58 protein-coding genes (1 of these 58 running past the window's edge) are annotated in these 55088 nt (G+C 67.0%); 26 read left to right on the top strand and 32 right to left on the bottom strand.

Features of this window, described 5'->3' with window-relative positions; all coding sequences use genetic code 11:
* The 5 genes from AE618_RS09080 to AE618_RS09060 form a co-directional block, all read right to left on the bottom strand.
* Positions 1 to 205 carry the 5' portion of an ABC transporter substrate-binding protein gene (locus AE618_RS09080; RefSeq protein ID WP_054208742.1) on the bottom strand. 938 nt of this gene lie to the left of the window's left edge, so the window shows 205 of its 1143 coding nt (coding positions 1–205); its start codon is at positions 203 to 205; its stop codon lies beyond the left edge, outside the window.
* Positions 206 to 276: 71 nt separating this feature from the next.
* Positions 277 to 1845: a hydantoinase B/oxoprolinase family protein gene (locus AE618_RS09075; protein ID WP_248310805.1), complete on the bottom strand. Its 1569-nt coding sequence runs from the start codon at positions 1843 to 1845 to the stop codon at positions 277 to 279.
* Between the two features lie 5 nt (positions 1846 to 1850).
* The gene (locus tag AE618_RS09070; protein ID WP_054208740.1) at positions 1851 to 3914 is read right to left on the bottom strand and encodes a hydantoinase/oxoprolinase family protein; all 2064 of its coding nucleotides are present in this window, start codon (positions 3912 to 3914) and stop codon (positions 1851 to 1853) included.
* A gap of 12 nt (positions 3915 to 3926) precedes the next feature.
* Positions 3927 to 4718 carry an IclR family transcriptional regulator gene (locus tag AE618_RS09065; protein WP_054208739.1) on the bottom strand — a complete coding sequence of 264 codons (792 nt, stop codon included), beginning with the start codon at positions 4716 to 4718 and terminating at the stop codon, positions 3927 to 3929.
* A 150-nt stretch (positions 4719 to 4868) separates the two neighbouring features.
* On the bottom strand, positions 4869 to 5900 hold the full coding sequence (locus tag AE618_RS09060) for an LLM class flavin-dependent oxidoreductase (RefSeq protein ID WP_054208738.1): 1032 nt from the start codon (positions 5898 to 5900) through the stop codon (positions 4869 to 4871).
* 264 nt (positions 5901 to 6164) lie between these two features.
* Here AE618_RS09060 and AE618_RS09055 point away from each other — a divergent pair, with 264 nt between their 5' ends.
* From AE618_RS09055 to AE618_RS09025, 7 genes are all read left to right on the top strand, one after another.
* Complete coding sequence (locus AE618_RS09055; RefSeq protein ID WP_248310804.1) at positions 6165 to 7289, top strand: ABC transporter ATP-binding protein; 1125 nt, start codon at positions 6165 to 6167, stop codon at positions 7287 to 7289.
* Between the two features lie 14 nt (positions 7290 to 7303).
* Complete coding sequence (locus AE618_RS09050; protein WP_054208736.1) at positions 7304 to 8332, top strand: extracellular solute-binding protein; 1029 nt, start codon at positions 7304 to 7306, stop codon at positions 8330 to 8332.
* 26 nt (positions 8333 to 8358) lie between these two features.
* Entirely contained in the window at positions 8359 to 9231 is an 873-nt protein-coding gene (locus AE618_RS09045) for an ABC transporter permease (protein ID WP_054208735.1), read from the top strand.
* A gap of 165 nt (positions 9232 to 9396) precedes the next feature.
* Positions 9397 to 10215 carry an ABC transporter permease gene (locus AE618_RS09040; RefSeq protein ID WP_054208734.1) on the top strand — a complete coding sequence of 273 codons (819 nt, stop codon included), beginning with the start codon at positions 9397 to 9399 and terminating at the stop codon, positions 10213 to 10215.
* A gap of 156 nt (positions 10216 to 10371) precedes the next feature.
* Positions 10372 to 11292: an allantoinase PuuE gene (locus AE618_RS09035; RefSeq protein WP_054208733.1), complete on the top strand. Its 921-nt coding sequence runs from the start codon at positions 10372 to 10374 to the stop codon at positions 11290 to 11292.
* A gap of 147 nt (positions 11293 to 11439) precedes the next feature.
* The gene (locus AE618_RS09030; RefSeq protein WP_197280735.1) at positions 11440 to 12294 is read left to right on the top strand and encodes a hypothetical protein; all 855 of its coding nucleotides are present in this window, start codon (positions 11440 to 11442) and stop codon (positions 12292 to 12294) included.
* Positions 12295 to 12455: 161 nt separating this feature from the next.
* Positions 12456 to 13994, top strand: a complete 1539-nt coding sequence (locus AE618_RS09025) for an amidohydrolase family protein (protein ID WP_054208731.1) — start codon at positions 12456 to 12458, stop codon at positions 13992 to 13994.
* A 15-nt stretch (positions 13995 to 14009) separates the two neighbouring features.
* Here AE618_RS09025 and AE618_RS09020 read toward each other — a convergent pair whose 3' ends face one another.
* From AE618_RS09020 to AE618_RS08990, 7 genes are all read right to left on the bottom strand, one after another.
* Positions 14010 to 14669, bottom strand: a complete 660-nt coding sequence (locus AE618_RS09020) for an aspartate/glutamate racemase family protein (protein ID WP_054208730.1) — start codon at positions 14667 to 14669, stop codon at positions 14010 to 14012.
* Positions 14666 to 15574 carry a polysaccharide deacetylase family protein gene (locus AE618_RS09015; RefSeq protein ID WP_054208729.1) on the bottom strand — a complete coding sequence of 303 codons (909 nt, stop codon included), beginning with the start codon at positions 15572 to 15574 and terminating at the stop codon, positions 14666 to 14668. The genes AE618_RS09020 and AE618_RS09015 overlap by 4 nt, the downstream gene beginning before the upstream one ends.
* Before the next feature lie 92 nt (positions 15575 to 15666).
* Entirely contained in the window at positions 15667 to 16572 is a 906-nt protein-coding gene (locus AE618_RS09010) for an allantoinase PuuE (protein ID WP_054208728.1), read from the bottom strand.
* Positions 16572 to 17372 carry an ABC transporter permease gene (locus tag AE618_RS09005; RefSeq protein ID WP_054208727.1) on the bottom strand — a complete coding sequence of 267 codons (801 nt, stop codon included), beginning with the start codon at positions 17370 to 17372 and terminating at the stop codon, positions 16572 to 16574. The genes AE618_RS09010 and AE618_RS09005 overlap by 1 nt, the downstream gene beginning before the upstream one ends.
* Complete coding sequence (locus AE618_RS09000; protein WP_054208726.1) at positions 17369 to 18205, bottom strand: ABC transporter permease; 837 nt, start codon at positions 18203 to 18205, stop codon at positions 17369 to 17371. The genes AE618_RS09005 and AE618_RS09000 overlap by 4 nt, the downstream gene beginning before the upstream one ends.
* Complete coding sequence (locus AE618_RS08995) at positions 18205 to 19272, bottom strand: ABC transporter ATP-binding protein (RefSeq protein WP_054208725.1); 1068 nt, start codon at positions 19270 to 19272, stop codon at positions 18205 to 18207. Before AE618_RS08995 ends, AE618_RS09000 begins: the two co-directional genes overlap by 1 nt.
* Before the next feature lie 2 nt (positions 19273 to 19274).
* A complete protein-coding gene (locus tag AE618_RS08990; protein WP_248310803.1) occupies positions 19275 to 20384 on the bottom strand; it encodes an ABC transporter substrate-binding protein in 1110 nt (369 codons plus the stop codon).
* Between the two features lie 150 nt (positions 20385 to 20534).
* On the opposite strand from AE618_RS08990, the gene AE618_RS08985 reads away from it, so the two are divergent.
* A complete protein-coding gene (locus tag AE618_RS08985; RefSeq protein ID WP_082365113.1) occupies positions 20535 to 21413 on the top strand; it encodes an FCD domain-containing protein in 879 nt (292 codons plus the stop codon).
* Positions 21414 to 21511: 98 nt separating this feature from the next.
* On the top strand, positions 21512 to 22216 hold the full coding sequence (locus AE618_RS08980) for a glutathione S-transferase N-terminal domain-containing protein (protein WP_054208723.1): 705 nt from the start codon (positions 21512 to 21514) through the stop codon (positions 22214 to 22216).
* 4 nt (positions 22217 to 22220) lie between these two features.
* Here AE618_RS08980 and AE618_RS08975 read toward each other — a convergent pair whose 3' ends face one another.
* Entirely contained in the window at positions 22221 to 22817 is a 597-nt protein-coding gene (locus tag AE618_RS08975) for a hypothetical protein (RefSeq protein ID WP_054208722.1), read from the bottom strand.
* Positions 22818 to 22904: 87 nt separating this feature from the next.
* Between AE618_RS08975 and AE618_RS08970 the strand changes: the two genes are divergently transcribed.
* Entirely contained in the window at positions 22905 to 23258 is a 354-nt protein-coding gene (locus tag AE618_RS08970) for an ArsC family reductase (protein WP_054208721.1), read from the top strand.
* 38 nt (positions 23259 to 23296) lie between these two features.
* Here AE618_RS08970 and AE618_RS08965 read toward each other — a convergent pair whose 3' ends face one another.
* Positions 23297 to 24208, bottom strand: coding sequence for a DMT family transporter (locus AE618_RS08965; RefSeq protein WP_054208720.1), 912 nt, complete (start codon positions 24206 to 24208; stop codon positions 23297 to 23299).
* A 90-nt stretch (positions 24209 to 24298) separates the two neighbouring features.
* Here AE618_RS08965 and AE618_RS08960 point away from each other — a divergent pair, with 90 nt between their 5' ends.
* The 3 genes from AE618_RS08960 to AE618_RS08950 all read left to right on the top strand — a co-directional run bounded on the left by AE618_RS08960 (position 24299) and on the right by AE618_RS08950 (position 27181).
* A complete protein-coding gene (locus tag AE618_RS08960; protein ID WP_349236431.1) occupies positions 24299 to 25159 on the top strand; it encodes a LysR family transcriptional regulator in 861 nt (286 codons plus the stop codon).
* Positions 25160 to 25259: 100 nt separating this feature from the next.
* Positions 25260 to 26399 carry a tRNA guanosine(34) transglycosylase Tgt gene (tgt, locus tag AE618_RS08955; RefSeq protein WP_054208719.1) on the top strand — a complete coding sequence of 380 codons (1140 nt, stop codon included), beginning with the start codon at positions 25260 to 25262 and terminating at the stop codon, positions 26397 to 26399.
* Complete coding sequence (locus tag AE618_RS08950; RefSeq protein WP_248310801.1) at positions 26396 to 27181, top strand: hypothetical protein; 786 nt, start codon at positions 26396 to 26398, stop codon at positions 27179 to 27181. Before tgt ends, AE618_RS08950 begins: the two co-directional genes overlap by 4 nt.
* On the opposite strand, the gene AE618_RS08945 is transcribed toward AE618_RS08950, so the two are convergent.
* Entirely contained in the window at positions 27161 to 28066 is a 906-nt protein-coding gene (locus tag AE618_RS08945) for a DMT family transporter (RefSeq protein WP_248310811.1), read from the bottom strand. The genes AE618_RS08950 and AE618_RS08945 overlap by 21 nt on opposite strands.
* A gap of 230 nt (positions 28067 to 28296) precedes the next feature.
* Between AE618_RS08945 and AE618_RS08940 the strand changes: the two genes are divergently transcribed.
* Positions 28297 to 28983 carry a hypothetical protein gene (locus AE618_RS08940; protein ID WP_054208717.1) on the top strand — a complete coding sequence of 229 codons (687 nt, stop codon included), beginning with the start codon at positions 28297 to 28299 and terminating at the stop codon, positions 28981 to 28983.
* A 4-nt stretch (positions 28984 to 28987) separates the two neighbouring features.
* Here AE618_RS08940 and eno read toward each other — a convergent pair whose 3' ends face one another.
* Positions 28988 to 30271: a phosphopyruvate hydratase gene (gene eno, locus AE618_RS08935; protein ID WP_054208716.1), complete on the bottom strand. Its 1284-nt coding sequence runs from the start codon at positions 30269 to 30271 to the stop codon at positions 28988 to 28990.
* Between the two features lie 213 nt (positions 30272 to 30484).
* Between eno and AE618_RS29040 the strand changes: the two genes are divergently transcribed.
* The gene (locus tag AE618_RS29040) at positions 30485 to 30610 is read left to right on the top strand and encodes a hypothetical protein (protein WP_282568498.1); all 126 of its coding nucleotides are present in this window, start codon (positions 30485 to 30487) and stop codon (positions 30608 to 30610) included.
* On the opposite strand, the gene AE618_RS08930 is transcribed toward AE618_RS29040, so the two are convergent.
* Positions 30611 to 30838: a hypothetical protein gene (locus AE618_RS08930; protein ID WP_054208715.1), complete on the bottom strand. Its 228-nt coding sequence runs from the start codon at positions 30836 to 30838 to the stop codon at positions 30611 to 30613.
* 249 nt (positions 30839 to 31087) lie between these two features.
* Here AE618_RS08930 and queF point away from each other — a divergent pair, with 249 nt between their 5' ends.
* Positions 31088 to 31543, top strand: coding sequence for a preQ(1) synthase (gene queF / locus AE618_RS08925; protein ID WP_054208714.1), 456 nt, complete (start codon positions 31088 to 31090; stop codon positions 31541 to 31543).
* A gap of 40 nt (positions 31544 to 31583) precedes the next feature.
* On the opposite strand, the gene AE618_RS08920 is transcribed toward queF, so the two are convergent.
* From AE618_RS08920 to kdsA, 3 genes are all read right to left on the bottom strand, one after another.
* Positions 31584 to 33095 (bottom strand): vWA domain-containing protein, encoded by a 1512-nt coding sequence (locus tag AE618_RS08920; RefSeq protein WP_197280732.1) that lies wholly within the window; start codon positions 33093 to 33095, stop codon positions 31584 to 31586.
* Positions 33096 to 33268: 173 nt separating this feature from the next.
* Positions 33269 to 34483 (bottom strand): MFS transporter, encoded by a 1215-nt coding sequence (locus AE618_RS08915; RefSeq protein WP_054208712.1) that lies wholly within the window; start codon positions 34481 to 34483, stop codon positions 33269 to 33271.
* The gene (gene kdsA, locus AE618_RS08910; protein WP_054208711.1) at positions 34476 to 35348 is read right to left on the bottom strand and encodes a 3-deoxy-8-phosphooctulonate synthase; all 873 of its coding nucleotides are present in this window, start codon (positions 35346 to 35348) and stop codon (positions 34476 to 34478) included. Before kdsA ends, AE618_RS08915 begins: the two co-directional genes overlap by 8 nt.
* A 280-nt stretch (positions 35349 to 35628) precedes the next feature.
* Between kdsA and clpS the strand changes: the two genes are divergently transcribed.
* The 5 genes from clpS to AE618_RS08885 all read left to right on the top strand — a co-directional run bounded on the left by clpS (position 35629) and on the right by AE618_RS08885 (position 40053).
* On the top strand, positions 35629 to 35970 hold the full coding sequence (clpS, locus tag AE618_RS08905; RefSeq protein ID WP_054208876.1) for an ATP-dependent Clp protease adapter ClpS: 342 nt from the start codon (positions 35629 to 35631) through the stop codon (positions 35968 to 35970).
* A gap of 48 nt (positions 35971 to 36018) precedes the next feature.
* Complete coding sequence (gene clpA / locus AE618_RS08900) at positions 36019 to 38550, top strand: ATP-dependent Clp protease ATP-binding subunit ClpA (protein ID WP_054208710.1); 2532 nt, start codon at positions 36019 to 36021, stop codon at positions 38548 to 38550.
* Between the two features lie 4 nt (positions 38551 to 38554).
* Positions 38555 to 38830, top strand: a complete 276-nt coding sequence (locus AE618_RS08895) for a hypothetical protein (protein ID WP_054208709.1) — start codon at positions 38555 to 38557, stop codon at positions 38828 to 38830.
* A 141-nt stretch (positions 38831 to 38971) separates the two neighbouring features.
* On the top strand, positions 38972 to 39694 hold the full coding sequence (locus AE618_RS08890) for an AzlC family ABC transporter permease (RefSeq protein WP_082365110.1): 723 nt from the start codon (positions 38972 to 38974) through the stop codon (positions 39692 to 39694).
* Positions 39691 to 40053 carry an AzlD domain-containing protein gene (locus AE618_RS08885; RefSeq protein ID WP_248310800.1) on the top strand — a complete coding sequence of 121 codons (363 nt, stop codon included), beginning with the start codon at positions 39691 to 39693 and terminating at the stop codon, positions 40051 to 40053. The genes AE618_RS08890 and AE618_RS08885 overlap by 4 nt, the downstream gene beginning before the upstream one ends.
* 9 nt (positions 40054 to 40062) lie before the next feature.
* Here AE618_RS08885 and AE618_RS08880 read toward each other — a convergent pair whose 3' ends face one another.
* The 5 genes from AE618_RS08880 to AE618_RS08860 form a co-directional block, all read right to left on the bottom strand.
* Positions 40063 to 40491: an HIT family protein gene (locus AE618_RS08880; protein WP_054208707.1), complete on the bottom strand. Its 429-nt coding sequence runs from the start codon at positions 40489 to 40491 to the stop codon at positions 40063 to 40065.
* Between the two features lie 77 nt (positions 40492 to 40568).
* Positions 40569 to 41384: a hypothetical protein gene (locus tag AE618_RS08875; RefSeq protein WP_054208706.1), complete on the bottom strand. Its 816-nt coding sequence runs from the start codon at positions 41382 to 41384 to the stop codon at positions 40569 to 40571.
* Entirely contained in the window at positions 41377 to 42624 is a 1248-nt protein-coding gene (locus AE618_RS08870; RefSeq protein ID WP_054208705.1) for a GNAT family N-acetyltransferase, read from the bottom strand. Before AE618_RS08870 ends, AE618_RS08875 begins: the two co-directional genes overlap by 8 nt.
* Entirely contained in the window at positions 42621 to 43403 is a 783-nt protein-coding gene (locus AE618_RS08865) for a glycerophosphodiester phosphodiesterase family protein (protein ID WP_054208704.1), read from the bottom strand. Before AE618_RS08865 ends, AE618_RS08870 begins: the two co-directional genes overlap by 4 nt.
* Positions 43403 to 43876: a RidA family protein gene (locus AE618_RS08860; protein WP_054208874.1), complete on the bottom strand. Its 474-nt coding sequence runs from the start codon at positions 43874 to 43876 to the stop codon at positions 43403 to 43405. Before AE618_RS08860 ends, AE618_RS08865 begins: the two co-directional genes overlap by 1 nt.
* Before the next feature lie 218 nt (positions 43877 to 44094).
* On the opposite strand from AE618_RS08860, the gene AE618_RS08855 reads away from it, so the two are divergent.
* Positions 44095 to 44949 carry a cell envelope integrity EipB family protein gene (locus tag AE618_RS08855; protein ID WP_248310799.1) on the top strand — a complete coding sequence of 285 codons (855 nt, stop codon included), beginning with the start codon at positions 44095 to 44097 and terminating at the stop codon, positions 44947 to 44949.
* Here the strand turns inward: AE618_RS08855 and AE618_RS08850 are convergent.
* Positions 44906 to 46279: a DNA polymerase IV gene (locus tag AE618_RS08850; RefSeq protein ID WP_248310798.1), complete on the bottom strand. Its 1374-nt coding sequence runs from the start codon at positions 46277 to 46279 to the stop codon at positions 44906 to 44908. The two genes, AE618_RS08855 and AE618_RS08850, sit on opposite strands and share 44 nt — an antisense overlap.
* Positions 46276 to 46566 (bottom strand): DUF3572 domain-containing protein, encoded by a 291-nt coding sequence (locus AE618_RS08845; RefSeq protein WP_054208872.1) that lies wholly within the window; start codon positions 46564 to 46566, stop codon positions 46276 to 46278. Before AE618_RS08845 ends, AE618_RS08850 begins: the two co-directional genes overlap by 4 nt.
* A 155-nt stretch (positions 46567 to 46721) precedes the next feature.
* Here AE618_RS08845 and AE618_RS08840 point away from each other — a divergent pair, with 155 nt between their 5' ends.
* Positions 46722 to 47093 carry a response regulator gene (locus AE618_RS08840; protein ID WP_054208871.1) on the top strand — a complete coding sequence of 124 codons (372 nt, stop codon included), beginning with the start codon at positions 46722 to 46724 and terminating at the stop codon, positions 47091 to 47093.
* 18 nt (positions 47094 to 47111) lie between these two features.
* Positions 47112 to 48488 (top strand): PleD family two-component system response regulator, encoded by a 1377-nt coding sequence (locus AE618_RS08835; RefSeq protein ID WP_054208703.1) that lies wholly within the window; start codon positions 47112 to 47114, stop codon positions 48486 to 48488.
* A 275-nt stretch (positions 48489 to 48763) separates the two neighbouring features.
* On the opposite strand, the gene AE618_RS08830 is transcribed toward AE618_RS08835, so the two are convergent.
* Positions 48764 to 48970, bottom strand: a complete 207-nt coding sequence (locus AE618_RS08830; protein ID WP_054208702.1) for a hypothetical protein — start codon at positions 48968 to 48970, stop codon at positions 48764 to 48766.
* A gap of 305 nt (positions 48971 to 49275) precedes the next feature.
* Here AE618_RS08830 and AE618_RS08825 point away from each other — a divergent pair, with 305 nt between their 5' ends.
* A complete protein-coding gene (locus tag AE618_RS08825; RefSeq protein ID WP_054208870.1) occupies positions 49276 to 50169 on the top strand; it encodes a phytoene/squalene synthase family protein in 894 nt (297 codons plus the stop codon).
* Between the two features lie 93 nt (positions 50170 to 50262).
* Here the strand turns inward: AE618_RS08825 and trmFO are convergent, their stop codons facing one another.
* Both trmFO and AE618_RS27245 read right to left on the bottom strand, forming a co-directional pair.
* Positions 50263 to 51669 carry a methylenetetrahydrofolate--tRNA-(uracil(54)-C(5))-methyltransferase (FADH(2)-oxidizing) TrmFO gene (gene trmFO / locus AE618_RS08820; protein ID WP_054208701.1) on the bottom strand — a complete coding sequence of 469 codons (1407 nt, stop codon included), beginning with the start codon at positions 51667 to 51669 and terminating at the stop codon, positions 50263 to 50265.
* Between the two features lie 172 nt (positions 51670 to 51841).
* Positions 51842 to 51997 carry a DUF1127 domain-containing protein gene (locus AE618_RS27245; RefSeq protein ID WP_082358930.1) on the bottom strand — a complete coding sequence of 52 codons (156 nt, stop codon included), beginning with the start codon at positions 51995 to 51997 and terminating at the stop codon, positions 51842 to 51844.
* 519 nt (positions 51998 to 52516) lie between these two features.
* Here AE618_RS27245 and AE618_RS08815 point away from each other — a divergent pair.
* Entirely contained in the window at positions 52517 to 53410 is an 894-nt protein-coding gene (locus AE618_RS08815; protein ID WP_054208869.1) for a dienelactone hydrolase family protein, read from the top strand.
* A gap of 30 nt (positions 53411 to 53440) precedes the next feature.
* On the opposite strand, the gene AE618_RS08810 is transcribed toward AE618_RS08815, so the two are convergent.
* Together AE618_RS08810 and AE618_RS08805 are read right to left on the bottom strand one after the other, a co-directional pair.
* Positions 53441 to 53941 (bottom strand): invasion associated locus B family protein, encoded by a 501-nt coding sequence (locus tag AE618_RS08810; protein ID WP_054208700.1) that lies wholly within the window; start codon positions 53939 to 53941, stop codon positions 53441 to 53443.
* Positions 53942 to 54223: 282 nt separating this feature from the next.
* Complete coding sequence (locus tag AE618_RS08805; RefSeq protein WP_054208699.1) at positions 54224 to 54550, bottom strand: hypothetical protein; 327 nt, start codon at positions 54548 to 54550, stop codon at positions 54224 to 54226.
* Positions 54551 to 55088 lie beyond the last annotated feature (538 nt).

Here is a 55088-nt window from a genome sequence, read left to right as displayed (position 1 = left end):
TGCGGCCCATGACGCCGCCCTTGGCGTTCACCGCCGCCGCAGCCAGTTCGACGCCGTCGCGCCAGGCCCGATCGACGGTCGCGGCATAGCCGGTCAGGCCCGCCGAGACGCCGATCTTGTAGAGCTCCTGGGCGCTTGCGCCTGGCGCGCCCGCTGCTGCGATGCTGGCGGCAAGCACGGCCGCAATCAGATTTTGCTTCATCATCTGTCCTCCCGGTTTTCTCTTGTGTCGGCTGGTGGCCCGATGAGGCCCCGCCTTTTTGTTGGTCTTCTCGCTCAGGCCGCCGGCTCGCCGTATCCGCCGCCGCCCGGTGTCTCTAACCGCACCACGTCGCCGGCCTTCATCGTCAGCTTCTTGGCTTCGCTCACAGGCTGTCCGTTGACGAGGAAACGCCCCGGCGCCCCCGAAAGCCCGCCATCGATGCCGTCGGGTCCGCGTTCGAGCCGACTTGGCACGGCATTGAGCAGCCAGGCATGGTCGGTGCGCATGTGGAACTGGATGATCTGGCCCTCGCCGCCCTGCATCCGGCCCTTGCCGCCCGAGCCGCTGCGCAGCTCCTTGCGGTCGAAGACGATCGGCATCGCCGCTTCCAGGATCTCGATCGGCACCGCCGCGACGCCGGTCGGGTAGCAGGTCGCGCTGGGGCCGGGCTTGCCGGCCCGCGCGCCCATGCCGCCGGAATAATTGAACATCGACGAGGTGAAGGCCTCGCCATTGGGTTTGCGGCCCTGGATCTGGATGGTCCAGACCGCGCCCGACCCCTCCGCCAGGACGCGCTCAGGCATGACCTGGTGCAGCGCCTTGAGGATCGGCATCGGCACATACATGCCCACGACATGGCGCGCATTCACCGGCGCCGGATAGGCGCAGTTGATGATCGAGCCGACCGGCGCGCGCACCTCGATGGGCGCCAGCGAGCCGGTGTTGTTGGGCAAGTCCGGATTGAGGCAGGAGCGCACCGCGAAGGTCGAATAGGCATGGGTGTAGTTCAGCACGACGTTGATGCCCGTCGTCGTCTGCGGCGATGAACCAGCGAAATCGATGATGATCGCGCCGGCCTCGGTATCGACGGTGACCGCGGTCTTCAGCGTGATGATCTCGCCGCCGGGCACGTCGAAGATCGCCTCGCCATGATAGGTGCCGGGCTTGAGCTTGCGGATGGCGTTGCGCGTCGCCTCCTCGGACCGGTTGATGATCTCGTCCGACAGGGCCTCGATGTCGTCGATGCCGTAGCGCTCGCACAGGGTGATCAGATGCTCGGCGGCGGCCTCGCCGGACGAGACCTGCGCCGAGAGGTCGCCGAAGACGGCGTCGGGCGTGCGGACGTTGCGGCGGATGATGTCGTGCAGCATCTCGCTCGGCTTGCCGCGCTCATAGAGCTTCAGCGGCGGGATCCAGAGACCCTCCTCATGCACGTCGCGGGCGCCGGCGCCGATGCCGTAGCCGCCGATATCGGTGTGGTGGATCGTCGAGCCGATATAGGCGAGCAGCTTCGCCCCGTCATAGATCGGCGTCAGGATGGTGATGTCGAAGAAATGCCCGGCCGAAAGCCAGGGATCGTTGGTGATCAGCACGTCGCCGGGCTCGCAACGTCCCTCGAACAGCTTCACCAGATGGCTGCCTGCGATCGCGAGCGAGTTGATGTGGCCGGGCGTGCCGGTGTTGGCCTGCGCAACCATGCGGCCGCGCTTGTCGAAGAGCGCGCAGGCAAGGTCGCCGGCTTCCCGCACGATCGGGCTGAAGGCGATGCGCTGCAGCGCCTTGGCCCGCTCGTTGACGATGCCGATCAGGTTCGACCAGAGGATTTCGAGCTCGACGCCGTCCATGGGCTGTGTCTTTGCCATCGGGTTCAGCCTTTCGTGGCGACGATGCAGCCGAGCGCGTCGATCGTCGCGCTCCAGCCGGGAGGCAGCGCGGTCGTGGTCTCGCGCTCCTCGATGATGGCGGGCCCGGCGATGGTCTGGCCGGTGGCGAGCGCGGCGCGCTCATAGACGGCGACGGACTGGCCGTCCTCCCAGGCATGCACCGGGCGATGGCGCTTGGCGGCGCCGGCCGCGATCTGGGCGCGTTCCTGGCCGTCGAAATGCGGCAGGGGACCGCGCGCGACGACGCGCCAGGTGACCAGCTCGATCGGCACATGCGAGGGATTGACGCCGTAGAGCGTGCGATAGGCCGCCTCGAACTGCGCGGTCAGCACGGCAGGGTCGCGGCTCTGGCGCGGATCGGTCTCGAAGATGATCGTGACCTCGTGCTGCTGGCCGACATAGCGCATGTCGGCGCCGACGAGGATGGTGACGTCGGCCGCCGCGCAGCCGGATTCTCCCAGCGCCGTCAGCCCCTCGCTCTCGAGATCGCCGAGGACGCGGTCGACGCGCTCCCAGTCGAGATGGTCGACGCGCGTCAGGTCGCTGCGCACGAGGTCGAGCCGGACAGGCGTGACCAGCGTGCCGAAGGCCGAGAGCACGCTCGATTGCGGCGGCACGATCACGCTCGTGCTCTGCAGCAGGTCGGCGACGCCGCAGGCATGCAAGGGGCCGGCGCCGCCGAAGGCGAAGAGCGGCAGGCCGCGATAATCGACGCCGCGATCGGTCGCATGGGTGCGTGCCGCCGAAGCCATCGCCTCGGTCACGATGCGGTAGATGCCGCGCGCCGCCTGGACCGGGTTGAGGCCGAGCGCCTCGCCGAGCCGCGTCAGCGCCGCGTCGCAGACAGCCTTGTCGAGCGACATGTCGCCCCCCAGGAAGTTCTCGGCGTCGATCAGCCCGAGCACGAGGTCGGCATCGGTGACGGTCGCGCTCTTCCCGCCGCGCCCATAGCAGGCCGGACCCGGATTGGAGCCGGCGCTTTCAGGCCCGACCTTGAGCAGGCCGAGATCGTCGACATGGGCGATGCTGCCGCCGCCGGCGCCGATCTCGATGAGGTCGATCGAGGGCACGGTGACGGGCAGGCCGCTGCCTTCGCGGAAGCGGTAGCGCCGGTCGACCTCGAACAGCCCGGTGATCAGCGGCGTGCGGTTCTCGATCAGGCAGGCCTTGGCCGTGGTGCCGCCCATGTCGAAGGACATCAGCCGGTCGATGCCGAGAAGCTCGGCATAATGGCAGGCCGCCAGCGCACCAGCGGCGGGGCCGCTCTCGATCATCCGGACGGGGTTCTTTCCGGCCGTCTCCGCACCGACGACGCCGCCCGAGGACAGCATGATCAGCGGCGTGTTGGCGAAGCCTTCCATGCGCAGCCGGTCGCTGAGGCGCTTGAGATAGGGCTGCGAGATCGGCATCGCATAGGCGTTCACCGTCGCGGTCGAGGCGCGCTGATACTCGCGGATCTGCGGCGCGACCTCGGCCGAGGTGCAGATGAAGACGTCGTTGAGCTCACGCGCCAGGGCGCCGGCGACCGCAGCCTCGTTGTCGGGATTGGCGAAGCTGTTGAGGAAGCAGATCGCGACCGCACGCGCGCCGCTGGCACGGATATCGGCGGCGAGCTTCGTGATGTCCTCGGCCGTCGGCGCAAGCGCCACCGTGCCGTCCGCCAGCACGCGCTCCTTGAGGCCGAAGGTCAGCTCGCGCGTCACCAGCGGCTCGGGGAACTCGATCTGGGGATCGTACATGTCGTAGCGGTGCTCGTTGCGGATCGAGAGCACGTCGCAGAAGCCCTCGGTGACGACGAGCGCGGTGGGCAGCCCCTTGCGCTCAATCAGCGCGTTGGTGACGACCGTCGTGGCATGGACGACGACGCCGTCGATGGCATCGGCGTCGATGCCGGCCTTGCCCATCACGGACTCGACGCCGCGGAAGAAGCCTTCCAGCAGGTCGTGATGGGTGGTCAGCGTCTTGTCGACGCTCAAACCGCCGCTGGAGTCGCGCAGCACGATGTCGGTGAAGGTCCCGCCGATATCGACGGCCAGCGAATAGGTCATGCTCTCGGTCTCTCAGTCTTGCCAGGTCAGGCCGCGCGAAATGCGTGCGGCGGTGCCGACGACCTCGCGGATTTGGTCGGGATCGGGGGTCGGGGGAATGAACTGCGTCGCGCCGACGATGGCGATCGAGCCGACGAGCGTCTGGCGATGATCGAAAACGGGCGCGGCGAGTGTGTTGACGCCGGTGATGACCTCGTCGGGCGCCGTCGCCCAGCCGCGTTCGCGCACGAGGGCGAGATCGGCGAGCAGGGCCTCCTTCGTGACGATCGTCGCGGGGGTCCAGGCCTGGAGCGGGCCGTCGGCGATGGCAGCCGTGCGCTCCTTCGAGCCGAAGGCGAGCCAGATCTTGCCATGCGCGCTGGCGTGAAAGGCCAGCCGCGTGCCGGGGCGGGTTGCAAATTCGATCAGCGTGCGGCCCTGGATCAGCTCGAGCACGATCAGCTCGGTGTCGATTGCGGCGCAGACCGTCACGGCCTGGCCGGTATGGTCGCGCAGGGTCATGAGGTCCGCGCGCGCCGCGCTGACGATGTCGAAGCGCTGCCGCAGTGCCTCGCCCAGCACCATCAGCTTGATGCCGGCCTCATAGCGGCCGGTTTCAGGCTCCTGGCGGACGAAGCCATGGCGCTGCAGCGTCACCAGATGCCGATAGATCGTCGCCTTCGAGGAGGACAGCGCCTCGGCGATCTGCGCGAGCGCAGCCGGGCGGCTCTGCTGGACAAGATACTCGACAGCGCGAAGCGCGAGATCGAGCGTGCTGGTGCCGGCAGGCGCAGATTTTCCCGAAGCTGAATCCGGTTCCGTCACTCTGGCGTTTCCCTGTGTTTCATTTCATATAATGAAACATCATTTTGTTATTTGATACGCTAGCAGAAAGAGAGGCCTCGTCAACTGCCTTGTGAGAGCGGGGAGAAGCGGGTGGATAGGGCTTGCGGAAGGGGGCGGCGCCCGCTCGCCTCAGGCGAGCATGTCCCGCACGAGCGGAATGACCTTCTCGCCATACAGCGTGATGCTGCGCATCATCGTCTCGTGCGGCAGCGGCCCGGCGCTGTATTTCATCTGGAAGCGCGAGAGCCCCAGCGTCCGCACGGTTGCCGCGATCTTGCGTGCCACGGTTTCGGGCGAGCCGACATAAAGCGAGCCGTGATCGACCTCCTGCTCGAACTCGGCCCGGCCCATCGGCGGCCAGCCGCGTTCGGCGCCGATGCGGTCGCGCATGCGCTTGTAGTCGGCAAACATCTCCTCGCGCGCCTGCTCGTCAGTTTCGCCGACATGGCCGGGCGAATGCACGCCGATCGGCTGCACGGGCTCGCCGAGCTGCGCGAAGGCGCGACGGTAGAGATCGGCGTAAGGCGTGAAGCGGGCGGGATCGCCGCCGATGATGGCCAGCATCAAGGGCAGGCCGTAACGCGCTGCGCGCACGACGGATTCCGGGCTGCCGCCGACGCCGATCCAGGTTTTGAGCCTGCCGGTCTCGATCGGCGGGAAGACGCGCTGGTTGGAGAGCGCCGGGCGGATCGTGCCCTGCCATGTCACGGCCTTCTGGCTGATCAGCGCGACGAAGAGATCGAGCTTCTCGGCGAACAGCGTCTCGTACTGGCTGAGATCGTAGCCGAACAGCGGGAAGGATTCGGTGAAGGAGCCGCGCCCAAGAATGACCTCGGCCCGCCCGTTCGAGATCGCGTCGACCGTCGAGAAGCGCTGGAACACCCGAATCGGATCGTCGGAGCTCAGCACCGTCACCGCCGAGCCCAGCCGGATGCGGCTCGTCCGCGCCGCGATGGCGGCCAGCACGGTCTCGGGCGTCGAGATCGCGAAATCGGCGCGGTGATGCTCGCCAACGCCGATGAAATCGACACCGAGTTCATCGGCAAGCACAGCCTCGTCGATGAGGTTGCGGATCACCTGAGCATGCGGCAGCAGCGCACCATCCGCCCCCGAGGTGACGTCGCCGAAGGTGTCGAGCCCAAGTTCGAGAGTGTCAGCCATGGCATGTCCGGAGGCGGGAGGGGTTGGGCGGTCGGCGTCGCAGCGGGCATCGATCCTGCCGCATGCTTGTGCGGCTGCTGATGAAGCAGGCAGAATCCAGACATCCGCCATGCCGATTTCGCCACCGCGCTTGGGCCGCAAGACATAGCAGGCCGGGAACGCGACTGTCAGGCGCGCAGCAGCGACGGGGCCATGCAGCAGGCGTTGGCACGGCAGTTGCTGAAAGCTGCGGTGACAAATTCTGCCGGGATCGCCGCCATTCTCATGCCTACGCTTGCCGCACCCGCCGCGATGACCGCCCAGCCGCTGACGCTGGACGGCATCACGCACAGCTATGGCGGCGGCCTGGCGGTGGACAATGTCACGCTCGAGGTCAAGGGCGGCGAGCTGGTCGCCCTGCTCGGCCCCTCCGGCTGCGGCAAGACCACGCTGCTGCGCATCGTCGCGGGCTTCATCCAGCAGGGCAACGGCAAGGTCACCATCGACGGCCGGCCGATCGATACCTTGCCGCCCAACCGCCGCGAGATCGGCATCGTCTTCCAGAATTACGCGCTGTTCCCCCACATGACGGTGGCGGAGAACATCGCCTATGGGCTCGCGGCGCGCGGCGAAAGCCGCGAGGTCCAGGCCCAGCGCGTCGAGGAGATGCTGGCGACCGTTCAGATGGCCCGTTTCGCCGACCGCAAGCCAAAACAGCTCTCCGGCGGCCAGCAGCAGCGCGTGGCGCTGGCGCGTGCGCTCGCCATGCGCCCGCGCATCCTCCTGCTCGACGAGCCGTTCGCGGCGCTTGACAAGAATCTGCGGCTCGACATGCAAATCGAGATCAAGCGTTTGCAGCGCCAGTTCGCGCTCACCGCGATCATGGTCACCCACGACCAGGACGAGGCCATGGCCATCGCCGATCGCATCGCGGTGATGAGCCAGGGCAGGATCGAGCAGCTCGGCACGCCGGTGCAGGTCTATGACGAGCCGGCGACGCTTTTCGTCAACAATTTCATCGGCTCCAGCAATCTCCTGAACGGCCAGGTCGAGGCCGCCTTCGAGGATGGCTATCGCGTCGCGCTCGCCAACGGCGCGGTCTGGAGCGTCGTCTCGAAAGCCCGCTTCGAACCCGGCCAGCCGGTCGTCGTCTCCGTCCGGCCAGAGCAGATGCTGCTCGCCGATGAGCCGGCGCCCGACCGCATTCCGGTCACGCTCAAGCTCAGCCTGCCGATCGGCGGCGAACTGATCCACGACGTCGTCAGCGCCTCGGCTGAATCGATCAAGGTCGCCATCGCGCGCCGGCCCGGCATTTCGTCGGCAGACATGGCCTTGGGCGGCACCGGCACTGCCTATTGCGGCCTCGCCGACCACGCGCGCCCGGCTCTTTTTTCCGCTTCCAACCCCTGACCCGGAGACCCTTCATGACCGTCATGACCCGCCGCGAACTGATGTCCGGCGCCGCCGCGCTGGGCCTGGCCGGCATGCTTCCTGGCCGTGCCAGCGCCGCCGGCAGCCTCACTGCCGCGATCTATCCCGGCACCTGGGAGGAGGCCTATCGCAACGTCGTCGCTCCTGCGCTGAAGAAGAACTTCGGCGTCGATGTCGCCTTCGATGCGCTTTTCGCCGTGGACCAGGTTGCCAAGGTGCGTGCCGCGCGCGGCGTGCCGCCCTTCGACTGCTTCGTGCTCGATCCCGGTCCGGCTGCCGCCGCGATGCAGGCTGGCCTGTTCGAGCCGATCGACATCAAGAAGCTGACCAACGCAGACAAGGTGCCCAAGGGCCTGATCACCTCGCATGCGGTGACCTGCAACGCTCAGGTCGTGGGCATCGCCTACAACCCCAAGAAATTTCCCAACCCGCCCAAGACCTGGGCCGACCTGTTCAAGTCGCCTTATGTCGAGCGCCTCGGCCTGACCGGCTTCCAGACCACCTTCGGGACGGTCTCGCTGATAGAGATCGCCAAGGCCTTCGGCGGTTCGGAGGCGAATATGGACCCGGTCTTCAAGGTGCTGAAAGAGGCCGTGCCGAAGGTCGCCGCCATCGCAACGCCGGCGGCGCTGCCCGGCCTGTTCCAGCAGGGCCAGGTCGACATCATGTACGGCAACACCAACACGGTCGCGATCCTGAAAGGTCGCGGCGTCGACATCGCCTATATCGCACCGGAATCGGGCTCGATCACCTTCCAGACCACGCTGCACATCGTGAAGGGCGCGGAGAATGTCGACGCGGCCTACAAATACATCGACACCGCGATCTCGCCCGACATCCAGAACGCGCTGCAGAAGGCGCCTTTCAACATGGTGCCGATCAACACCGAGACGCAGCTCGATTCCTCGCTCGGCATCACCTCGCTCGACGAGCTCTCGAAGATGGTCACGCACGACTGGACCAAGATCAATCCGCAGCGCGCAGCCTGGATAGAACGCTTCAACAAGGAGATCACCAAGTAGGGAGCAGGATCGGTGAGGGCTGAGCGATGGCTGGCGCGGCTGTAGCGGCCACCGGTTCGTCCGGTGTGCCGGGGGAGAAGGTCGACTGGCGCCTCGCGGCGCCTCTCGGCCTGACCTATCTTGCCTTCTTCGCCGCGCCCTTCGCGATCCTGCTCGGCGTCAGCTTCTATGCCGATCCCGAGCAGACGCGGCTGGGCTTCGAGTCCTGGACGAAGTTCTACGGCGACGCCTTCTATCTCAAGGTCATCCTCGACACGCTGAAGCTCGGCGTCTTCGCCGTCGTCGCGACGACGCTGCTCGCCTATCCGCTGGCGCTGGTGTTCCGCGCCGCCAGCCCCCGCGCCCAGCGGGTGCTGATCTTCACCATCCTGATGCCGCTCCTGACCTCGGTCGTGATCCGCACCTTCGCCTGGATCGTCATCCTGGCGCGCGAGGGCGTCATCAACCAGACGCTGATCGGGCTCGGCATCACCGCGACGCCGCTCAACCTGCTTCAGACCGAACTCGGCCTCGTCATCGCGCTGACGCAGATCGAGATGCCGCTGATGCTGCTGCCGCTGCTGACCATCATGAACCAGATGGACCAGAACCTGATCGACGCCTCGCGCGCGCTCGGCGCCTCGAAATGGCGGACCTTCTTCAAGGTCGTCCTGCCGCTGACCCTGCCGGGCTGGATCGCCGGCGCGACGCTGGTCTTCGCCTCGGCGACGACGGCCTTCATCTCGCAATCGGTGATCGGCGGCGCGCGCCTGGTCTATCTCCCGGCCCTGATCTACCAGCAGGTCACGGTGGTCTATAACTGGCCTTTCGCGGCGGTGGCCTCGCTGACGCTGCTCTTCACCGTGCTGGCCGGCATCATGGCGCTGAGCTGGCTCGGCCGCTTCGCCAGGACGAGTTGAGATGAGCTGGCGCTACGAAAACCCTTGTCATTCCGGGGCATCGCACAGCGATGAACCCGGAACCCATGACCGGGCGAGCCAAAGGGAATCATGCAGGATCGACCCAGTCGTGGGTTCCGGGTTCGCGCCTGTCGGCGCGCCCCGGAATGACAGAAAGAGGTAAGCATGCAGCGCTCGACCTTCGGCGACGTCACCTATAATTGGGTCATCGGGGCTCTCGCCGGCCTTGCGGTCCTGATCCTGATCGGACCCGTTCTGATCGTGATCGCGACCTCCTTCACGACGTCGCAGACCTTGAGGTTTCCGCCGCCGGGCCTGTCGCTGCGCTGGTATGGCGAGCTGTTCGATCCGGTGCGCTCGGCCCAGATCCATACCGCCGCCCTGAACAGCGTCTGGGTCGCCGGCATCGCCACGCTGGTCGGCGCCGTGCTCTCGGTGCTGGCGGCGCTGGCGATCACGCGGGTCGCGCGACCCTCGGCCCGCTTCCTTGAGGCGAGCTTCCTGTCGCCGCTGATCCTGCCGACGTTGTCCTATGGGCTGGCGGCGCTGATGTTCTTTTCGGTGCTCGGCATCAGGCCCTCGCTCAACCTGCTGATCGCCGGCCACCTCGTGGTGATCGCGCCCTTCGTGTTCCGCACCACGCTGGCGAGCCTGACCCAGCTCGATCCCGTCCTGCTCGAAGCCTCCGCCAATCTCGGCGCGAGCCGCTTCTATGGCTTTCGCCGCATCACCTTGCCGCTGATCGCGCCCGGCATCGCCGCGGGTTGCTTCCTCGCCTTCATCTCCTCGATGGACAATGTCCCGGTCTCGCTCTTCCTCTCCAATGCCCGCACCTCGATGCTGCCGATCCGGATGTGGGGCATGATGGAATCGACGCTCGACGTCCGCATCGCCGCCATCGCCGGCGTGCTGATCCTGGCGACGCTGGTGCTGATGATCGTGATGGACCGCCTGACCGGGCTGACCAAGCGCATGAGCGGGTGATGGGCAATCCTGTCATTCCGGGGCATCGCGCAGCGATGAACCCGGAACCCACGACGGGGTGCGGCATCAGAATATCCGACCGGCTTCACCCGGTCGTGGGTTCCGGGTTCGGGCCTTTCGGTCCGCCCCGGAAAGACATCGCGACGGAGACCTTCGATGACGACCCCCTACGACCGCGACCTCATCGGCTACGGCGCGAACCCGCCAAACCCGCACTGGCCGGGTGGCGCCCGCATCGCGATCAATTTCGTGATGAATTACGAGGAAGGCTCCGAGCCTTCGGTCCAGGACGGCGAAGGCTATACCGAGCTCGGCCTGACCGAGGCCAACGGCCTGCCGACCGGCGTCAAGGGGCGCGATCTCGCAGGCGAGGGCATGTTCGCCTATGGCAGCCGCGTCGGTTTCTGGCGGCTGATGCGGCTGTTCCAGGAGCGCGGCCTGCCGCTGACGGTGTTCGGCTGCGCGCTCGCGATCGAGCGCAATCCGCAAGCCGCTGCCGCGATCAAGGCCTCGGGATTCGACGTCTGTTGCCATGGCTGGCGCTGGATCAAGCACTACGACCTGACCGAGGCGGAGGAGCGCGAGCACATCGCCAAGGCGATCGTCTCGCTCCAGGCAACCGTCGGCGAGCGGCCACTGGGCTGGTATTGCCGCTACGGGCCCAGCGTCAACACCCGCAGGCTGGTCGTAGAGGAGGGCGGTTTCCTCTATGATTCAGATGCTTACGACGATGAGTTGCCGTATTGGAAGGCCGTCTCCGGCAAGCCGCATCTGGTCGTGCCCTATTCGCTCGTCAACAATGACGGCAAGTTCGGCTCTGGCTTCTTTTCCACCTCGAACGACTATTTCGAGTGGCACAAGGACGCCTTCGACATGCTCTATGCGGAAGGCGTTACGCAGCCCAAGATGATGTCGGTCGGCCTGCATATGCGCCTGATCGGCCATCCCGCGCGGGCGGCAGGCCTCGCGCGCTTCCTCGACTATGTGCAGGGCCATCAGGGCGTCTGGGTGACGGGCCGGCTCGATATCGCCAGGCATTGGGCGAAGACGCATCCGTTTGCGGGAGAACGCGCCTAGGCTCTCCCACCTCCGCCGTCATTCCTGACAAGCCGCGAAAGCGGCGCCGATCCGAAATCCATCGTAAGGTGCTGCCTATGATGGATTCCGGGTCTGCGCTTCGCTGGCCCGGGATGATGGCGCATTCTTGATCGAACGAGGATTCCCTTGCCCAAGCCCGAACTCATCGTCGCCCTCGGCGACACGCGCTATCTCGTCGAGCGGCCCTTCGGCTCCTGGCCGCAGAATGCGGGCTTCGTCACCGACGTGACGGTCGATTCCCGCGGGCATGTCTTCGTCATGCTGCGCCACGACCCGCTCACCCAACCCAACGATCCGCGCGTGATCGAGCTTTCGCCGGAGGGCGACTACATCGGCGGCTGGGGTGGCGACCTGATCGCGGATTCGCACATGCTGACGACCGACGCCCAGGATCGCATCCTCTGCGTCGACCGCGACATGCACGAGGTCATCATCTGCTCAGTGAAGGGCGAGAAGCTCGGCGCGCTCGGGCAGCGTGGCGAGCCTGCGGCACCGTTCAACCATCCCACCGACGTACATGTCTCCTCCTGGGGCGACATCTACATTGCAGACGGCTATGCTGCGAGCCGCGTCCACCGCTTCTCGGCCTATGGCGTGCATATCCAGAGCTGGGGCTCGCAGGGCAGCGGCGACGGCCAGTTCGGCTGGCCGCATGCGATCTGGACCCATGCGGATGGCCGCGTCGTCGTCGTCGACCGCACCCATAACCGCGTCCAGGTCTTCGACCATAATGGGGCTCATCTTGCGAGCTGGACGCATTTTTACCAGCCGGTTGCGATCTGGGGCGACGCCGACGGCAATACCTATGTCACCGACATGATCCCGAGCCTGCAGAAGATCGGGCCCGCCGGCGAAAAACTCGGCCGCTGCCGGCCGTTCCTGAACGGCGCGCATGGCATCTTCGGTATGGCGAATGGCGACATCCTGCTGGCGGAGACCAACCCGAGCCGGCTGACGCGGCTGCGGCTGCTGGACCAATAGCGATGGAACCGCGACGTCATTCCGGACAAGCCGCGAAGCGGCGCCGATCCGGAATCCATGCCTGAACCTTTCGGACCAGCGTTCTGGCATGGATTCCGGGTCTGCGCTTCGCTTGCCCGGAATGAGGATGAGGATATGCGATGATGGTTTTGGGGAGCGCAATGACCACGCAGATCATCTGGGGCTCCACGCTTCTGACGGGCTTCGACGCGGCGGGCGAGCCCATTATCCGGCGCGATGCCGGCGTCGTCTGCGAGGCGGGGGTCATCGTCGCGACCGGCCCCGTGGCGGAGTTGAAGACGCGATACCCCGACGCCAGCGTGATCGGCGGCCGTGACTTCGCGATCACGCCGGGCTTCGTCAATGCGCACCATCATGTCGGCCTGACGCCGCTTCAACTCGGCTCGCCCGATCATCCCCTCGAGCTCTGGTTCGCCAGCCGCATCGCGCTGCGCGACGTCGATCTCTATGCCGACACGCTGTTCTCGGCCTTCGAGATGATCGAGAGCGGCGTCACCACGGTGCAGCATCTGCACAGCCGCGCGCCGGGTACGCCGCAGGACATCCTCGCGGCGGCGGAAAAGGTCATCGCCGCCTATCGCGACATCGGCATGCGTGCCTCCTATTCGATGGCGCTGCGCGACCAGAACCGGCTCGTCTACGAGGCGGACCAGGATTTCGTCGCGCGCCTGCCTGACCACCTACGGCCGGCGGCGAGCGCCTTCTTCCAGCGCTTCACCGTGCCGCTCTCCGATCAGGTCGCGGTCTTCGACGAGCTCGTGACCCGCCACGGCGAGGGCGAGCGCATCCGCATCCAGATCGCGCCGGCAAACCTGCATTGGCTCTCGGAAAAGGCGCTGGAGACCACTGGCGAACTCCAGCGGCGCACCGGCCTGCCGGTCCACATGCATGTGCTCGAGACGCCCTACCAGAAGGCCTATGCCCGCAAGCGCACGGGCGGCTCGGCGCTCGCCCATCTTGATCGCTTGGGCCTGCTCGGCCCGCATTTCACCATCGGCCATGGCGTCTGGATGAGCGAGGCCGACATCGAGCTCGCCGCCGAGCGCGGCGTGTGCGTCTGCCACAACTGCTCGTCGAACTTCCGGCTGAAGAGCGGCATGGCTCCTGTGAACCGCTTCCTCGCCCGCGGCATTCCCGTCGCCATCGGCATCGACGAGGCCGGCATCAACGATGACCGCGACATGCTCCAGGAGATGCGGCTGGTGCTGCGCGCCCATCGCGAGCCCGGGATCGATGCGCCGCATCCCTCGTCGGCGCAGGTGCTGCGCATGGCGACGGAATGCGGGGCGCGCACCACGCCCTTCGCCGGACGCATCGGCCGTCTGGAGCCGGGCATGGCGGCCGATCTCGTGATGTTCGACTGGCCGGCGGTGACCTATCCCTATCAGGACGAGGCACTGGGCTTCGTCGAGGTTCTGGTGCAGCGCGCCAAGGCCAAGGCGGTCCATAGCGTCATGGTCGGGGGCGAATGGGTCTATCGCGAACGCCGTTTCACCATGCTCGACCGCGAGACCGTGCTGGCCGTGCTGGCCGAGGCGCTGGCGAAGCCGAAAACGCCGGCCGAAATCGAGCGCATGGCGCTGTCGCAGGCGCTGCTGCCGCATGTCCGGCGTTTCTATGACGGCTATCTCGACGGGCTCGGTGACGAGCCGCACTACCGGCCGAGCGGGCGCTTCTGAGGTCTCGCTAGTCGCTTAGAACCCCCGCATGTAGCGCTTCTGCGCCAGCCGCACGGCGGCCGGAATCGGGGCGATGATCGGGACCGGGAAGCGCAGGTTGAGCGATTGCGCGGCCTGTCCCAGAGGGCCGCCGCCGATGACGATCGCCTCGGCACCCATGGTGTCGATCGCATGTTGGCAGGCCTTTGCGAGGGCTTCGACCAGTGTCTCATGATCGGCCATCACGGCATGAACGTCGCCGTCGGTCAGCGCGACGCCACGCATCGTCGCACCATGGCCATAGGCCTGCGCCAGCGCGGTGATCGAACCGACGAGGTCGGGCGTCGTCGTCACCACGGCAAAGGGCCGCTTGCCGGAGCCGGCCTCTGCCATGCCCGCCTCGGCGATGCCGGTGACCGGGCATGAGAGCCGATGCCGCAATCCTGTCAGCCCGGGGTCGCCGAAGGCCGAGATGATGACGCCATCCGGCGGGACGGAGGCGATAGCGCCTGCCAGCGCCTGCACGGCCTTGGCCGCCTGCAGCAGCGCTTCCTCGTTGGTGATCAGCGGCACGCCATAGGGCGCGCTCATCGCGTCGATCAGCGTGTCGCGCGGCGCCGCCGCCTGGGCGATCGCCCGCATCATGCCGGTGGTGGCCGCGTTGGTGTTCGGGTTGATCAGCAGCAGGCGGGTCATGGGCTCTCCGGCACGGCGGCGATGAAGGCGCGCGCGATCTCGGCACGGCTCGCGATCCAGATATGGTCGCGCCGCGCGGCCAGCAGGTTCAGGATATCGCGAAAGGCCGCGAAACGCGCGGGGCGGCCGACGATGCGCAGGTGAAAGCCGAGATTGAGCAGGCGCGGCAGGCCGCGCGCGGCTTCCGCCTCCAGCACGTCGAGCGCGTCGGTGACATAATCCACCATCTCGCTCGCACGGACGAAGCCGTTGGGATGGAAGAACTTCATGTCGTTGCTGTCGAGCGAATAAGGCACGACGAGCAGCGGCTGTCCCGGCAGCGTCCGGTCCCAATAGGGCAGGTCGTCGTCGAAGCCGTTGGAGGTGTAGAGGAAGCCACGCTCGGCAAGCAGCCTGCGCGTCCAGGGGCTCTCGCCGCCGCGGCAGAAGAAGCCGACCGGGGCGACGCCGGTCGCAGCTGTAATCGTGGCGACACAGCGGTCGATGTCGGCGGCCTCGGCCTCCGCCGTTTCATAGTCGGCATGCGGGCGCCAGCGCCAGCCATGGACCGCCGGCTCATGCCCCCGCGCTACAACGGCGCGCGCCAAGGTCGGGACGCGCTCCACCGCACGGCCGCAGAAGAAGATCGTCGCGCGGATTTTGGTTTCGTCTAGCGCATCCAGCATGCGCCAGAGCCCGGCGCGCATGCCATAGCCGAAGATCTGCTCCTGGCCCTGGTCGCGTTTGCCCATCGGTACGACGCTGATGACCTCGCCCATGCTCTCAGAGCGCGCATCGCCGTCGCCGACCTGGAGCTCCGCGCCTTCCTCGAAATTGACCACGACGGAGACGGCGAGCCTGGCCCCGTTCGGCCAGGTGATGTCGGGCCAGGCGCCGGCATAGCCTTCGAGGTCGCGGTGGGTCATGCAGCCGATCCTCGAGGCCTTTGAAGTGAGCGGCGAGAGAGGTTAGTCCCTCCTTCGCCCTTTCAAGTTCACACCGTTGAGCGGGGCTGACGTCAACCCTTCCCCAACGCCGCCAGCCAGTGCCGGGCAATGGCGTCGCGCCGGGCGAACCAAACGCCGGGCTTGGACGCCGCATGCGCCAGGAAGCGCTCCAGCCCCCCGATCCGCCCAGGCCGGCCGATGATGCGCAGGTGCAGGCCGACCGACATCATCCGCGGCGCATCCGCTCCTTCTTCGTAAAGCCGGTCGAAGGCGTCGATGCAGTAGCGCGCGAAATCATCGCCGAAGACGAAGCCGCCGCCGCGCTGGAAGCGCATGTCGTTGGTGTCGAAGGCGTAGGGCAAGACGAGATGATCGGCGCCGCCGACATCGACGAAAAAGGGAAGGTCGTCGTTGTAGTCGTTGGAGTCGTAGAGGAAACCGCCATGCTCGCGCAGCAGCCGTCGCGTGTTGACCGACGTCGCCGAGCGCGTGTGCCAGCCGACGGGCGCAGTCCCCGTGGCCTCCGTGATGGCCTTGACCGCGCGCGCGATCGCCTCGCGCTCCTGCGCTTCATCCATATGGGCGTGACGCTCCCAGCGCCAGCCATGGGCGGCGACCTCGTGCCCGTCCGCCACCGCCTCCTGCGCGAGCCAGGGCGAGAGAGCGACCGCCCGGCCATTGGCGTTCAGCGTCGCCGCCACGCCATACCGCTTAAGCAGGGCGTGGATACGCGGCCAGCCGGCGCGCGGGCCGTACTCGAAATGCGATTCCATGCAGAGATCGCGGACGCCCGTGATTTCCTCGACGACCTCGTAGACGCTCTCGTTGCGCTCGTCGCCCTGGCCGATCGAGAGCTCCGCGCCCTCCTCGACATTGACCACAACCGATACTGCGAGCCGTGCGTCGTTCGGCCAGCGGATCGCGGGCGGATGGCCGCCATAGCCGCGGAAATCGCGGTCGCTCACGGAAGCCGACATCAGAGATCGGCCATGCGGCGCAAGCCCACAAGACGGTCGCCAATGACGAGCACGCCGGCTGCGAGCAGGATCAGCAGCGCCGAGATCGCCGCGATCGTCGGATCGGGGCTTTCCTCGACATATTGCAGCATCTGGATGGGCAAGGTCTTGGTCCAGGCATCGGTGAAGAAGATCGAGATCGGATAATTATCCATCGAGGCGAGAAAGGCGAACATGCCCGAGGTCAGGAAGGCCGGCGCCAGCGCCGGCACGAGCACCTTCATCACCGCCTTCGGATAGGGCAGGCCGAGCGTGCGCGCCGCATCGATCAGCGTGAAGTCGAACAGGGAGAGCGCCGCATAGACCGTCCGCACGACATAAGGCAGCGTGATCACGACATGGGCGAGGATCAGGCTGACCCAGACGTCGCGCAGACCGGCCGCACGGAAGGTTTCCAGCATCGCGATGCCGATGACGAGCCCGGGCAGCATCAGCGGCGAGACCAGGAAGGTGACGATCGCGTCGCGCGCCTTGAACTGGCTGCGCAGCAATCCGATGGCGCAGAGCGTCCCCAGCACCAGCGCGACCGCCGTCGACAGTGCGGCGAGCCGGACGGAGGCGAAGACCACCGGCCAGAGTTCGCGCGAGCGGCCGAGCGCCTGGTACCAGCGCAGCGACCAGCTCGGCGCCGGCAGCGTAAAGACGGCGCTGGAGCCGAACGAGACCAGCACGGTGACGACCAGCGGCGTCAGCAGGAAGACCACGGTGAAGGCGGCCAAGGCCCAGACGACGCCTGAGGCGATGCGTTCGATGCCGGTCATGATGCGCCTCCGAGCCGCTTGGAGAGCGCGGCGCTGCCGACCACCACCGCGACGGTGAGCACGAGCAGCACGACGGCGGTCGTCGACCCCAGCTGTTCGTTGCGCATGAACAGGAAGGATCGCCCCGTCATCGTCGCCAGCGTCTGGAAGCGGTCGCCGATCAGCAGGTTCGGGATCACATACATCGACGCCGCCATCGAAAAGACGAAGGCGACGCCGGTGACGATGCCCGGCAACGACAGCGGCAGCGCGACCTTGAAGAAGCGGTAGAGCGGCGAGGCGCCGAGCGTCGCAGCCGCTTCGCCCAGCCGCGGATCGACCAGCTTCAGCACCGAATAGATCGGCAGGATCATGAAGGGCACGAAGACGTTCGCCGCGCCGATGACGAGCCCGGCCTCGGTGAAGAGCAGGCGCTGCGGTTCGCTCCAGAGCCCCAGCCCCGTCATGAGTTGCGAGACCACGCCGTCGCGGCGCAGCACGATCTGCCAGGCGAAGGCCTTGACCACGACGCCAACCGAAAGCGGCAGGATGATCGCGACCAGGATCAGCGCCTGCGCCACGCCGCCGGCACGCGCCAGAGCCAGCGCCGTCGGATATCCGATGAAAAGGCAGACCAGTGTGACCAGCGCGGCGATGCGGACCGTGTTCCAGATCACCGTCCAGCTGAACGGATCGGAGAGGAACCCGACGAAGGGCGCGAGCGACGGCAGGCCGCCGACCATGACGCTGCGCCCGAGCAGGACGAGCAGCGGCACGCCATAGACCACCGCGAGATAGATCACGGCGGGCAGTGCGAGCAGGATGACCGGGTCGATGCGGCGAGCCGAATTCATCACGCCGCCTCCGGCGCCGGATAGAGCAGCGTGTCCTCGACGGACCAGGACATCTTGAGCGGCGTGCCGGGGCCGGCGGCGGCCGGCAGGGAAGGCGTCTCGACGAGAATCTGTGCGCCTTCGGGCGCATGGAAATGCAGTTGCACGCGCGCGCCCTGGAAGGCGGCGTCGGCCAGTGGGGCCTCGATCCGGTTGGCATGGCTGTGGTCGAGCACAATGCGCTCGGGCCTGACGCCGATCAGGACGGGGCTGCCCGGTAGGAAGTTTCCGCGCGCCCGCAAAGCGCCGGCCGCCGTATCGACGACGACGATGCCGTCCGCAGACTGCGTGACCGTGCCGGGCAGGCGCGTCGAGAGCCCGACGAAGCCGAGCGCAAAGGGGGTCGCCGGCTTCCGGTAGATTTCGGCGGGCACGTCGAGCTGCTCGATGCGGCCCTTGTACATCACCGCGATCCGGTCCGACATCGTCAACGCCTCGTCCTGATCGTGGGTGACGAAGATCGCGGTCGTCCCGACATCGCGCAGCAGCCGCTTGAGGTCGATCTGCATGGTCTCGCGCAATTTGCGATCGAGCGCCGAGAAAGGCTCGTCGAGCAGCAGCAGCTTAGGCCCGACGACGAGCGCGCGCGCCACGGCAACGCGCTGCTGCTGGCCGCCGGACAGCGCCTTGATCGAGCGGTCCGCATAGGCGCCCATCTGCACGAGATCGAGAAAGCGCGCCACGGCGGGCGCGATCTCGGCTGGAGGCGCGCCGCGCGCCTTCAGCCCGAAGGCGACGTTCTCGGCGACGCTCAGATGCGGGAAGAGCGCATAGCTCTGGAACACGACGCTGACGTCGCGCTTATGCGGCGGGCGCCGCGTAATGTCCTCTCCGTCGAGGGCGACCTTGCCCTGGTCGGGCGCCATCAGCCCGGCCACGATGCGCAGCAGCGTGGTCTTGCCGCAGCCCGATGGGCCGAGCAGCGAGACGAACTCGCCCCGGCTCATCGCGAGATCGACGCCGTCGAGCACGGTCGCGCTGCCGAACGTCTTCGCCGCCCCGGCGACGGAGAGGAAACCGTTGGCCATACTCAGATCGCCATCTCGCGGTCCCAGCGCTTGACCCAATCATTGCGCTGGGCGGCGACGTTGGCCCAGTCGATCTGGTGGATCTTGACGTCGGCGCCCAGGCCCTCGGGCTTTGGCACGGCCTTGTTGGTGGCGAGCGAGAAGGTCGGGCCGGCAAGCTTGCTTTGCAGCTCCGCGCCGAGCAGTTCGTTGACATAGGCGAAGGCGAGGTCCGACTGCGGCGCGCCCTTGATCACCGCGATGCCCGACGGCATCGCGAAGACGCCTTCCTTCGGCGCGACGAGATCGATCGGCGCGCCCGCCGCCTTGCGCTCGAGCGCATAGGACGACATCGCCGGCCCGATCATCCAGGCCTCGCCCTGCTCGAGCAGGTTGAAGGCCTGCGGCTGCTGCGTGTAGATCGTCAGTAGGTTGGGCTTCAGCGTGGCGAGCTTCTTGAAGCCGGCATCGGTGTCCTTCTGGACGCTCTCCATCGTGCCCCCGGCGAGCAAACCGGCGACGAACAGCGACGGCAGCCCTTCGGTGTTCTGAAGCGACGGGATGACGATGCGGCCCTTGTATTTGGGGTCGAACATCTCGGCCCAGGAGGAGGGCGGGGTCTTCATCGCGCTCTTGCTGTAGGCGACGCCGAGCCAGGGCTGGAGATAATTCGCCCACATCGCGTCCATATGCGTCGAGCCCGGCAGGAGATCGGCGAGGTTGGGCGCCTTGGCGACCGTTAGGGGCTCGAGCAGCCCCTCCTTCACGGCGAGGATCATCACCGGATCGTCCATCTGGACGACCGACATGTACTGACTGCCCTTGTTCTTCTGCATCTTCTCGAGATTGACGAGCGAGCGCGTGCCTTCGAACAACACCTTGCAGTTGTATTTCTTTTCAAAGGCCGGAACCACGATCTGCTCGACCCAGGGCTTGTGCCCGGCGGCGCCGCCGACGACGAGTTCCTTCGTCTGGGCCCGCAGCACGGAGGGGGCGGCGATCAGGGCGGCCGCGCCGACACTGGCCGTGAGCAGGGAGCGGCGGGTCGGCTGGCCCTTGAAGAGCATATCCATGGTCTGGCCTTTCAGCTTCGGCGCGCCCGGGATGGCGCTGGCATCGAACGTCTTCAGCAACCGCCATGCCAACGATCGCCGATACCGTGACGGAGACGAAAACCTATGTCGTACCAGTGTCTTGCTTGCGTTTGCTGCTTTCATGCCCTCTCAGGCGAGGGTGCGGCGACGCAGGCAATCGCGCGATTTTTGTGCACAATCGATGAGTGAATGTGCATCATGTTCGGCGCCCCTGGTGCTAGGATGGCGGCAGTCGAGGTGCTCCGTGAGGCTGCGCCGAGCTTGGTTGGCGGATCGGAAAAAGGCGTCGTGACGGCTGGCATGAAAGAAGCGGCAATTCACGCGATCCTCTCTCGGTTTCTCATCGCGGGCGGCCTCCCGGGCGGAATGAAACTGGGTGAGCATCGCCTGGCGGAGATTTTCGGCGTCAGCCGCGAGCGCATCCGCAAGGTGCTGCACCGGCTCGGGCATGAGCGCCTGCTGGAGGTGGTGAAGAATCGCGGTGCCTTCACCATCGAGCCCGATCTGCGCGAGGGCCGTGTCGTCTACGAGGCGAGGCGGATTCTCGAAAGCGGGATGGTCGCCCATCTTGCGGACAACTTGACCGAGCCGCAGCAGCTGCGCCTGCGCGAGCATGTCGATGCCGAGGCCGATGCGATGCGGCGCGGCGACCAGCCGAGCTGGCTGAAACTGTCAGCCGAATTCCATTATCTGCTCGCCGAGATGATCGGGAATCCGCTCATCCAGAGACAGGCGCTCGAACTCATCAACCGAACCTTGATGCTGGTGAAGCGCTACGAGACGACGGCCGGTTCCGCCTGCGGCTGCGAAGAGCATCGGCTGATCTTCAAGGCGCTGGCGGCCGGCGATCGCAACAAGGCCGTCAAGGCGATGAGCAGCCATCTGTCGCTGGTCGAGACGCGCCTTCGGCCGATGGTCTGCGACGAAGCGAGCCCGCCGATCGAGGCGATGCTGGCGCAGGCCATCGCGGCCTTCCACACGCAGGAGAGCGATGATGCCGGCGCCTCCCGGTCGCTGACGCCCCGCAGGGAACGCGCGGCGAGCATGCCCCAGGCGACGGGCGATTGACGCTTCCGTGAGATGGCCTGGCGCTGCGCGGCGGGTATCGTCGCGCCCCTGGGCCGTGCGTCGATTCCTCGGCGCCTGCGGCGTTCCTGGAGCTTCCAATGGCAGATCTGTCCGCATTTCCGATCACGGCGCGCTGGCCGGCAAAGAACACCGACATCATCCAGCTCTATTCGCTGCCGACGCCCAACGGCGTGAAGGTTTCGATCGCGCTGGAGGAACTCGGTCTCGCTTACGAGCCGCATCTCATCGACATCGGCAAGAACGAGACCTGGGGGCCGGAATTCCTCTCGCTCAATCCCAACGGCAAGATTCCCGCGATCATCGATCCCGACGGACCGGGCGGAAAGCCGTTCGGCCTGTGGGAATCGGGCGCGATCCTGATCTATCTCGCCGAGAAGACCGGCAAGCTTCTGCCTGCCGACCCCGCCGCCCGCTACGAGACCATCCAGTGGGTGATGTTCCAGATGGCCGCGGTCGGGCCGATGTTCGGTCAGCTCGGCTTCTTCCACAAATTCGCCGGTAAGGACTACGAGGACAAGCGCCCGCGCGATCGCTACGCCAATGAGAGCAAGCGCCTGCTCGGCGTGCTCGAGGCAAGGCTGGCGGACCGCGACTGGATCATGGGCGACGATTACACCATCGCCGACATCGCCCTCCTGGGCTGGGTCCGCAACCTCGTCGGTTTCTATGGCGCCGGCGAACTGGTCGACTATGCCGCCCTGACGAACGTTCCGGCCTGGCTGGAGCGTGGCCTGGCGCGGCCGGCCGTGCAGCGCGGGCTCGACAGCCCCAAGCGCCCCTGAGGGCTCAGGCGCAAGCCTTGTCCTGGGGCGCCTTGTCCTGCGGCGGCACCACAGCCGCCGCATGGACGCTGACGCCGGCCTGGGCCAGCATCGCCCGGCCGCCGAGTCCGTCGAGCTCAAAGGCGAACAGCGCCTGGTCGCAGATCGCGCCCAGGTCCCGCAGAAGGCGCACCGCGGCGAGCGCGGTCGCTCCGCTCAGCAGGCAGTCGTCCATGATGGCGATCCGCTGGCCGGTGATGCGCATGCCTTTCGACAAGGCGAGTCCGTGGCCGATGTCATGATTGGAGACCACGCTGCGGACGATCTCGGGGCGCAGCGAGCCGACCTTGCGGACATGCATGAAGCCGACCCCGCGCAGCGCGGCGACAGCGCCGGCAAGGCCCGCTCCGCCGAGATCGATCCCGGCGACGATGGCGATATCCTCCCGCAGGACGCCGAGCAGTTCGGACACCGCGCTGCGCACCAGGATCACATCGTCGGCGATGGTGTTGATGTCCGGGAAGTCGATGCCCGCATGCGGGTGCCCCTTCCAGCGCCGATGCGGCAGGCCGGTGGAACGCCTGCGCCCGCTCGTGCTATCTGCGGTTTCAAGCAGCGCCATGCAAAGTCTCCTCGGTCCTGGAGGGAGGCCGCGCGAAAGCTCGGTGGACGCCGGACAGCCGACCGATCCTCCAAAACCGGAATTCGCATGTTGACCATCTACGGCATTAAGAATTGCGACACCATGAAGAAGGCGCGCTCCTGGCTGGAGGCGCATGGCGTCGCCCATGCCTTCCACGACTACAAGGCCAGCGGCATCGACCGCGCCTCGCTGGAGCGATGGGTCGCCGAGCATGGCTGGGAGACGGTGCTGAACCGTGCCGGCACGACCTTTCGGGCCTTGCCTGATGCCGACAAGCAGGGCCTCGACGCTGACAAGGCGATCGCGCTCATGCTGGCACAGCCTGCGATGATCAAGCGCCCGGTGCTCGATCTCGGTCGGCGAACGCTCGTCGGCTTCAAGCCGGAGATCTACGAACAGGCGCTCAGCGCGCGCGCCTGAGGTTCGGTGCGAACAACGCGCAAGCCCGCGCTTCCAAGTCAGGCGGTCGGCTGCGGCGGACGAGATGCGTCGGCCTTTTTTTGCAACGCGCCCGACGCGACGGCGATTCCCAGCAGCACCGCCGCCAGTCCGACGATGATATGCCAGCCGATCGGTTCGCCGAGAAGCAGCGCCCCGGTGATGGCCGCGCTGACCGGGTTGACCGTGACCGAGACAGCGACGCGCGTCGGCGTGGTGCGCCCGAGCGCGAAGGACCAGAGGAAGAAGGCGAGCGCGCTGCCGATCAGCCCGACATAACCGAAGGCGAACCATTGCGCCGGCCCGGTGTCGGCCAGCCGCTGCAGGCCGCCCGTCGCGGCTGATACGCCGATCAGGCCGACGGCGCCGACCGCCATCGCCATGGTGGTGAAGGTGGTCGGGCCCGAGCGCGCGATCAGCGGCTTCGACCAGACGCTGTAGAACGCCATGCACAGCGCCGCCGCCATCATCAGCAAATCGCCCCGCCAGGCCCGTGCCGGTGCGCTGGACAGGCCGGTGGCCAGCGCCAGCGCTACGCCGGCCATTGCGATCAGGACGCCGGTGGTTTTCCGCCAGGTCAGCGGCTCGACCCGAAGCGCCGCGGCGACGACCATCGTCAGCAGCGGCAGGGTCGAAAGCGCCAAGGCGCCTCGCGCCGCCGTGGTGAAGATCAGCGAGGCGTTGAACAGGATCGGGAACACCCCGAAGAACAGCGCCCCCAGCCCGGCGACCAGCGGCCAGTCGCGACGGGCGGGCCAGGCTTCGGTCTGGAGCAATGCCAGCGGCAGAAGCCCGAGGAAACCGATGCCGAAGCGTAGCGCGCCGAGCGTCATGGGGTCGGTCCAGCCGACGACGAAGCGTGTCGCCGCGATCGAAGTGCCGCCGATCGCGCTCGATAGCATCGCCGCCAGAACGCCGAGAAGTTCGCTCATCGTCTGTCTCCGGATTGTCGATGCGCCGGTTTTGCGGGATAACGAACCAATCAGGGAATGGAATTTCTGGGATAAGAGTGATCAATAGCCATGATAAGCGTTGCCAGGCTCGATCCCGATCTGCTGCAGGCTTTCGTCGCGGTCGCTGATTTGCGGTCGTTCACGCGCGCCGCCGCGCAGCTCAACCGCACCCAGTCGGCGGTCAGCATGCAGGTCAGGCGGCTGGAAGATCGGCTGGGCGCGGAGCTGCTCGTCCGCAGCACGGTGAATGTCGAGCTCAGCGCTCCCGGCGAGGCGCTGATCGGCTATGCGCGGCAGATCCTGGCGATCAGCTCGGAAGCCGTGGCGCGGCTGACGGAGCATCGCCTGGAGGGTCAGGTCCGGCTCGGTGTCATGGACGATTACGGCACGCTCGTCATCCCGCCGCTGTTGGCGGGTTTTGCGGCGATCTATCCCAGGATCCAGGTCGAGATGCAGACGGGTTTGACCTCGACCATGACGGAGCGTCTGGGCGATGCTTTCGATCTCGTCATCGCAATGCATCCGGAAGGGCAGGGCGGCGGAACGTTTCTCCGGCAAGAGCAGGCGGTCTGGGCCGTCGGCGTGACGCGCTCGGCATTGTCGCATCAGCCGCTGCCGGTCGCGCTCTATCCGCAGGGCTGCCTGTTCAGACAATGGGCGACGGCAGAGCTCGATCGCGCCGGGTTGCGCTGGCGGCTTGCCTTCGTGAGCCACAGCCTCGGTGCGGTCGAGGCGGTGGCGGCGCAGGGGCTGGCCGTCACCGTGGTCAAGGCTGGCACCTGCCCTCCGACGCTGCGCATGCTGAAGCCTGACGATGGACTGCCGCCTTTGCCGAAGGCGGACATCAGGTTGCACTGCACCCCCAGCCCGCCGCAGGCAGCCACGCTTCTGGCGGCGCACTTCGTTGCTGCCCTGGCTCGCGCGCCGTGAACGGGCGACGCGCGTGCGCGGCACTTCCGTCGCGGGCTCGGCTGCGATAACCCGCAGTCCCATGACAACTGACGCCAGCACGACCGAAGCTCCCGCCGGCATGGGCGCGACCGACTTCAGCTTCCATCTCCACGCGCGCGACGGGGCGGCCCGCACCGGCGAGATCCGCATGCCGCGAGGCGTGATCCGGACTCCCGCCTTCATGCCGGTGGGGACCGCCGCGACGGTCAAGGGCATGTATCCCGAGCAGGTGAGGGCGCTCGGCGCCGACGTCGTGCTCGGCAACACCTACCATCTGATGCTGCGGCCCGGCGCCGAGCGGGTCGCGAAGCTCGGCGGGCTGCACCGCTTCATGAACTGGCCGCATCCGATCCTGACCGATTCCGGCGGCTTCCAGGTCATGTCGCTGGCCAATCTGCGCAAGCTGACCGAGGAGGGCGTCACCTTCCAGTCGCATATCGACGGCTCCAAGCACATGCTCAGCCCCGAGCGCTCGGTCGAGATTCAGAACCTGCTCGGCTCCGACATCGTCATGCAGCTCGACGAGTGCGTCTCGCTGCCCTGCGAGGACAAGGTCGCCGAGAAGGCGATGCGGTTGTCGCTGCGCTGGGCGGAACGCTGCAAGGCGGCTTTCGGCGATCCGGCGGGCAGGGCGCTGTTCGGCATCGTCCAGGGCGGCTCCGTCCCGGCCCTGCGCGTCGAGAGCGCGCGCGAACTCGTCGCCATGGACCTGAAGGGCTACGCCATCGGCGGGCTGGCCGTCGGCGAGCCGCAGGACGTCATGTTGGCGATGATCGAGACAGTCGAGCCGCATCTGCCGGTCGAGAAGCCGCGCTACCTGATGGGCGTCGGCACGCCCGACGACATCGTCCAGGCGGTCTGCCGCGGCATCGACATGTTCGACTGCGTGATGCCGACCCGCGCCGGCCGTCACGGCCAGATCTTCACCCGCTTCGGGCGGATGAACCTCAAGAACGCCAAACATGCCGACGATCCGCGCCCAGTCGACGAGGCCTCGTCCTGCCCCGCCACCAACGGCTGGTCGCGCGCCTATCTCCACCACCTCGTCAAATCCGAGGAGATGCTCGGCAAGATGCTGCTGACCTGGGTCAACCTGGCCTATTATCAGGAGCTCATGGCAGGGCTTCGCGCGGCGATCGCGGCCGGCCGGCTCGCTAATTTCGTGGCGCAGACCAGGGACGACTGGGCCAGAGGCGACAGCGCCGGCGAGCCGGCGTGATCGACCCCTGGTTTCTGCTGCTGGCCTTGAAGATGGCGACTGCGGCGGCGGTCGTCGTCGGCTGCTCGCTGCTGGCCGAGCGCAGCGGTCCGATGATCGCGGCGATGATCGCGACCCTGCCGATCTCGATCGGTCCGGTCTACGTCTTCCTCGCGCTCGACCACGACGCGGCCTTCATCGCGCAGGGCGCGCTCGGCAGCATGAGCGCAAATCTCGCCAATGCGGCGCTCTGTTTCGTCTATGTGCCCCTGGCGCAACGGTTCGGTACGGTCCTCTGCCTCAGCGCGGCGGTGTTGGCCTGGTTCGCGGCGTTGCTGCTGCTGCGGGCTCTGGAGCTGCCCTTTGCCGTGCTGCTGGTCACGACGGTCGTTGTCTATGGCAGCCTGCACGGTCTTTTTCGGCGCTATAGCGGGGCCAGGCCATCACATCAGCCGAGCAGGCCCTGGTATCTGATCCCGATGCGGGCCGGCTTCGTGGCGACACTCGCCGCCGTGGTGACGACGCTCAGCACCCAGGTCGGCCCGGCCTGGTCTGGGGTTCTGGCGGCGCTGCCGGTGGTGCTGACCAGCATGATCGCCATGCTTCAACCCCGGATCGGCGGGCCGGCGATGGCCGCCGTCCTCGCCAACAGCGCGCTGCCCCTGATCGGCTTCGGCATGGCCATCGGCTCGGTTCACCTCAACGCCGTGCCGCTCGGCTCACCTCTGGCGCTGACGCTGGGGCTCGCCATCAGCGTCGGCTGGAACCTCGCGCTGATGCGGCTAAGCCGGGGCGCGCGCTGAACGACGCCAGGACGCGATGAACAGCCCGCTGATGATCAAGCCGATGCCGGCGACCTGAAGCCCGGTCGGGATTTCGCCGAGGACGGGGATGCCCAGGAGCGTCCCGATGACCGGGATCGTCGGCGGGAAGCGCCCCGCCACCGCCGGTCCCAGCGCACGGGCGGCCAGGCTCCACAGCCACAGGCCGAGCACGACGTTAAGCACGCCCTGGTTCAGCCCGTGCAGCACGATGACCCACCATGGCGCGACATCGAAGCCGCGGAAGAAGAACAGCGCATAGAACGGCAGGTAGGCCATCGACAGCACGGCGACGACGCTCGTCACCTTCAGCGCATCGAGCCGCCAGAGCTGCACCAGCAGGGGATACATGCCCCAGATCAGCCCGACGCCGACGAAGCAGAGATCACCGAACAGGATCGACGGATTGGTGTGGGTCGTCCCGGCGATGCCGAGGCAGATCAGGCCGAGCAGAACCCCGGCGATGCCGAGCACGAGCTGGCGCGTGATCACCGCCCCGAACATCACGACGCTGCCGATGATGCTGATGACCGTGACCAGCCCCGGCCCGATCGTCGCGCCATGCGCAGCCGGCGCATAGGTCACGCCGGTCAGCAGCAGGAAGCTCATCGGGAAGCCGCTCATCATGGCGAGCGTGACGCCGCGTCCCCAGCCGACGCCGCCGCATGTCGTGAGGCCTCGCGCGAGAAAACCGGGCAGCAACAAAAGGCCGGCGACGCCGAAGCGCATGGCGAGAAGATCATGCGAGGTCAGGCCGTTGAGGACGGCATGGCGACTGATGACGAAATTGGAGCCGAAGATCAGCATGGCCACGACCATGCCGGCAAATGCCAGCCGCCAGCGACGCGTCTCGCGGCTCTTGTTCACTTCGGACAACGGTGCCGTCTGATCCATTGCGCCGGTATCGCGCGAATGCTGGGGCGGCGTTAGCGCGGCAACTGCATGGCGCCTGCGCGCCGTGTTCGCGGGCGCAGCATGCCCAAACCGATCTGCGGGAAACAATTGGAGACGAAACACCGCAATTGCTCCCTGCTTCGGCCGCTGTCGCGCCGGTCGACGCATGTTCTCTGCGCTGCATTCACGGAGGATTGATCGACATGTCGGGTTCTGTTTTCACGGCTGCGGCGGGGGTCCTGCGTGGCGTCGGCAACCAGGCGGCCATCTCGGGCGCAGCTTCGGCGCTGGCTGCGGGGCTCCCCGCGATCCCGGGCGGGATTTCGCTGCCCTTCACGAGCTCGGCTGCGGAGCAGGGCGATTCCGGGCTGAGCCGGGGGCAGGGCTGGGTCTCGCCTGTGGCATCGGATGGCAAGATCCGCGACCGCCATCATGATGCGGCGGCTGACGCTGCGCCGCTGCGGGCCTCCGAGCTGCCTGGCCTGCTGAGCCCGGCCGCGATCGTGATGCCGATGGCGCTGGAATGGACGCAGCCGGTCGTCGAGGTCGCGGCCTTGCCTCAGGCGCGATCCGTGCGCGCCGCCACCAGCGAGCCGCGCAGCCGGAGCGTCCAGGCGCAGGCGCTTCCGCCGCGCCGTCCCGCCACCGACCGCGGCGTGACCTTGGCCGAAGCGCCGCCGCTTCAGATCGCTCCCGTGGCAGCGCATCTGGCGGCGAACAATCCGTCGTCTGCAGAAGCGGCAAAGCCGCAGCAGCGCAGCGTGCTGGGCGTGAACGTCCACGGGCCGGTGTCCCGCGTCGGCGACGCGGTCTATGGCGCGGTAGGCCTCGTCGGCGCGGCAGGGAGCTGGACGCTGTCGCGCGCCTCGGACCTGCTGCCGCGCCTGTGAGTGGTCAGGCCAGCGCCTTCAGCGCGGCCCGGCCGGCATAGACAGCCTGCGCGCCGAGCTCCTCTTCGATGCGCAGCAGCTGGTTGTACTTGGCGGTCCGGTCCGAGCGCGCGAGCGAGCCGGTCTTGATCTGCCCGCAATTGGTGGCGACCGAGAGATCGGCGATGGTCGAATCCTCGGTCTCGCCCGAGCGATGCGACATCACCGCGGTGTAGCCGGCGCGCTGCGCCATCTCGACGGCGGCCAGCGTCTCGGTCAGCGAGCCGATCTGGTTGACCTTCACCAGGATCGAGTTCGCCGTCTTCTCCTTGATGCCGCGCGACAGGCGCGTCACATTGGTCACGAAGAGGTCGTCGCCGACGAGCTGGCACTTGCTGCCGACGAGATCGGTCAGCGCCTTCCAGCCCTCCCAGTCGTCCTCCGACATGCCGTCCTCGATCGAGACGATCGGGTAGCTGCCGACGAGCTTGGCGAGATACTTGGCCTGCGCCTTGGGATCGCGGCTCTTGCGCTCGCCTTCATAGAGGTAAGCGCCGTCCTTGAAGAACTCGGTCGCGGCGCAGTCCAGCGCCAGCGCGATGTCCTCGCCGGGCTTGTAGCCGGCCGCCTCGATCGCCGACATGACGAAGTCGAGCGCCGCTTCCGCCGATTTGATGTTGGGGGCGAAGCCGCCCTCGTCGCCGACATTGGTGTTGTGGCCGGCGTCGTGGAGCTTCTTCTTCAGCGTATGGAAGATCTCCGAGCCCATCCGCAGCCCCTCCGAGAAGGAGGGGGCGCCGATCGGCATGATCATGAATTCCTGGAAGTCGATCGGGTTGTCGGCATGGGCGCCGCCATTGACGATGTTCATCATCGGCACGGGCAGGACGCGCGCCTGCGTGCCGCCGACATAACGGTAGAGCGGCAGGCCGGCCGCTTCGGCGGCCGCCTTGGCCACGGCGAGCGAGACGCCGAGGATCGCGTTGGCGCCGAGCTTGCTCTTGTTGGGCGTGCCGTCGAGTTCGATCATCGCCTGGTCGATGGCGACCTGGTCCTCGGCGTCCATGGCGACGAGCTGTTCGGCGATCGCGACGTTCACGACCTCGACGGCCTTCAGCACGCCCTTGCCGAGATAGCGGCTCTTGTCGCCGTCACGCAGTTCGACCGCCTCATGCGCACCTGTCGAGGCCCCTGACGGGACCGCCGCGCGGCCCATCGAGCCGTCTTCCAGCACCACGTCGACTTCGACCGTCGGGTTGCCGCGCGAATCGAGGATCTGGCGGCCGATGATGTCGATGATCGCGGTCATGGGAGCTCCGTGGCAGGGCGGGAAGGGACGTCAGCCGCGCTTCTAGCCAACGGCTTGACGATCGGAAAGCCTCAATCCGCGCCCGCGGATGATGGCGACCGATTTCGGGGGGCGTGCGCAAACCGTGACGTTTGCCTTGTTGTCGCCAGCGTCCGGCCCGCGTCTTGCGGTTCTCCCGATGTTTAGAGCCGACTGTTTCATCGGGAGACGACCATGTTCCAGATCATGCCCAACAGCCCCCGCCCGTCCCTGGCGGTGGTCCTCGCCTCGGTCGCCGTCACCCTGGCGTGGTGGGCGGGACTGTGCGCCTTCGCCGGCCGGGCCGTCTGGTTCTGGTGATCAGGGATCGTCCTCGGTACGGACATAGCCGCCGACGAGGAAGCCGCTCTGGAGCGCGAAGAGATAGCCGACCCAGACCAGGACGCTGAAGAAGCCGAATTCCCCGCGCACCAGCCAGAGTGGGACCATGACCAGCGTCATCGCCAGGCTCGCCGCGATGATCGCGAGAAAATTGCAGGTCAGGCCGATCAGGATGCCGATGAGAAACAGGATCGCGGCAATGATCATCGGTCGGCGGATCGCTTGTCCAGGACGCCGCAGTGACATCTGCCGGCCGGATAAGCGTCTTAGCGGTGCGACCGCTCCGATCCTGTTTAAGGTCGCGGCGCGATTTGAATCGAATTGACGGCATTGAGTGCGCCGGTGCCGTTTGCCGGGCCGGCGCGTCAGTGTTTCCGTGAGCTGAGATGGCTGCGAAAATCGGTTCCCACGACCTCGCGCTATGCTCTAGAAGGCGGCAAACCTCAGGAGCCTCCGATGTCGATCGACGCCTCGACCCTGCAACTCGGGCACCATGCCGAGCTGCCGGCCTCACCGGATGAGGCGCGCCTCGACCGCGTGCCCAATCCGCACCAGGGTACGTCTTACCTCGCGCGTTTCACCTGTCCCGAATTCACGTCGATCTGTCCCGTCACCGGACAGCCCGATTTCGGCATCCTCGTGATCGACTATCTGCCGGGTCAGTGGCTGGTCGAATCGAAGTCGCTGAAGCTCTATCTCGGCGCCTTCCGCAACCACGGTGCCTTCCACGAGGACTGCACGGTGGGAATCGGCAAGCGCCTGGTCGATCTGCTCGCGCCGGAGTGGTTCCGGATCGGCGGCTACTGGTACCCGCGCGGCGGCATCCCGATCGACGTGTTCTGGCAGACCGGGGAGCCGCCCAAGGGCCTCTGGCTGCCCGATCAGGGCGTCGCGCCCTATCGCGGGCGCTGACCGGCAACGCCTCGCGGGCGAGAGCTAAGTCAGGACGCGATCACTGCGACAGGCGCAGGCTGGTGAGCGACTGGCCGATCGACTGGAAGGCGGCGGCCAGCGCGGCGGCGTTGGTCGCATCGTAATAGTGGTCCGAGTCGGTGGCGCAACCCTGCAGCATCGTCTTCGCCGCGACGTCGGTCACGGCAAAGGCCACGGTAAAGACCTCGATCTTCTTCGCCTTGGCCTCGGTGCAGACGCTCGTCGTATCGCTGTTCACCTTCGTGACCTGGGTCGCGGCGGTCTTGGCGGTGGTGCTCAGGTTGGAGTGGGTGCCGTTCGTGTTGAAAACCCTGGTGTTCGCGCCGTCGGTCATCAGCACCAGAGCCTTGCGCGGCAGCTTGTTGGCGGTGTCGTAGGCGCCGCCTTCCGAGAAGGGAGCCGCGTTCGACAGGATGTTGACACCCCAGACCATGCCGTCGGGAATATAGGTCGACGGCTTGTAGCTGCCGACATTGATCACCAGCCCGTCGATCGCGCTCGTCAGCGTCGCCTTGTTGTTGGTCAGCGGCACGATCGGGCTGAGGCAGCTCTGGCTGGTCTCGACGAAGCCCTTGTAGAGCGTCGTGGGGGTCTGGTCCGGGAGAAGCAGCGTCGTGCCGCTGTTGCGCGTGTAGACGCAGCCGTACCACTTGTAGTTCGTCGTCTTCGTCGTTGTTTTCTCGGGCGTGCCGCCGCTGCACTGCTGGTACGGCGTGACCGGCTGGGTCGTGCAGGTCTGGGGCGTGCAGTCATAGTTTGATGGCACGCCGTCGGTATAGCTCGTGCAGGTCTTGGGCGCGCCTTTGGTGCAGACCTGTTTCGTGCTGACCGTCGTGCAGGTGTAGGGAACAGCAGGGGTCGTGGTGGTCTTGACGTCGGTGTAGTCAGCCGGCACCGAAATCCAGGACGCCCCGCGATTGCCCGTGCCGACATTGACGTAGTCGGCGAAGGGCACGATGCCGATCTTCACATTCGTGCCGCCCGAGGCCAGCACGGTCTCGACGAGGCTCTTGGCGGCGGCCTTCAGCACCGTGATCTTGGAGTCACTGCTGCCGGCGCTTTCGGACATCGACCAGGTGTTGTCGAGGACGAGCGCCATCTCGACCGTACCCGTGACTTCCTTGACGGCGGCCGACCTGGCGCTGAAGCCCATTGTCTTGAAGCCGACGATCGACATCAGCGACGTGTCGAGCACGCCGCTGGTTTCGACCGTCACGGTCCCGGTCGTGGACGCGAAGGTGAAATTCGTGATCTGAATATTGTTGCCGTCGATGCCGGCCGTGTTCGCCACGAAGAAGTTGTTCGCTGCCGTCCGCATCGCGGTCGGGTCCTTGCTCGGGAGGCGAGCCGCCGCCAAGGCGGCGGAGTCGGTGGCCGCCTGCAGGGAGGTATGAGCCTTGGTCAGTCGGCCATAGTCGACGACGACGCCCGCCAGGCAAATCAACCCCACCGCGGAAAACGCGAAGATCGTGATCGTGGCGCCTGACTCGTTCCTGCGGAACCGGCGTGCAAGCTTGCAAAGCGAACTCATGAACTGGCTCATCGCGGCATCTCGTTTGGCGCAAGGGCCTCGCAGTACGTTGCGCGTCTGCGAATTTGCGAATGGTTGCTCGATAGAACCAAGCTTTGGCGCACAGATATTGAGATTCCGTTCCGACAACCGTCGAAACATGGTCCTGTTTCAGGGTTCCGGGCGTGGACCGGTCAGGTCCGGCTTCCGGCGAGCGGCATGATGCGCGGGGTGGCGTAGCCGAACGCTGCGATGGCGAGCGAGAACAGCAGGATCGCGGCACTCGTCCCCAGGACATGCATCGCGAAACCCATCACCAGCGGCCCCGTCGCCTGGCCGAGGAAGAAGCAGCAGGCGAACAGCGCCATCGCCGAGCCGCGCGCGCCCGGCGCGAGTTCGGTCGCCTGCGCCTGGAAGGTGCCGTGCAGCAGAAAGAAGCCGAAGCCCTGCAGCCCGAACAGCGGGATCGCGCTCCACCAAGGCCAGTCGAAGGCGAACAGGGCTAGCCCCGCGGCGCAGATCACGCCGCCGGTTCGGGTCATCAGTTTCGGCCCCAGCCTCTCCACGAGAATCCGGGTCGACAGGCCGTAGACCAGGCAGCCGAAACCCATGCCGGCAATGACGAGGCCAGCCTGGGCCGGGCCGACGCCCGAGCGCTCGAACAGGATCGCGGCGACATAGGCTGGGATGCCGAACAACAGGATGCCCTCAGTGATCACGAGGCCGTAGAGCAGCTTGGTGCGCGGGTTCGAGAAGACGGTCCGGTAATTGGCGAGCGCGCCCGCGACGCTGAGCGTCTGGCGCGTGACGTTGCGGCGCGGCTTCAAGACGACGGCGACAAGGATCGCGGCCAGCGTCGCGATGACTGCCGCCGAGAGGAAGGCGGCACGCCAGCCGATATGCGTGGCGATGAGTCCCGAGCAGGCGGAGCCCGACATCTGCCCGATGATCATCAGCACTGTGAAGCGCCCCAGCGCAACCTGGCGCTCCTGCATCGGCGCGCGGTCGCCGATCGCCGCCATGGCGATCGGGATGATCCCGCCGGACGCGATTCCGGTGACCGCGCGGACCACGGCCATCACCTCGAAGGACATCGACAGCGCGGCGACGGTGGAAAACAGGGCCAGGGCCACCAGGCAGATCAGGATCGTGCGGATCTTGCCGATCGCATCGGCGAGGGGCCCCAGAAATGGCTGCCCCAGCGCATAGGACAGCGAAAAAGCCGTCACCATCGCCACGATATGGGGGATGCTGCGGCCGAACTCGCCGGCGAGCGTCGGGATCAGCGGATCGATGATCCGCATGGTGAAGGTCGATGCGAAGCCGCAGGCGCCGAGGATCAGGATCAGCGGAGCCAAGGACATCGGCGCCGGCGCGGAGGGCGGCGCCAGCGGGGGCGTGTCAGACATAAGCCAGCGTAGGCCTGGGCTTGGCTTTGGCAAGTCGATCAAAGCCTTGCAGCTCTGCGATCAGCGCAGGGAAGGCGGAGAGCGGCACCATGTTGGGGCCGTCGCAAGGAGCGTTGTCGGGGTCTTCATGGGTCTCGATGAACACGCCGGCAACGCCGACGGCGACCGCCGCCCGCGCCAGCACGGCAACGAATTCGCGCTCGCCGCCCGAGGACGAGCCCTTGCCGCCCGGCTGCTGGACCGAATGCGTGGCGTCGAAGATCACCGGGGCGCCGGTCGTCTGGGCCATGATCGGCAAGGCGCGCATGTCGGAGACCAGGGTGTTGTAGCCGAAGGAGGCGCCCCGCTCGGTCAGCAGGACATTGGGGTTGCCGCTCTCGGTAATCTTGGCTGCGACATTGACCATGTCCCAGGGCGCCAGGAACTGGCCCTTCTTCACATTCACGACACGGCCCGTGAGCGCGGCCGCGACCAGCAGGTCGGTCTGGCGGCAGAGATAGGCCGGGATCTGCAGAACGTCGACGCATTCCGCCACGGCGGCGCATTGACTCGCTTCGTGCACGTCGGTGAGGACGGGTAGCCCGGTCGCCTCGCGGATCTCGGCGAAGACAGGCAGGGCTGCCGCAAGCCCCATGCCGCGCGCGGCCCGCACACTGGTCCGGTTGGCTTTGTCGAAGGAAGTCTTGAACACGAGGCCGATGCCGAGCTGGTCGGCGATCTCCTTGAGTGCGAAAGCCATTTCGAGCGCGTGCTCGCGGCTTTCCATCTGGCACGGGCCGGCGATCACGGAGAGCGGCAAGCCGTTGCCGAAGCGAACCGGAGACGCAAGGTCGGCGCCGACGGAGACGATGGCGTTGGCGGTCATGGGCGGCGTCCCCTTTGCGGTCAGGTGCCGGGCTTATGTCCGCCAGGCCCGGCGGGTCAAGCCAAACCGAACGCAGATGCGGATAGTCTGCGACATTGCGTCGAACGGACTGGCGAAGCAGCGGAGAGGTCTGTAAATTCATCGGCGAGGCATTATGTCGGGTGGGAAGCGCCAGGGACCGATCTTGAGGACAAACGGCATCATGACCAGCCAGGCAGGACACACCGGGGCGACGCGCGATGCCGTGGCGCCGCCGGTTGCCGTGGTCGGACCGAGGGGAATGGCCGATCGCCCCACTCGGCGGCCGCCACCGAGCGATGGCGGCCGTGACGGCGCCGGCACGGCAGTCCTGACCCGGACCCGAACCCGCAAGCCCAATCTCTATCGTGTCCTGCTTTTGAACGACGACTACACCCCGATGGAATTCGTCGTTCACGTTCTCGAACGCTTCTTCCAGAAGGATCGCGCCGCGGCCACGCAGATCATGATGCATGTGCATCAGAACGGCGTCGGCGAATGCGGGGTTTTCACATATGAGGTCGCCGAGACGAAGGTCACGCTCGTCATGGATCTTGCGCGCAAGCACATGCATCCGCTCCAATGCGTGATGGAGAAGAAGTAAAGTCTTGAGTTCGCTCACCCATCTGAAATCGGAATAGGAGCGCAATCCGTGCCGAGTTTCTCGCGCAGTCTCGAACAGGCGCTTCACCGCGCCCTGGCGCTCGCCAACGAACTTCACCACGAATACGCCACGCTGGAGCATCTGCTGCTGGCATTGGTCGATGATCAGGACGCGGCCGCCGTTATGCGCGCCTGCAGCGTCGATCTCGACACGCTCAGGCGCAATCTCGTCGATTACATCGACGCGGAGCTGGCCAATCTCGTCACCGATGGGCGCGACGATTCGAAGCCGACAGCCGGCTTCCAGCGCGTGATCCAGCGCGCCGTCATCCATGTCCAGTCCTCGGGCCGCGAGGAGGTGACCGGCGCCAATGTGCTCGTCGCGATGTTCGCCGAGCGCGAGAGCCACGCCGCCTACTTCCTGCAGGAGCAGGACATGACCCGCTACGACGCGGTCAACTACATCAGCCACGGCATTGCCAAGCGACCGGGCGCCAGCGAGCCTCGCCCGATCCGCGGCGCCGAGGAGGAACCCGAGCAGCAGCGCGATTCGCGCGCCGCAGATCCGGGCAACGACGCCGACAAGGACAAGAAGAAGAAGGAGAGCGCGCTCGACGCCTATTGCGTCAACCTGAACCGCAAGGCGCGCGACGGCCGCATCGATCCGCTGATCGGCCGCGAGGCGGAGGTCCAGCGCACCATCCAGATCCTCTGCCGTCGGCAGAAGAACAACCCGCTGCTCGTCGGCGAGCCCGGCGTCGGCAAGACCGCGATTGCCGAGGGCCTGGCGCTCAAGATCATCCGCGGCGAGGTGCCCGAGGTGCTGGAGGACGCGACCGTGTTCTCTCTGGACATGGGCACGCTGCTGGCCGGCACGCGCTATCGCGGCGATTTCGAGGAACGCCTCAAGCAGGTGATGAAGGAGATCGAGGCGCACCCCAAGGCGATCATGTTCATCGATGAGATCCATACGGTGATCGGAGCCGGCGCGACCTCGGGCGGGGCGATGGATGCCTCCAACCTGCTCAAGCCCGCGCTGGCATCGGGCGGCCTGCGCTGCATCGGCTCGACCACCTACAAGGAATACCGCCAGTATTTCGAGAAGGACCGGGCGCTGGTGCGCCGTTTCCAGAAGATCGATGTCAACGAGCCCTCGATCCCCGATACGATCGAGATCCTCAAAGGTCTGAAGCCCTATTTCGAGGAGTTCCACAAGCTGCGCTACACCAACGACGCCATTAAGGCGGCGGTGGAGCTTTCGGCGCGCTACATCCATGACCGCAAGCTGCCCGACAAGGCGATCGACGTGATCGACGAGACCGGCGCTTCGCAGATGCTGGTGGCGGAGAACAAGCGCAAGAAGACCATCGGCGTGAAGGAGATCGAGGCCGCGATCGCCACCATGGCGCGCATCCCGGCCAAGACCGTGTCGAAGGACGACGCAGAGGTCCTGCGCAATCTCGAGACCACGCTGAAGCGCACGGTCTACGGCCAGGAAAAGGCGATCGAGGCTCTGTCCTCGTCGATCAAGCTGGCTCGCGCCGGCCTGCGCGATGGCGAGAAGCCGATCGGCTGTTATCTCTTCGCGGGTCCCACCGGCGTCGGCAAGACCGAGGTGGCCCGCCAGCTCGCAGCCTCGCTCGGCGTGGAGACAGTGCGCTTCGACATGTCGGAATACATGGAGCGGCACACGGTTTCGCGGCTGATCGGCGCCCCTCCGGGCTATGTCGGCTTCGACCAGGGCGGCCTGCTGACCGACCAGATCGACCAGCACCCGCATTGCGTGCTGCTGCTCGACGAGATCGAGAAGGCCCATCCAGACCTGTTCAACATCCTTCTTCAGGTCATGGACCACGGCAAGCTGACCGACAATAACGGCAAGCAGGTCGATTTCCGGAACGTCATCCTGATCATGACCACCAATGCCGGCGCCGCCGACATGGCGCGCAACGCCTATGGCTTCACCCGGACCAAGCGCGAGGGCGACGATACCGAGGCGATCAACAAGCTGTTCGCTCCGGAATTCCGCAACCGGCTCGATTCCGTGATCTCCTTCGGCCATCTGCCGAAGTCGGTCGTCGCCCGCGTCGTCGACAAGTTCGTTCTGCAGCTCGAGGCGCAGCTCGCCGACCGCAACGTCACGATCGAGCTCTCGGACGAGGCCCGCGAATGGCTGGTCGAGAACGGCTATGACGAGGCGATGGGCGCCCGCCCGATGGCCCGCCTGATCCAGCAGACGATCAAGACGCCGCTCGCCGACGAGGTGCTGTTCGGGCGTCTCAAGAACGGCGGCGCGGTCAAGGTCGTGGTGGTGCAATCGGAGACCGGCATCAAGGTGCTGGGCCTCGAATTCCCCGACGGCCCGGTCAAGCCCAAGCCGGAGAAGGATGTCGCGGCTGCCGGCGAGAAGCGCGAGCGCAAGCCACGCGCCAAGGCGACCTCCGCGGCAAAGCCTTCCCCGGCCAGCCCGAACCGCGGCGGTGGCAAGGCCGGCAAGACCGATGGCGGCGGCAAGGGCCCCGAGGCGCCCAAGGCGCGCTCGGTCCGCACCGTCCCCAAGGTTCCGCTGACGAAGGCTTGAGAGCGTGTTTTTCAGGCGCAAGACCGACACCCTTCTCGCCCATGCTGCGGAGCCTGCGCCCGAGCGGGCTCCCGCGCGTCGGGAGAAGCTGAGCTGGTTTGAAAAGCGCGACCGGCGTCGGCGCCGGCGCAAGGTGTTCGAAGAGGTGCTGGGCTGGATCCTGGTGCCGGCGTTCATCTACGGCATCTACCTGGCGGTGAAGGCGGTCGGGGGAATTCCCAAGGAGCTGATCGATTTCGGCAACGAGCTGATCGGCATCCTGTTCAAGGGCGGGCGCTGAGGCGGAGGGCTTTGCAGCCGGTGCAGGGCCGCCCGTCCGCCGCCGGGTCTCGGTTTGACCGGACGGGCGCGGTAGGAAGAACGCCATAGCCCTCCGATCTCCGGCGGGTGCCACCGAGGCCGAGCAGGCAGCCACAGCTTCATGAGAGTCGGGGAAGACTGGGGTTGGGGGCGCGTGGCGCTCGCCGGCATGCGCGATGCGCTGTCGCTGCCGGCCTGGGTCGTCGGCTTCGGCCTGATCGGCGTCGGTTCGCTGGCCAGCGATGTCGGCTACCCCGTCGAGGTCGCGGTCTTGTCGACGATGCTGGTCTGGGCCGGCCCCTCTCAGGTGATCTTCTTCGCCTCGATCGCGGCAGGCGCCGCCTGGAGCGCGATCGCGATCGCCGTCGGCTTCGCCTCCTTGCGCTTCCTCCCGATGACGGTCGCGATTCTGCCGCTGCTGCGCCGGCCGGGACAGGGCGTCGGGGTGCAGCTTCTGCTGGCCCATTACGTCGCCGTGACGGCCTGGACGGAGGGGCTTCGCCGCTTGCCGGATGTGCCGCCGCCGCAGCGCGTGGCCTATTTCCTCGGCTTCGCCAATACCTGCATGGCGATGAGTTCGCTTGGGACCTTCCTCGGCTACTACCTGATCGGCGCCTTGCCGATCCCCTTCGCGGCCGGGCTGATGTGCCTGACGCCGATCTTCTTCCTGGCCTCGCTCTCGGCCGGTTTACGCCACCGCGGCGATGTCGCGGCGATCGTGCTCGGCCTCGCGCTCGCGCCGATCTGCGACCGCTTCATCGGCGGCGGCTTCGACTTGATCGTTGCCGGGCTGATCGCCGGAAGCATCGCCTTCGCTCTGCGGCCCGGGAAGAGCGCGCCGTGACCCAGCCGATCGCCTGGCTCGACGGGCCGCTTTGGCCCTATCTCGCGCTGCTGCTCTTCGCGGTGCTGCCGACGGAGATCTGGCGCTGGCTCGCGGTCGCCTTTTCGCGACGTCTCGATGCCAACTCGCCGGCGCTGGAATGGGTGCGGGCTGTCGCCACCGCGCTGCTCGCGGGGATCGTCGCCAAGCTGATCGTGGCGCCGCCGGGGGCGCTCGCCGCCGTGCCGCTGGGGCTGCGGGTTGCTGCGCTTGCGGTCACGCTCGGCGTCATGCTGTTCGATCGCAGGCGGGTGCTGCTCGCCGTGCTGGCCGGCGAGGCGACACTGATCGGCGGCGCCTGGTGGCTGCTGCCCGCCTGACCTGAGCGATCAGAGGGCGTCGAGCGCGTCCCTGATCTTGTCGGCATTGGCCATCAGCACATGCATTTTCTCCATGGTGCCGGTGTGGGGCCGCAGCGCTACGCCGTCATGGCGCGGCATGACATGGACGTGCAGATGGAACACGACCTGCCCGCCGGCTGCCTCGTTGAACTGCTGGACCGTGACGCCATCGGCATCGAAGGCAGCCTTGACCGCGCGAGCGAGCTTCTGCGTCGTGAGGGCGACCGCCTTGAGCGCATCGGGCGGCGCATCCAGCAGATTGCGGCAGGCCGTCTTGGGGATCACTAGCACATGGCCGTCGGCCCGCGGCATGATGTCCATGATCGCCAGCGTCTCGGCGTCCTCATAGACGGTGTGCGACGGCAATTCACCGCGCATGATCTTGGCGAAGACATTGGTGTCGTCATAGGCGGTCATGCGAAATCCAGGGCAGGCGAGGGAATGAGAGGCGGGCGCCAGCCTGTCGCGCGTCGGCGGTTCACGTCAAGGCCGTATCAGCGCGTCTGCATGGGCAGCGCGCCAGGTCGCCCGGCGTGCAGCGGCAACAGCTCGGCCAGTTCGGCATCGAGCACGAGGTCGTCGCGGGAGCCGAGCACCCAAAGGGTCGTCGCCTCGAAGCGCAGCAGCGACACCTCCCACCAGCGCGCGATCAAGGCGGCGAGGGCCTGCGTCTCCCCGGCATCGAGGTCGTCGGTCAAGTTGTAGAGCCCGACGAGATAGAGGTCGCCCGGCTGCCGCCCGAAGGCCGACTGGATCGCCTGGAAGGGATTGGCGCCGTCGCGCGCCTGCGGGTAGGCCCGCAGATACAGCCGGCCCCGGTTCACATTGCCCGAAAACAATCCGCGCAGCTCGACCTGAAACGGCCCGATGCGGGCGAGCGCCTCGCACACGGCCCCGTCGATCGCCGGTGCGTCCCCGGTCGAGAGCGTGCCGCACAATGTGGCGTGGAGCCGGTCCGCCCGTTGCGGCAGGATGTCCCAGGCGATCTTGCGCGCAAAGGGCGCACGCCGCATCTCGTCGTCGAGCGCTACGAAGGTCTGCGACACCGCCAGCGCCGCCCCGTCGATCGGGAGAACGGCTGAGAACACGCTGGGGTGACGGCCCATCTCGTAGGAGCGTCCGTCCTGCCGCGCGAGCACGCCGGGATGGTCGGGGGCGACCAGCGGCAGATGGGCGAGGCGATAGGGCTCGTCGAGCTTGAGTCCCTCACCGGGAGAAAAGCCGGTGCGGCTGCGGAGATAGCCGAGTTCCGCATCGCCGCAGAAGGTGGCTGCTTCGCCCGACGAGGCGGGGCCGGCTGCGTCAGTCATGGGCGTCCCCTGTCTTGCGGAAGGGGCTTTCGGCAGCGAGCGCGTCCTGCGCCTGCGCGATCTGCTGGCGCTCCCCGGTGAGGTAATGCGCTACGGCGCGCCTCAGACCCGGATCGGCAAGATGATGCAGCGAGCGGGTCACCACCGGCCGGTAGCCGCGTGCCAGCTTGTGTTCGCCCTGCGCGCCGGCCTCGACGCGGGCGAGCTTGTGCGCGATCGCGTAGTCGATCGCCTGATGGTAGCAGAGCTCGAAATGCAGGAAGGGGTGGTCTTCGACGCAGCCCCAGTTGCGGCCGTAGAGCGTGTTGGCGCCACGGAAGTTGATCGCGCCGGCGATATAGCGCCCCGCGCGCCTGGCCATCACCAGCACGATGCGCTCGCCCATCGCCGCGGAGACGGCCGAGAAGAAGGCGCGGTTGAGATAGGGCCGCCCCCATTTGCGTGCGCCCGTATCCTCGTAGAACGAATGGAAATCGTCCCAGACGGCCTCGGTCAGGTCGCTGCCCGACAGGACTTCCACCTGGATCCCGGCCGACAGCGCCTCGCGGCGCTCGCGCTTGAGAGCCTTGCGCTTGCGTGAGGCGAGCGTCGCGAGGAAGTCGTCGTATGTCGCGAAGCCTTCGTTGCTCCAGTGGAACTGCAGGTCGTGCCGTTCGAGGTAACCCGCTTCTTGCAGCGTCGCGATGTCGGGCTCCTGCGCGAAGGTGACATGGACCGAGGAGGCTTCGGCCTGGTCGCGCAGCGCCTCCAGACCAGCGAGCAGCCCAGCCCGCGCCTCGTCCGCGCGAGAGCCGTCCGCGACCAGCAGGCGCGGCCCGGTCGCGGGCGTAAACGGCGCTGCGACCTGTAGCTTGGGATAATAGCGCCCGCCGGCGCGCTCATAGGCATCGGCCCAGCTGTGATCGAAGACGTATTCGCCTTGGCTGTGGCTCTTGAGAAAGCTCGGTGCGGCGGCGAGCAGCGTGCCCGCGTCATCCTCGACGAGGAGATAGGCCGGCGACCAGCCGGAGCGCCCACCAACGCAGCCGCTCTCCTCCAGCGCGCGCAGGAATGCGTGGCTGATGAAAGGATTGTCTGTGTCGACGCCGGCCCGCAGCGCGGAATCAGGCTCGCGAGATGTGCTCCCCTGCGCCTCGCTCAGCGCACCGGGATTGGCGCAGGCGTTCCAGGCGCCGGCCGGCACGGTCTTCAGCGAGGTCGTGACGCGGACCCGGAGGTCGCCTCCCTCGCCGGTGCTCAAGGCGTGAAGCCCTCGAACACCATCTGGTCGGCATGGCGCGCCGCCGTCTCGCAATCGGCGGGTGTCCGCACCGTCCAGGTCATCAGCGGCATGCCGAGCGCGTTGCGGCAGAGATAGGGCGCGGCGCTTTCGAGGTCGGCGACCTTCCAGGACAGGAAATCCGGCCGGCTCTCGCCGAAATGCAGCAGATTGGCCATGGCCCGCCTCTTGGCGTCGTCGAGATGAGCGTAATCCTCATAGATCGAATAGTCGTTCATCGCGACGATTCCACGCGGGATCGCTGGCGCGAGTTCCCGCAGCGCCATCACGATGTCCGGGTCGAACGACTTGAACACGATCGGCTGGCCTGCGCGGCTTGCAACGATCTCGGCTGCCCTGCGGGTGAGCGCGAGATCGCCGTCGAAGCGGCTCTTGATCTCGATCACCAGTGGAACTCGACCGCCGATCGCATCGAGGAAGGCCGCCAGGGTCGGGATTGTGGCCTGGCTGCCCTTCAGCGGGATCGCGGCGAGGGCATCTGCCTTGAGCAAGGCGACCTTTCCGGTCTGCGCCGTCAGCCGGTCCAGCACGAAATCATGGAACACCATGGCCTCGCCATCGGCGCTGAGCTGGACGTCGCATTCGATGCCGAAGCGGCCGGCGATCGCGGCCTCGGCAGCCGGAATGCTGTTCTCGATCACGCCGGCCGCGGCATCGTGCAGGCCACGATGGGCGATCGGCCGGGCGATCAGCCAGCCCAGCCCGGATTGCGAATGTTCGCTCAGGGACCGGTCGCGCATCAGGCGATCTCGAACATCGCCTCGACCTCGACGGCCGCATCGGCCGGGAGTTCGGCGACGCCGATGGTCGAGCGGGCGTGACGGCCCCTGTCACCGAGCACCTCGACCATCAGGTCCGAGGCGCCGTTCATGATCGCGGGCAGGGCGGCGAAATGCGGGGCTGCGTTGATGAAGCCGCCGAGGCGCACGCAGCGGGTGATCCGGCCGAGGTCGCCGCCGAGCGCGGCCTTGGCCTGGGCCAGAACGTTGATCGCGCAGAGTTTTGCGGCCTCGAGCCCGGCCTCGTTGAAGATTTCGGCGCCGAGCTTGCCCTTGTGGGCATCCGACAGCTTGCCGTCGAGCCCGAAGCAGAGCTGGCCGGAGATCACCAGCAGATTGCCGGTGATGACATAGGGCACGTAGTTCGCCACAGGGGCTGCCGGCGTGGGCAGGGTGATGCCGAGTTCGGCAAGCTTGGCTTCGACGGCATTCATCAGGGCGAACTCCACCTGGGTCAGGGGCTTTTCAGAGGCGCGAAAGCGGATCCATAGCGCATGCCTTTCATGGCCGATGCCCGGCCGGGCCGCAAGCGCCGGCCCATGCTCGGACGGCATGTCCAGCCGCCATGCAGCTCTGCCTGCCTGCCTTGTTTGCGCCATTGCGGCATTGCACCTAGATTCATGTGCATCAGGAAATGAAAGCGGCGGTCGTCATGAGCATGAACGGGCTGGGCGTGACAGGATTGGGCCTTGCGGGGCTCCTCGCCGCGGCGGCGGTGTCGGCGAGCGGCCCGGCGATGGCGCAGCCGCAATCCTCCGGCCGCGTCGTGCTCGCGCCGCATCGCGCCGTCTACGATCTGGTTCTGGACGGAGGCAAGGCCGCAAAGAACGTCGAGTCGGCCCGCGGCCGCATCGCCTATGATTTCACGGGCGATGCCTGCGAGGGCTACGCGCTGTCGTTCCGGCAGGTCACGCAGCTCCAGAGCGGCGAGAACGGATCGCGCACCATCGATGCCCGCACCACCAGCTTCGAGGCCGGCGACGGCGCGAGCTACCGCTTCAAGACCGAAAGCTCGGCCAGCGGTACGCCGACCGACACCGTCGATGGTCTCGCCAGCAGGAGCGGCGACGGCTACGAGGTCAAGCTGAGCACGCCCAAGGCCGAGACCCATCGCGAACCGCTCGCGGCGCTGTTTCCCAACGCCCAGATGAAGGCGGTGATCCAGGCCGCCCGGGCCGGCCAGAGCACGTTGAACGTCAGGCTCTATGACGGCGCCAACGGCGGCAAGGATCTCTACGAGACGCTCTCCGTGATCGGCCGGAAGGTCGAGGCCAAACCGGCCGAGGCGCCGCTGCAGCGGCCCGAATTCGACAATCTCGCGCGCTGGCCGGTGACGATGTCCTATTTCAAGGTCGGATCGGGCGAATCGACGCCGTCCTACACGATCTCCTTCGAGCTCTACGAGAACGGCGTCACTGGCGCCGTCAGGCTCGATTACGGCAGCTTCGCCCTGCGCGGCACGCTCACGCGTCTGGATCTTCTGCCGCAGGCGGAGTGCGCGAAGTAGCCGAGCGGCTGCCTGTGCGCTCGGGCAAGCGCAGGCTCAGGCCCTTGCCGATCGCGGCATCGCCGAAGCGGGCGCGCAAGCTGTCGAGCGCCCCCTCCATCGCCTTGAGCCGGGGCGTCGCGACATCGGCGAGGTCGCCATGGTCGGCGTCTTCGGGGCCGGTGAGGTCGCTCGCGCCGATGCCGATCAGCCGATAGCGCGCCCCGGTGCATTCGCGCTTGAGCAAGTCGCGCCCGGCTGAAAACAGCCTGGCGGCGAGCTGCGTCGGTTCCGGCAGGCGGCTGGCGCGGGTGATCGAATGGAAATCCGCCGTCTTCAGTTTCAGCGTGATGGTTCGCCCCGCAAGCTCCTGGTGTTTCAATCGTTTCGAGGTCTTCTCGCAGAGCCGCCAGAGCACGGGCTCGAGGTCGTCGAAGCGCGAGAGATCGACATCGAGCGTGGTTTCGCTGGACACGCTCTTGGTCTCGCGGTCCGGCGTGACACGTCGCGCATCGATTCCGTTGGCGAGGTTCTTCAGGCGCGGGCCGTCCTTGCCGGCCAAGCGGAACAGCTTGTCGACCGGGGCATCGCGCAGATCGCCGATCAGGCGGAAGCCGGCTTCCGCAAGTTTTGCTGCGCTGGCCTGGCCGATGCCCGGGATGATGCTGACCGGCTTTCCCGCCAGAAAGGACACGGCCTCCGCCCGGCCGATGAAGGAGAAGCCGCGCGGCTTGTCCATGTCGGAGGCGACCTTGGCCAGGAACTTGGCATAGGACAGCCCGACCGAGACGCTGATGCCGATTTCCGCCTCGATGCGCCTGGCGAAGCGCGCCAGGGTGACGGCCGGGCTGGCATGGTGCAGCAGTTCCGTCCCCGCGAGATCGAGGAAGGCCTCGTCGATCGAGATCGGTTCGACCAATGGCGTCAGCTCCTGCATCAGCCGGCGCACCTGCCGGCCGACCGCGACATATTTCGCCATGTCGGGCTTGACGACGACCGCCTGCGGACAGGCCTTCAGCGCCTTGAACATCGGCATGGCCGAGCGCACGCCATAGGTCCGGGCGATGTAGCAGGCGGTCGAGACCACGCCGCGCTTGCCGCCGCCGATGATCACCGGCTTGTCCATCAGGGAGGGATCGTCGCGCTTCTCGATCGCCGCATAGAAGGCGTCGCAGTCGATATGGGCCAGGCTCAGGCTGTCGCGCTCGGGGTGGCGCAGCAGACGGGGCGAGCCGCAGGCAGGACAGCGCCGTGGCTCGGCGGCGCTGCCGTCATGATCGCTCAGGCAGTCGCGGCACAAGACCCGCCTGATGGCTGCGGACGGAGCCGCCGCCAGGTCGCGAGTGTTCAAGACGACTCGCCCGGACGCGGCCCGCTCAGCCGCTCGCGCGCCTGCGCCACCGCCTCCGGACTCACGCCCAGATTTCCGGCAAACTCCAGCAGGAGCGAATCGCTGCCGCTGATATGGTCGAGAACGGCGGCGAGAAAGCCCGGGTCGCTCGCGGCAGCGCGCAGCGTCGCGGGGCCGAGCCCGGTCGTCGCCAGGAACGGCTCAAGCCGCTCCGCTTCGGCTGCCAGGAAGCCCAGCGCGCGCAAGGCCAATGTTTCGGCATCCTCCATGCTGGACGGTCGGGCCATGGCGGTCGGGTGCTCCATCGTTTGCATATCGGGCGAGTCGCGTATCAGGTTTGCGTTTCGTCAACGGCTCGCATGTTAGAGCATCCATGAACGAGGCCGCCAGCTTGGACAATCCGGATCGGTCCGGCGTGTTCGTGGCGCAAATGAAGGGCGGCATCATGAAGACGGTTCTGATCGTCGAGGACAACGAGCTCAACATGAAGCTCTTCAACGACCTCCTCGAAGCGCATGGCTACGCCACGCTGAAGACAGCCGACGGCATCGAGGCGATCGAACTGGCGCGCGCGCATCATCCGGACCTGATCCTGATGGACATCCAGTTGCCGGAGGTTTCGGGACTCGAGGTCACCAAATGGATCAAAGAGGACGACACCCTGAAATCGATCCCCGTCATCGCGGTGACGGCCTTCGCGATGAAGGGCGACGAGGAGCGTATCCGGGAGGGCGGCTGCGAGGCCTATCTTTCGAAGCCGATCTCGGTCGCGAAGTTTCTGGAGACCGTCCGCGCCTATGCCGGCACCGCCTGAGCCTCTGAAAGCAAACCCATGTCAGCGCGCGTTCTTGTCGTCGACGACATTCTCACCAACGTAAAGCTGCTGGAAGCGAAGCTTTCGGCCGAGTATTTCGACGTCGAGAGCGCGCTCAACGGGCCTGACGCCCTGGAGATCTGCGCGCGCGGAGAGACCGACATCGTCCTGCTCGACGTGATGATGCCCGGCATGAACGGCTTCGATGTCTGCCGCCGCCTCAAGAGCGAGGCGACGACGGCGCATATCCCTGTCGTGATGGTGACCGCGCTCGACCAGCCGGGCGACCGGTTGAAGGGACTCGACGCCGGCGCCGACGACTTCCTGACCAAGCCGCTCGACGACACTGCGCTGTTTGCACGCGTCCGCAGCCTGGTCCGGCTGAAATCGATGACCGACGAGTTGCGCAACCGCGCGCTGGCCTCGCGCCGGCTCGGCATCGCCGACCCGCTGGCCGCTGCCGCGATGGAAACGGGACTCAACGGCCGCATCCTGCTCGTCGAGGACCGGCCGCGGGTGAGCGAACGCCTGGAGACGGCGCTTTCGGCCTTCCACCAGGTCGAGATCGAGCCGGACCCGCAGCAGGCGCTTTTGCGCGCCGTCGAGGGCGATTTCGACAGCGTCGTCGTGAGCCTCGATCTGAACGGCTATGACGGCCTGCGCCTGTGCAGCCAGCTTCGCTCGCTGGAACGCACCCGCAACGTCTCCGTCCTGATGATGGGCGAGGCCGAGGATCGCACACGCATCCTGCGTGGTCTCGAGATCGGCGCGCATGACTTCCTGATCCGGCCGATCGACCGCAACGAGCTGGTGGCCCGCGTCCGCACGCAGGTGCGCCGCAAGCGCTTCACCGAGAAGCTGCGCGACAGCGTGCAGTCATCGATGGAGATGGCCGTCATGGACCAGCTCACCGGCCTGCATAATCGTCGCTACATGGACACCCGCATGGCGGCGATGTTCGACGAATCCGCGCTGCGGGCGCGGTCGCTGGCCTTGCTCGTCCTCGACATCGACCATTTCAAGTCGGTCAACGACAGCTGGGGGCACGATGCCGGCGACGAGGTCCTGCGCGAATTCGCCGACCGGGTCCGCGCCTGCACCCGCGGAATCGATCTCGTCGCCCGCATGGGCGGCGAGGAGATCGTCGTGGTGCTTCCCGACACCGCGCTCGATGCGGCCTATGCCGTGGCCGAACGCATCCGCGAGCGCGTCGAGGCCGATCCCTTCGCGATCCAGGGCAATGCGCGCACGATTCCCGTGACGGTCTCCATCGGCGTCTCGAGCCGCCGCGCGGGGGACGCTTCGCCCGCCGAGATCATGAAGCGTGCCGACGACGCGCTGTACCGGGCCAAGGCGAGCGGCCGCAACCGCGTCATTGCCGCGAACGCCGCCTGAGCCGGCGGCCGCACGAAGCCGAGCGTTGCCCGTACGCAAGCATCGACTGGTTACGCGGTAAGGTTAAGCATCGATGAGCGCTGGTCGATCGATGGTATTCGATTGATTCGCGGCTGTCCGACTGCAAGGGTCTTCATCGACGCAGCGATGTTTTCGCTGTCTCGTGACGCCCCTCGGGTGCTCAGGTCCGCCGCATCTCCTGGGAAACCGGAGGGCTCGGCCGGCCGGCTGCGGATCATCTGGCCTCCTCAGAACCGCCGCCGGTCGGCCACCCCTCAATTCTGAAAATAATGCGATATCAGCGCCGGCAGCCCGTAGCCGACGCCCGCGAAGACCGCGAGCACGCCGACGAGCAACACGGCTGCGCCGAGACGGTTGCCCAGAAAGCGCGATGAATCGATCTCGACGATCAGCTTCAACATGCGTCTGACCGGCCCGTAGGAGGGACGCCGGATGGGAGGCTTGCGGTCGTCGTCGGTCAAAGCATCCTCATGAATCTGTACGACGTCATCGTCGTCCCGTTGGCCGGTGCTTTAATACCATATTGCCAGCGCCGATGATGCTAAGCTTTCGCGCCGGACCGCATTCGCTGTCCGAAGACGCCGCGCGGTCGGAAAGCCTTCCTGTCCATGGCCAGACGCCAATACCAGTGCCACGCAGGCTGCCGGTCGGCTCGCTTCGGCAAATCGCGCCTGCCATGTTCTTGAGGCGTAGCCATCTGCCGCCGGCTCGTCCTACACTGCCGCGATCGTCGCCAGGGATGCAGCCTCCGGATCGAGGCAGGATGATGCCGCAGACAACCGAGACCGACCGCCGCAGCGAGACGACGCCCTCCGCGTTGCCGCAGGCCTATGCGCATTGCGCGGCGCTGGTGCGGCAGCATGATCACGACCGCTACATAGCCTGCCTCTACGCGCCCGAATCGCAGCGGCCGGCCCTGTTTGCGTTGTATGCCTTCAGCCACGAGATTGCGCGTGTGCGCGGCCTCGTCAGCGAGCCCCTGCCGGGCGAGGTCCGGCTGCAATGGTGGCGGGACCTGCTCGAGGGCGAGGCGAACGGCGATGGGCAGGCGCATCCGGTCGCGGCGGCGCTGCTCGACGCGGTCGCGCGCTACCGCCTGCCGATCGCGCCGCTGACCGGGCTGATCGAGGCCCGCGTCTTCGATCTCTATGACGATCCGATGCCGTCGCTGCGGGATCTGGAGGGCTATGCCGGGGAGACATCGAGCGCGCTGATCCGGCTCGCCTCGATCATTCTCGCGAATGGCCGCGATCCCGGTGGCGCTGCCGCGGCGGGCTATGCCGGCGTCGCCTACGCACTGACCGGGCTGATGCGCGCCTTCCCCTGGCATGCCGCCGAGGGGCAGGTCTATCTGCCCGCCGACATCCTCGGCCGCAACGGGGTCACCCGCGACGACATCGTGCGAGGGCGCGGCGGGCCTGGCGTGATGTATTCGCTGAAGGAGTTGCGCGAGATCGCGCGCGCCCATCTGAAGAAGCTGCGCGACCTGCGCGGCACGGTTCCCAGCGCAGTGATGCCGGCCTTCCTGCCCTCCGCGCTGGTCGAGCCCTATCTGAAGCGGATGGAGCGCGGCGGCTATGACCCCTACCGCACCATCATCACGCTGCCGGCCTGGCAGCGGCAGTGGCTGATCTGGCGGGCGGCTCGGGCTGCAAGGTGAGCCGCCGCGTCATTCTCGGGTGGAGCGCAGCGCAGACCCGAGACTCTCTGGCTGGCGATGTTCGGGTCTGCGCCCGAGCATGACGACTGTCTGCTATTCCGCCGCCTGCGCCGGTTGACCGCCGGCCCAGGATTCCATCTCGACCTTCGCCCTTGCGGTGAGCGCGTGCTTGCGGGCGACGCTCTTGGCGGGGCCTTTCAGCTTCTTGCCGTCGGGGCCATGGGTCTGCTGGCCCTCGATATGCGGGAACAGGCCGAAATTAATGTTCATCGGCTGGAAGGAGCGCGGACCCTCATCGATGGTGACGATGTGGCCGCCGGTGATGTGGTTGACCAGCGCACCCAGCGCCGTCGTCGCCGGCGGAAGCTCCAGTTCATGCCCAAGCCGTTCCGCTGCCGCCATGCGGCCCGCGAGCAGACCGATCGCGGCGCTTTCGACATAACCCTCGCAGCCGGTGATCTGGCCGGCGAAGCGCAGGCGCGGATCGGCCTTGAGCCGCAGGCGGTCGTCGAGCAGCTTTGGCGAGTTCAGGTAGGTGTTGCGGTGGATGCCGCCGAGCCGGGCGAATTCGGCGTTCTGGAGGCCCGGAATCATCCGGAAGATCGCGGCCTGTTCGCCGTATTTCAGCTTGGTCTGGAAGCCGGTCATGTTGAACAGCGTGCCCAGCGCATTGTCCTGCCGGAGCTGGACGATCGCATAGGCCTTCACCGTGGGATTATGCTTGTTGGTCAGCCCGACCGGCTTCATCGGCCCCCAGCGCAGCGTCTCGCGGCCGCGTTCGGCCATGACCTCTATCGGCAGGCAGCCGTCGAAATAGGGCGTGCCTTCCCATTCCTTGAACTCGGTCTTCTCGGCCGCCAGCAGCGCGTCGATGAAGGCCTCGTACTGGTCGCGGTCGAGCGGGCAGTTGATGTAGTCGGCCCCCGTGCCGCCCGGGCCGACCTTGTCGTAGCGCGACTGGAACCAGGCCTGGTCCATGTCGACCGAATCGACATGGACGATCGGCGCGATGGCGTCGAAAAAGGCGAGAGCGTCCTCGCCGGTCAGGGACTGGATGCCGGCGGCAAGCGCGGGCGAGGTGAGGGGGCCGGTCGCGACGATGACCTTGTCCCACTCCGCCGGAGGCAGGCCCGCGATCTCGGCGCGGTCGATGGTCACCAGCGGATGGGCCGCGAGCGCGGCGGTGACGCCTTGCGAGAAGCCTTCGCGGTCGACCGCCAGCGCGCCGCCGGCCGGGACCTGATGCGCGTCGCCGGTCGCCATGATCAGCGAGCCCAGCCGCCGCATCTCCCAATGCAGCTGGCCGACCGCACTGCTGAGCGAATCGTCGGAGCGGAAGGAGTTCGAACAGACCAGCTCGGCCAGGCCCTCGGTCTGGTGCGCTTCGGTCGCGCGAACGGGGCGCATCTCGTGCAGCACGACCGGTACGCCGGCCTGTGCGACCTGCCAGGCGGCTTCGGAGCCGGCGAGTCCGCCGCCGATGATGTGAATGGGTTCCATGCCCGGGATGTGTCCGCAGCCGCCGGTTCCGTCAAGGGCGTGCGAGCTTTCGAAACGCAAAATGCCCGCCGGGGGGCGGGCATTCGCTCTTCGACCGATTTTCGCGGGGGAGGGCCGCGAAGCCGGGAGACACTACACGTGGTCGGCTCCGCCTGAGCGGAGCGCGACGCCTTCAGACGGCGGCGTGGGTGCGCGCGACGAAGGCGATTTCCGAGCGCGACAGGCCGAGATCGTCGAGCTCGCGGTCGGTCAGGCGGGAGAGCTCGCGAACGGTCTCGCGATAGCGCAGATAGGAGCGGATCTTGGCGGCGATCATGGTGACGAACATAACGAGGGTCCTACTAGGTTTCCGGAGCGGGTCGGTGCCCACAGCGACGAATTCGTTGTGCGCTGCATATAAGTGAGCCACTGCTGCTCAAACAGAGACCATTTGTCAGCTCCGTTATGCGATCAGCGCATGAACTATTCTCAAATCCTTCATTTTTGCGGGATCGCCCGCGCTGGGCGGTTAACGGATCAGTAAGATTCGGACGGACTCTGCCCTTTGCTTGGGCAATTTATGCTGCGGGTGCGAAATGAGTGCGTCCCTGCCACCGCGATGGGCTGTTTCGAGCGCCTGCCGGACGCGATCGCGGCGCTCCGCACGCCATCCGGCGGCGCCGCAGTGCGTTGGCGACGCGTTCACCATATCCGCAGATCCACCGCCTGCCGGGGCGGGATGCAGCGATTCGTGCGCCTGCCCAAGTCCGCTCACGCCTCTGTGACTCACGCGGCCGGCTCGGCGCTTGCCGGAGGATCGCTGCCGCAGCACTCTCCCGGCCTCGCCATCGCATCCAAGGAGCCCGCCATGTCCGTCTCGACCCTTGCCGCCGCAAAGCCCCTCCTGGAAGGTCTCGACGGGCTGGTGAAGGAGCCGTTCTCGCGCCGCGGCTTCGTCATGACCGGCCTCGTCTCCGGCTTCACCATGGCGACCACGGTCGTGGTCGGCCAGACGATCACCACCGACAGCGCCGGGCTCGAGGCCGGCGAGGTCCAGATCCCGACCACTGATGGCATGATGCCGGGCTATCGCGCCATGCCGGCCGGGGCCGGCCCTTTCCCGATCATCCTCGTCAACGAGGAGATCTTCGGCGTCCATGAATACATCAAGGACATCTGCCGGCGCCTCGCCAAGGCCGGCTATTGCGCGGTCGCGCCCGAGCTCTATGCCCGCCAGGGCGATCTGACCAAGATGACCGACGTGCAGGCGATCGTGCGCGAGGTCATCGCCAAGAAGCCGGACGCCGAGATGCTGGCCGATCTCGACGCCGCCGCGAAATGGGCGGTCGCCAGTTCGAAGGGCGATGCGAGCAAGCTCGGCGTCACCGGCTTCTGCCGCGGCGGGCGCGGTGTCTGGCTGTATGTCGCGCACAACCCGGCGGTGAAGGCCGGCGTCGCCTGGTACGGCCCGCTCGGCGGCAACAAGACCGCGGTTCAGCCGAAGACCGCATCCGAGATCGTCGGCGAGCTCAAGGCCCCGGTTCTCGGACTCTATGGCGCCGCCGACACCGGCATCCCGGTCGCCGATGTCGAGAAGCAGGTCGCCGCCGCCAAGGCCGCCGGCAAGACGGTCGAGATCACGATCTATCCCGACACGCCGCACGGCTTCCACGCCGATTACCGTCCGAGCTATCGCAAGGCGCAGGCCGAGGAGGGCTGGGGCAAGATGCTGGCCTGGTTCAAGACCTACGGCGTCGCCTGAGGCAGGACGGTCCGCGTCGGCGTCGCCCGCTCAGTCGCAGCGGGCGAGCAGCCTGGAGGCGGCGGTGACGCCGTCGAGCGGGAAGGAGTAGCTGGTCTGGTTGCCGCGGCGCGACTGCGCCTCCAGCTCCATCACGCGCCCGGCCCGCATGGCCGCGAGCAGCTCCGGCTCGCGCTCGATGCGGCGCAGCCAGGCATTGCTGCCCTGCGTCACCATGCGGAAGCGCTCCTCGCCGATCGTCACGGTGATCTCGGAGCCATCGGCAAAGTCATAGCCGGCCTGCAGGCTCGATTCCGTGCGCTGCGCCCCGTCGCTGCTCCGGACGAAGAAATGCACGTCGCCATGGCGCAGCGTCGAGGGTTCCGCCGAGGCCGGCGTGGCGAGGATGTAGCAGCGGCGGTCGTCGCCCGTGCCATAGGCGGCGGCATTCCAGCTGCCGAAGCTGCCGAGCGGCGTCGCCGGCGCGGCGTGTGCGGGCGCAGCGGCCAGAAGGGCGAGCGCGCAGGCGGCGCGGGGCGCGAAATCGGTCATGTCGTCTCCTTTCGTCCGAAGCGGGCAGGGTGGAAAGAACGGGTTAACGGGACGTAACCATGACGCGAGCCTGCGACGCCGCGGCGCAGGGACGGCGGCCGTGGCTGTATCCGCTCCCTCGACGCGGTCATACCGGGCGAAGCGAAGCGGAGACCCGGGATCCATTCCGGAACGCTGGCTCTGAGAGGGTCCGGAATGGATCCCGGATCGGCGCCGCTGACGCGGCAGGTCCGGGATGACGGCGAGGGGAAAGCGCCAGTCCGACGCTGCACTCCCCATCCCTCAGCCGCCGTACCGCGCGATCTCGTCGGCGACGCGGGCCTGCGCTTGCGCCCAAGCCTCGTCGGGCGAGAGGCCGGCGATGCGGTTTTTCACCGTATAGAACAACAGCCGCCGGGCCGCATCCGGCTGCGCCGCCATGAAGGCGAAGAGGCAGGTCCCGTCGCCGCGCCGGCAGCTCTTCGCACGCCGGCAGCTCTTGTCCTCGCAGGAGCGCCAGACCTCGAAGGCGTCTCCGACACGGTGCAGCAGCATCGGCCGCACGCGCTGGCAGCTCTCGAAATCGGTGATCGGCGGGAGGTCGGCAAAACGGTTGCGAGGCTTCGGCATGGCGGGCTCCTGTCGGAAAAGCGCGGCCGGCCGCTGTTTGCGCCGGGCGCGCGCTGACGATCCGCCCGCGCGGGCGCGCGGCGGGGATGGGCAGGGGCTGCAAGACGGGAGCTGGCGGAGCGCCGCGAGGCGCTTAGGGTATCAGTCCGCATCCGTTGAGCCAGGACGCGGCGCGGCGGGGTTGAGCCACCCGTCGCACGCCCCGTGGCGCTCCGCCTTCGGCGATTTTGGGCTCCGGGCCGCGCTTATCGGGTCGGTTGCCGACGGCACCTTTGGATTCATGTGACGCCAGTTCGGCTCATCGCCTTGTCGCGTCGAACCCGGCACCGGCGTTGTCGCCGCCGACCGTTCCAGCGAGCTCCTCGCACAGGGGCCGTAGTACCCCCAGGGCGGTGCCCCGAAGCCTCCCGGGAGTGGATCGTAACTCCACCCGCAGGCGCCGACCCTCACCCAACCTCCAGCATACCTCCGGATGGCCGCCCCGTTTGGGTGATGGGCGAGGGGAGTATGGGGTGGGCGGAGAGGGCGGGGATAAGTT

The sequence above is a fragment of the Allobosea vaviloviae genome, from assembly GCF_001298265.1.
GTDB classification, from domain to species: domain Bacteria; phylum Pseudomonadota; class Alphaproteobacteria; order Rhizobiales; family Beijerinckiaceae; genus Allobosea; species Allobosea vaviloviae_B.
The sequence above is the reverse complement of the archived record's forward strand: the minus strand, read 5'-3'. Positions and strand labels throughout refer to the sequence as shown.

Excerpts from the sequence above, each read along its gene's own strand:
- AE618_RS09075 (WP_248310805.1), bottom strand. The coding sequence starts at position 1,845 with ATGGCAAAGACACAGCCCATGGACGGCGTCGAGCTCGAAATCCTCTGG.
- AE618_RS09070 (WP_054208740.1), bottom strand. The coding sequence starts at position 3,914 with ATGACCTATTCGCTGGCCGTCGATATCGGCGGGACCTTCACCGACATC.
- AE618_RS09060 (WP_054208738.1), bottom strand. The coding sequence starts at position 5,900 with ATGGCTGACACTCTCGAACTTGGGCTCGACACCTTCGGCGACGTCACC.
- AE618_RS09055 (WP_248310804.1), top strand. The coding sequence starts at position 6,165 with ATGCCTACGCTTGCCGCACCCGCCGCGATGACCGCCCAGCCGCTGACG.
- AE618_RS09050 (WP_054208736.1), top strand. The coding sequence starts at position 7,304 with ATGACCGTCATGACCCGCCGCGAACTGATGTCCGGCGCCGCCGCGCTG.
- AE618_RS09045 (WP_054208735.1), top strand. The coding sequence starts at position 8,359 with ATGGCTGGCGCGGCTGTAGCGGCCACCGGTTCGTCCGGTGTGCCGGGG.
- AE618_RS09040 (WP_054208734.1), top strand. The coding sequence starts at position 9,397 with ATGCAGCGCTCGACCTTCGGCGACGTCACCTATAATTGGGTCATCGGG.
- AE618_RS09035 (WP_054208733.1), top strand. The coding sequence starts at position 10,372 with ATGACGACCCCCTACGACCGCGACCTCATCGGCTACGGCGCGAACCCG.
- AE618_RS09025 (WP_054208731.1), top strand. The coding sequence starts at position 12,456 with ATGACCACGCAGATCATCTGGGGCTCCACGCTTCTGACGGGCTTCGAC.
- AE618_RS09020 (WP_054208730.1), bottom strand. The coding sequence starts at position 14,669 with ATGACCCGCCTGCTGCTGATCAACCCGAACACCAACGCGGCCACCACC.
- AE618_RS09015 (WP_054208729.1), bottom strand. The coding sequence starts at position 15,574 with ATGACCCACCGCGACCTCGAAGGCTATGCCGGCGCCTGGCCCGACATC.
- AE618_RS09010 (WP_054208728.1), bottom strand. The coding sequence starts at position 16,572 with ATGTCGGCTTCCGTGAGCGACCGCGATTTCCGCGGCTATGGCGGCCAT.
- AE618_RS09005 (WP_054208727.1), bottom strand. The coding sequence starts at position 17,372 with ATGACCGGCATCGAACGCATCGCCTCAGGCGTCGTCTGGGCCTTGGCC.
- AE618_RS09000 (WP_054208726.1), bottom strand. The coding sequence starts at position 18,205 with ATGAATTCGGCTCGCCGCATCGACCCGGTCATCCTGCTCGCACTGCCC.
- AE618_RS08995 (WP_054208725.1), bottom strand. The coding sequence starts at position 19,272 with ATGGCCAACGGTTTCCTCTCCGTCGCCGGGGCGGCGAAGACGTTCGGC.
- AE618_RS08985 (WP_082365113.1), top strand. The coding sequence starts at position 20,535 with ATGTGCATCATGTTCGGCGCCCCTGGTGCTAGGATGGCGGCAGTCGAG.
- AE618_RS08980 (WP_054208723.1), top strand. The coding sequence starts at position 21,512 with ATGGCAGATCTGTCCGCATTTCCGATCACGGCGCGCTGGCCGGCAAAG.
- AE618_RS08975 (WP_054208722.1), bottom strand. The coding sequence starts at position 22,817 with ATGGCGCTGCTTGAAACCGCAGATAGCACGAGCGGGCGCAGGCGTTCC.
- AE618_RS08970 (WP_054208721.1), top strand. The coding sequence starts at position 22,905 with ATGTTGACCATCTACGGCATTAAGAATTGCGACACCATGAAGAAGGCG.
- AE618_RS08965 (WP_054208720.1), bottom strand. The coding sequence starts at position 24,208 with ATGAGCGAACTTCTCGGCGTTCTGGCGGCGATGCTATCGAGCGCGATC.
- AE618_RS08960 (WP_349236431.1), top strand. The coding sequence starts at position 24,299 with ATGATAAGCGTTGCCAGGCTCGATCCCGATCTGCTGCAGGCTTTCGTC.
- tgt (WP_054208719.1), top strand. The coding sequence starts at position 25,260 with ATGGGCGCGACCGACTTCAGCTTCCATCTCCACGCGCGCGACGGGGCG.
- AE618_RS08940 (WP_054208717.1), top strand. The coding sequence starts at position 28,297 with ATGTCGGGTTCTGTTTTCACGGCTGCGGCGGGGGTCCTGCGTGGCGTC.
- eno (WP_054208716.1), bottom strand. The coding sequence starts at position 30,271 with ATGACCGCGATCATCGACATCATCGGCCGCCAGATCCTCGATTCGCGC.
- AE618_RS29040 (WP_282568498.1), top strand. The coding sequence starts at position 30,485 with ATGTTCCAGATCATGCCCAACAGCCCCCGCCCGTCCCTGGCGGTGGTC.
- AE618_RS08930 (WP_054208715.1), bottom strand. The coding sequence starts at position 30,838 with ATGATCATTGCCGCGATCCTGTTTCTCATCGGCATCCTGATCGGCCTG.
- queF (WP_054208714.1), top strand. The coding sequence starts at position 31,088 with ATGTCGATCGACGCCTCGACCCTGCAACTCGGGCACCATGCCGAGCTG.
- AE618_RS08920 (WP_197280732.1), bottom strand. The coding sequence starts at position 33,095 with ATGAGTTCGCTTTGCAAGCTTGCACGCCGGTTCCGCAGGAACGAGTCA.
- AE618_RS08915 (WP_054208712.1), bottom strand. The coding sequence starts at position 34,483 with ATGTCTGACACGCCCCCGCTGGCGCCGCCCTCCGCGCCGGCGCCGATG.
- kdsA (WP_054208711.1), bottom strand. The coding sequence starts at position 35,348 with ATGACCGCCAACGCCATCGTCTCCGTCGGCGCCGACCTTGCGTCTCCG.
- clpS (WP_054208876.1), top strand. The coding sequence starts at position 35,629 with ATGGCCGATCGCCCCACTCGGCGGCCGCCACCGAGCGATGGCGGCCGT.
- AE618_RS08890 (WP_082365110.1), top strand. The coding sequence starts at position 38,972 with ATGAGAGTCGGGGAAGACTGGGGTTGGGGGCGCGTGGCGCTCGCCGGC.
- AE618_RS08880 (WP_054208707.1), bottom strand. The coding sequence starts at position 40,491 with ATGACCGCCTATGACGACACCAATGTCTTCGCCAAGATCATGCGCGGT.
- AE618_RS08875 (WP_054208706.1), bottom strand. The coding sequence starts at position 41,384 with ATGACTGACGCAGCCGGCCCCGCCTCGTCGGGCGAAGCAGCCACCTTC.
- AE618_RS08865 (WP_054208704.1), bottom strand. The coding sequence starts at position 43,403 with ATGCGCGACCGGTCCCTGAGCGAACATTCGCAATCCGGGCTGGGCTGG.
- AE618_RS08860 (WP_054208874.1), bottom strand. The coding sequence starts at position 43,876 with ATGAATGCCGTCGAAGCCAAGCTTGCCGAACTCGGCATCACCCTGCCC.
- AE618_RS08855 (WP_248310799.1), top strand. The coding sequence starts at position 44,095 with ATGAGCATGAACGGGCTGGGCGTGACAGGATTGGGCCTTGCGGGGCTC.
- AE618_RS08845 (WP_054208872.1), bottom strand. The coding sequence starts at position 46,566 with ATGGCCCGACCGTCCAGCATGGAGGATGCCGAAACATTGGCCTTGCGC.
- AE618_RS08835 (WP_054208703.1), top strand. The coding sequence starts at position 47,112 with ATGTCAGCGCGCGTTCTTGTCGTCGACGACATTCTCACCAACGTAAAG.
- AE618_RS08825 (WP_054208870.1), top strand. The coding sequence starts at position 49,276 with ATGCCGCAGACAACCGAGACCGACCGCCGCAGCGAGACGACGCCCTCC.
- trmFO (WP_054208701.1), bottom strand. The coding sequence starts at position 51,669 with ATGGAACCCATTCACATCATCGGCGGCGGACTCGCCGGCTCCGAAGCC.
- AE618_RS27245 (WP_082358930.1), bottom strand. The coding sequence starts at position 51,997 with ATGTTCGTCACCATGATCGCCGCCAAGATCCGCTCCTATCTGCGCTAT.
- AE618_RS08815 (WP_054208869.1), top strand. The coding sequence starts at position 52,517 with ATGTCCGTCTCGACCCTTGCCGCCGCAAAGCCCCTCCTGGAAGGTCTC.
- AE618_RS08810 (WP_054208700.1), bottom strand. The coding sequence starts at position 53,941 with ATGACCGATTTCGCGCCCCGCGCCGCCTGCGCGCTCGCCCTTCTGGCC.
- AE618_RS08805 (WP_054208699.1), bottom strand. The coding sequence starts at position 54,550 with ATGCCGAAGCCTCGCAACCGTTTTGCCGACCTCCCGCCGATCACCGAT.